Raw genomic sequence first — 55770 nt, forward strand, 5'->3', positions numbered from 1 at the left:
GACCATGTCCAGGGCGGGGGCATGAGCCCAGGTGTCCAGCCGCCACTTCTGCCCGCAGGGGAAGGGCAACTGCAGATTCGGCGCGGCCAGCGCGGCCTGCCGGGCGGAGGCGCCCGCCGAGGTCGCGCCGTGCGCCGGAAGGCTCGGCAGACCGCCGAGGAGGAGGGTGAGAGCGGCGGCGGCCGCCGCTCTCACCGGCAGGGGGCGCGCCGTTCCCTGGTGCCTGGAGCGCGAGGGAACGAACGGAGGCATGCTCATGCGTCTCCTGAGGTTCGGTGGTCCTTGGGACCGGTGGGGGTGGGCCCGGTTGAGGATCTTGGCCGGCCCGGCGGTCCTCACCATTACCGGCGAGTCACCTTGAGGCAAGAGATCTGGGACGGCATGGGAAGGATGGGACGATGGGACGCTTTGACCAGCGGAATCCCACACGCAATGGGACCGTAATGGGATTCGGGCGGGAGATTCGGCTGGTTCCGCGTTACCCTTCGGTGGTCAAGATCGGGCTGCAACTCAAGGAGTAAGAGTTGTCAGAGCCATCCGCCGTCGCAGATCTGGCCACGCATCTACGCCATATGAAGGAAAAGACCGGCCGCAGTTACGACGCTCTCGCCAGGCGGCTCGGTATCAGCAAATCCACTCTCCACCGTTACTGCTCGGGAGAGGGTGTCCCGTCGAACTTCACGCTTCTGGAGCAGTTCGCCAAGGAATGTCAGGCGAGCCAGGCGCAGATCCTCGAACTCCACCGGAGATGGGTGTGGGCGCAGACCGCTCAGATCCCCGAAACCGAACCCGTACGGCAGCAGCCCACCGAGCGGCCGGATGACCGTCTGACGTCACCGAAGCGACCTCTCCCCGCGCCGCCGGACTCGTCGGACCCATCGGGCCCGTTGGATCCGCCGGGTCCGTCCGGCGCATCGGACCCGCCTGGTCCGTCGTCCGGCGCATCGGATCCGCCGGTTCCGGCGGGGAACACGCGTGGGCGCCGGCCGGTCCCATGGCGGAACCGCGCACGGCCGTTGGCGGCGGTGCTGGTGCTCCTGGTCATGGGCGTGATCCTGGTCTGGCGTCTGGGCGACCCCTTCGGGGCCGACGCGGAGAGCGCGAGGTCCTGCACCGAGCGCGGTGGAGCCAAGCACACCGACCCCGGACACGAGCGCGACGTGTGGACCAGGGACTTCGTGTGTCCCAACCTGCCCAATACGCCGCTCTATCTCACCGTGGACGGCACGGAGAGGATAGGGACCCTGGAAACACAGAGGAGCTGGTTCGTCTGCTGGGAGCTCGGACGTGTCCAGGGCGGTGAGGCGACGATCTGGTACTACACGCAGGGGGACCGTTCGGAGCCGGGCAGCGAGCGATGGGAGGGGTGGGGGTTCGCCAGGGCCGAACGCGTCGACGTCTCCGCCCATCCGCCGCCGAACATGCCCCGCTGCCAGTTCGCCTCGGACCCTGTCCCGGTGTCCCGGCACCCGTGACGTCGGCACGATTCCGGGACCGGATCGCTGACGGCCCGGCGTGATGCCGGGCGATCGGCGCTTCGGGCCTGGTCCAGGATGATCTCCTTCCTGACACCCGTCGGTGTCAGGATTCCACCATGGGGTTTATTGTTAGTAAACTTTCTTTTATATTAGCGTCACTGCCCCCCAACAGAGGAAGCGTGACATGCGGAAACTGTTAGCACCCCTGGCGGCGCTGGTCGTCGCCGCCACGACGGTGGTGGTGATCGCCTCGCCCGCGTCGGCCCACGGCTACATCTCGGACCCGCCGAGCCGGCAGGCGTGGTGTGCCGCCGGCAAGGTCCCCAACTGCGGACCGATCATCTGGGAGCCGCAGAGCGTCGAGGGGCCCAAGGGCCAGCGCAACTGCAGCGCCGGAGACCCCCGGTGGGCGCCTCTCGACGATGACAGCAAGCCCTGGCCCGCCACCGCGGTCGGGGACACGGTCACCTTCAAGTGGCTGATCGAGGCCCGCCACGCCACCAGCACGTGGGAGTACTACATCGGCAACGAGCGGATCGCGGTCATCAACGACCGCGGCAAGCAGCCTCCGTCGGTCGTCACGCACACGGTGAACCTGGGCGGCCGGACCGGCCGGATCAAGCTGCTGGCGATCTGGAACATCGCAGACACCGAGAACGCCTTCTACAACTGCGTCGACCTCCAGGTGGGCCCCGGCGGCCCGAGCCCCAGCCCGACCCCCACGCCCACGCCGACTCCCTCGGTGACTCCGACACCCACGCCGACCGCCACCCCGACCTCCACGCCCACTCCCACGGCGACTCCGGGCGGCGCCTGGACGGCCGGAACATCCTATAAGGCCGGTGACCTGGTCACTTACGGCGGGCGCACCTACCGGTGCGTCCAGCCGCACACCGCGTTGACCGGCTGGGAGCCGCCGAACGTCCCGGCGCTCTGGCAGTCCGTGTGACCTCTTCTTCGAACGATCCGGTGGATCACCGGGTCGCGTCTGCGGGCGTCCCGCGCCGGCGCACGGCCGCGGGACGCCCGCAGGAATGCGAGGCCCCGCGAACCCCGGAGCCGCGGCGGCCCGGCGACCACCTGGGCCTTTCAGTCTGAGCTGAAAGGCATTGCGCAGGAAACCGAAAAATTGTATCTTCATCGCGTCGTCGATTTGTTCGGTCTGTACGACGGGCCATTGTTCCGGATCCCGCCGTGCGAGAAACGCCGTGGCCGCCGGGCGCGATCGTTCGTCGTTCCCTGATAAGAAAAGGGTACGGTGAACCGGTCCGAGAATCGTTCGGCATCAAGCCGGCCGGATTCTCCGATCCCGTACGGAAGAATCGAACCGTGGCGCGCCATCCGGCTATGGCTGCGATTCCTGTCACCGGGTTGATCCCGGTGGGATCGACCCGGGATTCCTGTTTCCGATGCCGGCGGAAGGACGCCGGCGAGCCTGGGCCGGAACGGATCGCGACGCCCCGGGAACGGAGAACTTCCGGATGCCCTCAGCCTCGGGCGCGGACGCCACAGGCCATTCCCGATACCGGATCGCTCCCCGGACGAACGGACCGGTCCTGAACCGCAGAGCGTCCGGCGCAGAGATCATCCACCGTCTCCGGATCCCCGCCCGGAGGCCTCCGCCCACCGGGTGAGGTGGCGCCGGGTGTCCAGCGTGTCCGGGTGCCCGATGCCCAGCACCCGCTCCTGGACGGGAAGCAGGGCGGCCAGCCGGTCGCGGGCGGTGACAGGATCGCCCGCCTCTCCCATCCAGACGGCGAGGTCGTGCCGGACGCTCAGTGTGCCGAAATGTTCGGCGCCCATGACCCGTTCGTACACCGGCAGCAGGGCGGCCAGCCGGTCGCGCGCCCCGGCCGCGTCACCCGCTTTCCCCGTCATGCAGGCGAAGTTGTCGAGCAGGGACAACGTGTGCGGATGCTCGGCCCCTTGGACCCGTTCCAGCACCGGTATCAGGGCGGCGAGCCGGTCGCGGGCGGTGGCCGGATCGCCCGCCTCTCCCGTCCAGACGGCGAGGTCGTGCCGGACGCTCAGTGCGTCGGGATGTTCGGCGCCCAGGGTTCGCTCATATGTCGGCAGGAGGGCAGTGAGTTGTTCGCGGGCGGTGGCCGCGTCCCCTGCTTTCCCTGTCCAATGGGCAAGACGACTCTGGAAGGCGAGTGTGTTCGGGTCTTCCGCTCCCAGGACCTGTTCCAGTGATGGCAGGAGGGCGGTGAGTTGTTCGCGGGCGGTGGCCGCGTCTCCCATCTGTCCCGTCAGGGCGGCGAGGTTGCCCCGGGCGGCCAGCGTGTCAGGGTGCTCGGCGCCCATGACCCGTTCGTACACCGGCAGCAGGGCGGCCAGCCGGTCGCGCGCCCCGGCGGTGTCCCCGGCCTCCATCATCTGGTAGGCGAGATCGGTCTGGGCGGACAACGCGTCCGGGTGCTCGGCCTGCAGTACCCGCTTGCGTATCCGCAGCAGGGCGGCGGCGCTGATCGCCAGACCGGCCAGACCGGCCAGACTGATCAACGCACCGGCCAGACTGACGCCGTTGCCCGATGCGTCCGAGGTCTCGGACGTGATCGGGGACAGACCGGTGACGGAGCCGATGAGTCCTGTGCCGGCCAGCAGGATCGAGATGAGCGCGGCGACGGCGGCCACGACCCGACTCGCGTCGGCGGAACCCGAGGAGAGACGGGCGGGGGGCCGCGATGAATCAGGGGAAGTCGGCACGTCTTTCAGCTTGCCGTCCGGAAAGGCCGGTATATGGGTAAGTAGCCCAGCCGTTACCGATCACCTCTCGCGTGGAGGCGCGAAGCCTCCATGCCCACCGGTGCGCCGTCGCACCCGCTGATCTTCCGGGACCGGTGGAAAGTACGAGCATCACTCCCGGGACGCGGCGACCCGAGGTCTCGGGGTGCGCCTTCACGAGGAACTTGCCATGGAGCGCGCTCCAGGACCTAGGGTCCACTTCGCGATCCCCCATTTCCGATCTCCAGGGAGCCCCGGCATGCGCTATCGAGTCCTCGGCGGCACCGGCATCGAGGTGAGCGCCCACTGCCTCGGCACCATGATGTTCGGCGCCGTCGGCAATCCCGATCACGACGAGTGCGTCCGCATCGTCCACGCGGCCCTCGATCGGGGGATCAACTTCGTCGACACCGCGGACATGTACTCGGCGGGGGAGTCGGAGGAGATCGTGGGGAAGGCGTTGCGCGGCCGTCGTGACGACGTCGTGCTCGCCACCAAGGTGCACTTCCCGATGGGCGAAGGGCCCAACAGAGGCGGCAACTCCCGGCGGTGGATCTTCCGGGCGGTCGAGGACAGCCTCCGGCGTCTGGGGACCGACTGGATCGACCTTTATCAGGTCCACCGCCCCGACCACACGACCGACGTCGAGGAGACGCTCTCCGCGCTGAGCGACCTCGTCCACCAGGGGAAGATCCGCGCCTTCGGCTGCTCCACCTTCCCGGCCGACGAGATCGTCGAGGCGTACCACGTGGCCGAGCGCCGGGGCCTGCTGCGCTTCAGGACCGAGCAGCCGCCGTACTCGTTGCTGGCCCGGGGCGTGGAGACCTCCGTGCTGCCGGTCTGCCGGCGACTGGGGATGGGCGTGCTGACATGGAGCCCGCTGGCCTGGGGGTTCCTGACCGGCAAGTACCGGGCGGGCCGGTCCATCGATCTCGCCACCGGCCGCGCCGCGCTGATGCCGGCGCGCTTCGACCCCTCTCTTCCGGTGAACGCCGCCAAGCTGGCCGTCGTGGAACGGCTCATCGAGGTCGCCGGTGACGTCGGCTGCTCGCTGCCCGAACTGGCCGTGGCCTTCGCCGCGGCACACCCCGGCGTCACCTCGGTGATCCTCGGGCCGCGGACGATGGAGCAGCTGGAGGCGTCGCTGAAGGGCGCCACGCTCACGCTCGACGACGCGACCCTCGACAGGATCGACGAGATCGTCCCGCCGGGAACCGACGTCTACCAGCCGGACGGCGCCTGGCGTCCGGTCGCGCTGACCGACGCCGCACGGCGCCGCCGCCCGCTCGCGGACCGCGCCGCCGCTCAGTGACCCCTGGTTCATGACGGCCGGCGGGTCGATGACGGAGGTTGTCCACAGAACGTGATTCGGCTCTGAAGCCACCTCCCGTGACCGGCCATCCTGTCCCTCGTGACAGGAGGAAAATCGCGATGAACGGGCACTTCACGGCCGCAGAGCTGCGGGAGCGCGGCTGGAGCCCGTCCATGATCCGGGCGCTTCTCGATCCGCCCGACCGGCTGGCTCCCAACCCCGTCTTCCGTTCCGCGGCGCCGGCGCGGCTGTACGAGGTGGAGAGAGTGGTCCTCGCCGAGGAGACGGAGGCGTTCACCGCGCTGCGCGACAGGGCTGAGCGGAGATCCCGCACGGCCCTGCTCGCAGCGGAACGCAGGCGCGGTGAAACCTTCGCCGCCCTCGCCGCCATACCGATCATGGTTCCGGTCCTCTCGTGGGACGCGCTGACGCGCAAGGCGGTCGACCACCGCAACCACCGAGACGCGGAGCGGGCCGGGCACCGGCTCGATCACATTCCGGACCCCGCACGGGTGGCGGACGTCGATGGGCCGACCCTGCGGAGGTGGGCGGTCAACTACCTCCGTCACGAACTCACCGTCTATGACGGCGCCCTGGAGGAACTGTCCGGCAGGGTCGGCCGCGCGGAGGCGACGCGCCTGCTCAGGCGGCGGACCTACGAGGCCATCGCCCGCGCGTACCCCCGGCTGGCCGACGAGTGCGGGCGGCAGCTCCGCCTGCGTGAGACGGATGCCGGTTGAGAGGATGCGACGATAACGCCTGCCGGTCAGGCCGCGGACCAGGCTTCGCGCACATGCATCCTGGATCACCGGCGGTTGCCGGCGAAGGCCCGATGGGTCCTCCCCGGACACGCACCGTGAAAAAGGACCTCTCCGCCTTGGGTGAACGGATCGCCGGGCACGGCCGGTGACGTTATCTTGTCCGCAAGGGGAGTTCCTCGTTTACCAAGTTGGTTAATACTCAGAGGAGACCAGCGGGTTGGAGGTGTTCTATGCGGACCGTCGTCTCCAGCTCCTGTGCCGGTCGGACCGGGAGATGCGTGCGGCCTACGGTGCCGAGGGGGCCCGTAAGCTCAGGCAGCGGCTGCAGGCCCTCCGCGTCGCGGACACCCTTGACGACCTCTTCGGCATGCCGGGACGCTGCCATCCCCTGCGTGGGAGCTACGCGGGGTGCCACGCGATGGACCTTCATCGGGGCTGGCGTCTCGTGTTCCGGCTCATGACGCCCAAGGAGAAGGCCGACCAGGGGTTGGCTGAAGAAGAAGCCGCGCTGGTCATAGAGATCGTCGACTACCACGGATGAACCACCAAGCGCGAAAGGAGCGTGGAAGATGACGTCGGCGACCGAGTTCCATCCTTCTGGCGCCCCCGACTACGCCGTGCCGCCGGGGGAGACGATCCGCGAATACCTCGACGAGCTCGGCATGACCCAGCGGGAGCTGGCGGCCAGGCTCGGACTCAGCGCCAAGCACCTCAACAGGCTGGTCCAGGGACTGGTGCCGCTGAGTCATGAGATCGCGCAGCGGCTGGAGCTCGTGACCGGCATGCCCGCCAGGCTCTGGAACCGCCTGGAAGCGGACTATCAGTCCGCCCTGCAGCGGCTCAGGCTGGAAGGCGAGTTGCTGGAAGCGGTCCCCTGGCTGGACGAGATACCGGTTCGCGAACTGGTGGTCCGGGGGATCCTCCCCGAGGAACCGACGGATGAGATCTCCCGGGTGCAGCAACTCCTCGCCTTCTTCGGAGTCGCGCATCTGACGACATGGCGCGAACTGTACGAGCGGCCGGCCGCTGCCTTCCGCAGGGCGGAGCCTTCCGTGACCCGTCCGGGTGCGGTCGCCGTCTGGCTTCGGCTGGGAGAGCTCGCGGCGCACGACATCGAATGCGGGTCGTTCGACGCTCCGGGTCTTCGGCGTGCGCTGCCTCGTCTACGGGGGCTGACCGCTCAGCCCCCCGAACTGGCCGCGTCGATGATGCGGGATGTCTGCGTGCGGTACGGGGTCGCGGTGGTCTTCGTCAGAGAGTTCGACGGCGCGTGCGTCAGTGGAGCGACACGATGGGTGTCCGGTGACAAGGTCATGCTCCTGCTGAGTCTTCGCCGCGGAACGGACGATCACCTTTGGTTCACCTTCTTTCACGAGATCGGCCACATCCTGCTGCACGGGAAGGGCGGCACGTGGATCGATGACGGCGGGTCCGGTGACGACCCGAGGGAAGAGGAGGCCAATCGGTTCGCGGTTGACCTGCTGATTCCCGAAGAGCATGTCCCGCGGCTGCGTGCGATCGCATCCCCGGAAGCGGCCCGCGCGTTCGCCCGTGAGATCGGAGTGTCACCCGGCATCGTCGCGGGTCGGCTGCAGCACGACGGCATCTGGCCCGCCGGCTACGGCGACGACCTGAAGAACAGGATCGATCTGGAAACCGGCCTTTGACGGTCCCCGAGCCTCAGCCGCTCCGGTGCCGCCGTGACGCGGCGGCGGTGACCATGGCCGTCGCCCCTCGCCCGGAAGGCGATCCGCCGACGCGGCCGGGCCGGTCAGCCGCCGCCCTGGCCGCCGGTCATCTCGTCCCGGGACGCCTCCCCGGTGCTGCGGTCCTCGATCTCGCCGGACTCGCCCGGTTCCGCGCCGATCGCCTCGCGGGCGGCCTCGCCCCCGGTGCTCTGGTCGCCCAGGGGAGCGTTGCCGGTCGCCGTCATGTCACCGGCGCCTTGGACCCGGCCCTCGCCGCCTTGTGCCGAGCCCGGGGTCTCCCGGGCGACGCGCTCTCCCCGAGCCGCCGGGTCGGTGCCGCCCAGTGCGGTCTCGCCCGACAGGTGCTCCACGTGCTCGTGCGCGATCTTCTCCAGGCGCTCTCTCCGGTCGTCCTGCTCGCTCATCGGGTGGCCCCCTTCCTCCGACCACCCCTCCCTACCCGCTCCGGATCGGACGATCGGCCATTTAATCCCATAAATCGGCAATACAGGTTTTTGGCGGCAGAAAACTAACCTGCCATGCCGAGGAGAACGGCGGCGGCGCCCACGCCCAGCACGAGCGGGTAGGCCCACCATCTGGGTGCGGGGCCATTCCGCAGGACACCGGCCCCCAGCGGCACCAGCGCCGCGCACAGCCCGAGGACGGCGACGACCGACATCGGCCCCGTCCCCTTCAGCACGCCGATCGGCAGGGCGCTCATCGAGGCCAGGGCGGCGGACCTGGCGACCCCCAGCACGCCCGCCACGCCCCGGCGGCCAGCACGATCCAGCCGAAGAAGATCGCCGGAGACAGCGGGTGGAACGGGTGGAAAGCGCCGTAGGAGCCGGCCACCGCCTTCTGCGCCGTCTCGACCCCCTGGACGTCGACGAGCTGGAAGGCCAGGTGGCTGACCCCGGCGTGGATGGAGCGGGCGAACAACCCGGAGAGCACCATCACGCCGCCCCACAGCGCCCACCGCGGCCGTACCGCCCAGACCCGACGGACCAGCGCGATGACGGCGGGCCACAGCAGGACGTTCCCCACCGCGAAGGCGCCGTAGGAGGCGGTCATCAGGACGGGGTCTCCGGCGAACGCCGCGAGCTGCTCGGGGAAGAAGCCGTCGAAGCCTGCCCGGAGCAGCACCCCGGCGAGCATCAGGGACGGCCCGAGGACGAGCCCGGCGCCCTCCACCCAGCGGCCGGGGAAGTCGACCGAGGTCGTTGTCATGCCGCCGATCCAACCGGCGCGGCGTCCGCCGCACACTGGCGCGGGATCGAGTCCCCGGGGTGGACATGGCACCACCCCGGCCGGTCCGGCGCGGTCACCCGCCTGCGCGCCCTCCCGCCTGCGCGTGACGCGTGGACGCCCACGCGGCCAGGCCCTCCTCGGTGAGGAACCGGTCCAGCGCGACGGCCGCGGCCCCGTGCAACGCGCCGTCCTCGCCGAGCGCGGAGGCGACCACGGGCGGCGGATCCGCCCGGCGGAACCTCATGAGCCCGTCCTCCAGAGCGGCGGCGAACCGCGGTGCGGCCGCCGCCCGGAGCGGCCCCGCGAGACCGCCGAGCGTGACGACGCCGGGGTCGAGGGCGTTGACCAGCCCGGCCAGGCCGCCGGCGAAGTCGCCCGCGACACGGCTCACCGCGGATCGGACGGCGGGGTCCTCCGCCGCCCTGGCCAGGGCCGCCTGGGCATAGGTGCGCGGATCGCGGGGCGGAGGCGCGCCCAGGTGACGGGCGATGGCCCGGCCGTCGACGGCGAGGTCCCAGCAGCCCCGGGCTCCGCACGGGCAGCGCAGCTCCCGGTCGCCGAACGGGAGGTGGCCGAACTCGCCGCCCGCGCCCGTCATCCCCTCGACGGGACGGCCGTCGACGATCAGGGTGCCGCCGACGCCCACCTCGATCGTGACGTGCAGGGCCACGGCCGCGCCGACGGCGGCGCCGTACCGGGACTCCGCCACGCCGGAAAGCGTCGCGTCGTTGCCGACCAGCAGTGGCACGTCCGGGCTCGGTGTGAGGGCGCCGAGGTCCACGGTGTCCCAGCCGAGGGCCGCGGACTGCGTGACCCTTCCGTGCCGCACGGTCGCGGCGACCGCCACCGAGACGAACCGGACGCGGTCGCCGTAGCGGTCACAGGCGCGGTGCACCGCCCGCGCGACCGCGCCGACGGCGTGGTCGGCGGAACGGTCGGCGTGGGCCGCGGACTCCAGCACCTCGGGCCTGCCGTCGAGCGTCGCGACGGCGCACCGGTAGTCCTCCTGCCGCAGGTCCACCGCGATGACGACGGGCCCGTCCGGGTGCGGGCCGAGCACGGTGGTCGGACGGCCGCGCCCCGACGCCGCCGCGGGCGTCTCGGCGAGCAGCGCGAGCTCGCGCAGCCGGGCGGTGATCTCGGTGGCCGAGCCGCTGCTCAGGCCGAGCCGCTCCGCCACGACGGCACGGGTGACACCGGGTTCGCGCCGCATCTCCCCGAGCACGGCCAGCGCGCCGCGCCAGCGGGAACTCCGGGTGTGGAACGAAAGAGACCGGCTCGCGGGGCTTGCGGTCGACACTGTGCCTCCCTTTATCCTCGTACGGCGAGTTTATAGGGGGAGCCCATGTCACGGTTGGACCTTCGGCAGGTCGGGGTCGCGCAGGCGACGCTGGGCTTCACCGTCAACAGCCTCGGCGCGTGCCTGGTTCTGCTCGCCGGTGACCTGGGCGCTCCGCCGGAGAGCCTCGCGTGGCTGGCGTCGTCGTTCGGGGCCGGCCTGCTCGCCGTCGGGGCCGCCGGAGGTGTGCTCCTGCGCTCCGGTCCCCGGCCCGCCCTCTTCGCCGCGGCCCTCGTCACCGCCGCCGGGGCCGTCCTCCTGGCGACCGGGACGGCCGCGGTCGTCGCGGCGGCCGGGGCGCTGCTGCTGGGGCTGGGCGCGGCCGGCATCGTCCTCGTCACCCCGGCCCTGTTCCGCGGCCCGGACGCGGCCGCCGGACTGGCCCGCGTCAACGCCGCCGCGAGCGTCAGCGCGATCCTCGGCCCGCCCGCCATCGGCGCTCTGGAGGCCGCCGGGGCCGACGGACGGCTCGCACTCCTGCTGGCCGTACCACCGCTGATCTTCCTGGCCGCCGGCACCCGGCCGCGCGCGGCGCCCCCGGCGGGCGCCGGCGGCTCCACCGCGATGTCCCCGGCGAGCGACGACGATCCCGCCCCGGCGATCCCGCCCTCGGCGCCCCTGTCCCCGGCGGGCGGTGACCCCACCTCGACACCCCCGTCCCCGGCGGTCCGGCCCGGTGACACGGCCCCGGCGGGGAGCGACCGGTCCGGCGCGCCGGCTCCGGCATCGGACGCGGGGACGCGCGGCCGGACGCGGCGGACCGCGGGCGCGTGGGCCGCCATCGTGGCCTCCGTGTCCATCGAGTTCTGCTTCACGATCTGGGCCGTGGCGCGGCTGCGGGACACCGGCCTGTCCGACGGCGGGGCCGCCGTGGCCGCCGCCGCGTTCCTCGTCGGAATGGCGGCGGGCCGGCTGGTGACGGCGAGACTGACCGGAAGGGGGTTTCCCGTCATCCCCGCCGGGTGCGGGCTCGCGGCGGCCGGCACGCTCCTCGTCGCGCTGACCGGCCTCCCCGCGCCGGTCACCGCGGGGCTCGTGCTGGCCGGGCTCGGGGTCGCGCCGCTCTATCCGGTCACGCTCGCCCGGCTCGTCGGCCTCCCCGGTCTCACGGCGACCCGCTCGGCGGCGTACGGCGCGCTCGCCTCCGGCACCGCGATCCTGGCGGCGCCCACGGGCATCGCCGTACTCGGGGCGGCCCTGGACCTGAGGGCCGCCCTCCTCATCGCGGTCCTTCCCCTGGCGGCCGTCCTGGCGGCCGCCACCGCGATTCCCCCTCTCCTGGCGCGTTCGCGCGCCTGACCCCGTCCACCGATGACCCGTCCACGGCAGGGAGGCGACATGACGACGAACCCGGCGAACGACGCGGCGGCCCACCGGGAAGCCCGAGCGGCGACCGGCGCGGTGAGCCGGGCGGGAACGGGAGCGGCCGGCGGGACGGAGACCGGCGCGGAGATCGGGGCGGTGACCCCGTTCCGCCTCGACATCCCGGAGTCCGACCTGCGTGACCTGCGTGAGCGGCTGGCGCGCACCAGATGGCCGGAGAAGGAGACCGTCGACGACTGGTCACAGGGCGTGCCCCTCGGCTACCTGCGGGACCTGTGCCGCTACTGGGCCGAGGAGTACGACTGGCGGGCCACCGAGAGGCGTCTGAACGCCCTGCCGCAGTTCCGCACCGTGATCGACGGGCTCGGCGTCCACTTCCTCCACGTCCGCTCGCCGTACGACGACGCGCTGCCGCTCGTCCTCACGCACGGCTGGCCCGGATCCGTCGTGGAGTTCCTGAAGGTGATCGGCCCGTTGACCGACCCGCCCGCCCACGGCGGCGACGCCCGCGACGCCTTCCACGTCGTGTGCCCGTCACCGCCCGGCTACGGCTTCAGCGACAAACCGGCCGGCCGGGGCTGGGGCGTCGAGCGGATCGCCGCGGCGTGGATCGAGCTGATGGCGCGTCTGGGCTACGAACGGTACGGAGCGCAGGGCCACGACTGGGGCACCAGCATCACCGCGAGCATCGGGCGGGGGGATCCGGGCCACGTGGCGGGGATCCATCTCACCCCGCCCCTCGCGCCTCCGGACCCGGCCACGTTCGGCGACCTCACCGACGCCGAGCGCGCCGCCCTCGCCGACCTGGAGCGGGCGGGACGGCAGGAGGACGGCTACTCGCTGGAGCAGTCGACCCGGCCCCAGACCATCGGGTACGGCCTCGTCGACTCCCCGGCGCTGCTGTGCGCCTGGATCGTCGAGAAGTTCCGGTCCTGGACCGACTGCGACGGCCATCCGGAGAACGTGCTCACCCGCGACGAGATCCTCGACAACCTCATGTTCTACTGGCTGCCCGGGACCGGGGCCTCCGCCGCGCGGCTGTACTGGGAGAGTTTCGGGCAGGTCCAGCGCGTCTTCACGGACGAGGCGACCGACACCGTGACGGTGCCGGCCGGATGCTCGGTCTTCCCCAAGGAGAACCCGCGGCCTTCCCGGCGCTGGGCCGCCAGGCGCTTCACCGACATCCGGCACTGGGGTGAGCCCGACCGGGGCGGTCACTTCGCCGCGATGGAGCAGCCGGGACTGTTCGTCGAAGAGGTCCGGGCGTTCTTCCGCCTGGTCCGCTGACGGCTTCCGCCTGGTCCGCCGACGGCGGCGGCGGGCCGATGCCGGGCCGGAGACGTGAAGATCGCGAGAAGGCGGGACGGCCGCCTATGCTCGCCCTCATGCCCGAAGCGACTCCCCGTGACCCGCTGCCCGGCGCCGTCGTGCGGCCCTCCGCCCGCGTCCTGCTCCTCGACGGCCAGGACCGGGTCCTGCTGTTCCGGGGCCGCGGTCTGGTCAAGGGCTCCGACCTCGCCTGGTTCACCCCCGGCGGCGGCGTCGACCCCGGTGAGGACCTGGCCGTGGCCGCCGCCCGAGAACTCCGTGAGGAGACCGGCCAGGTGACCTCGCCGGAGGACCTCGGCCCGGTCGTCGCCGTCTCCCGGGGCCACTGGACCGACCTCGACGACCGGCTGTTCTACGCCCGGGACCACTACTTCCTGCTGCGCGTCCCCGAACCGTCGGTGGACGTCTCCGGCATGGAGGACCTCGAACGCTCCCTGATGGACACCTTCCGCTGGTGGCCCCTTCCCGAGCTGGGGGCGACCGGCGACCGAGTCATCCCGCCCGGCCTCTCCGGACTTCTCGACAGGCTGCTGACCGGCGGCCTCCCGTCAGAGCCGCTGGTCCTGCCCTGGCACCACCCGGAACCTCCCCCGTGACGGGCTCAGGACGCGCCACCGGACGGGTCCTCGACACGGCGGTCAGGCGGCTCATCACCTTCGGGAACGGCCTGATCACCGAGATCCGCCCCTTCCGCCTGGACACGATCGCTGTCGCGGAGGCGCTGGGCGTCCGGGGAACGCCGGTGGCGACCGTCTGACATCCGCCGTGACCGCTGGGGCGGGGCCGTGCCGGCCGTGAGGGATCCGGGCGGGCCGTTCGCGGGACGGAGTGTTCAGCGGGGGTTCATCCGGCGAACATAGTGGGACGACAAGGATGTTTCCCGGACATAATTAGATCGCTCGGTGTCAGCGTTCCAAACTGGAGGCGATACCCGTGTCCTCACCCGTTTCCCGTCGCAACTTCCTCCGTAGCAGCGCCGCAGGCGGCCTCGGCATCGTGTTCGCCGGCAGCATCGAGGCGATCGCCGGCCCCGCGGCGTTCGCGGCGACGCGGCCCGCGCTGGGGTACGGCCCGCTCGTCGACGACCCGGCCGGTGTGCTGGCCCTGCCCGCCGGCTTCTCCTACAAGATCATCGCTCAGGCCGGCGTGACGAAGCTGGAGACGGGTGAGCCCACGCCCAGCGACCCCGACGGCACCGGAGCCTTCCCCCACGGCCGCGGCACCACCCTGGTGAACAACCACGAGGTCGGCGGCGGCGAGCCGTACCGGGTGCCGGCCCTGCCCGGCCTGACCTACGACCCGGGCGCCGGCGGCGGCACGACCAACATCGAGGTGAGCCTCCGGGGCGACCGCGTCCGTGAGTACGTCAGCCTGGCCGGCACGCACAACAACTGCGCCGGCGGCAAGACCCCGTGGAACACCTGGCTGACCTGCGAGGAGACCGAGCAGAGGGCCGGCGGGAAGTACCAGAAGGACCACGGCTACGTCTTCGAGGTCGACCCCTTCGACCATGAGGCGAACCGGGACCCGGTGCCGCTGAAGTTCCTCGGCCGCTACTCGCACGAGGCCGTCGCCGTCGACCCGCGGACCTTCACGATCTACGAGACCGAGGACGCCTCCGGCCCCAACGGCCTCTACTACCGCTGGACCCCGCCCGCGGGCTTCCGGGGCGGCAAGGGCGCGCTCAAGGCCCTGGCCCAGAGCGAGGGCGGCGACACCGCGGGCACCCTGGAGGCGATGAGCTGCTACCACGGCTCCGAGCACATCCAGGACCTGTCGCAGGCCACCCGGCCGGGCACCCGCTACCGGGTCCGGTGGGTCCCGGTGCCCGACCGCGACGCCCGCAGCGTCTCGACGCGCAAGCAGTTCGCCGACGACCAGGTCACCCGCAGCCGCAAGCTGGAGGGCGCCTGGTGGGCCGACGGCGGCGCGTACTTCGTGGCCAGCTTCGCCCGGCACAGCGACGGCAGCCTCAACGAGCACGACGGCCAGGTGTGGTTCTACGACCCCCGCAGCCAGACGGTCACGCTGAAGACCATCTTCGGCGTCAACGCCGACCCCGACGAGGACGGCGCCTTCGACGGGCCGGACAACATCACGGTCTCGCCGTACGGCGGGGTCATCCTGGCCGAGGACGGCGAGGGCGTCCAGCACCTGGTGGGCGTCACCGACCAGGGCAAGTCCTACCCGATGGCCCGCAACGACCTGAACGACAGCGAGTTCACCGGCCCGACCTTCAGCCAGGACGGCAGGATCCTGTTCGCCTGCATCCAGACGCCGGGCCACGTCATGGCGATCACCGGCCCGTGGGGCCGTCCCGGCAACGCCGGGCACTGACGGTACGGCGCCGGGCGGAACGGCCCGCCGTGCCCTCCCCGGAGGGCACGGCGGGCCGCTCGCCTTTCAGAGGCTTCCGGCCGTGCGGTCTCAGCGGCTTCGACGGCTTCATCGGCCTCCCCGGATGACCGGCGGCCCTTCTCCTTGGGAGACTCTCCTGGGAAGACCTCCGGAGCTCCGGAGAACCGAGGGGCCCGACCAGGAGGAGGCGCATGACCAGCCCAGCCGAGGGGACGAGGACGACAGGCCCGGCCGTGGCCGTCGTCGGCGAGTGCGTCGCCGACGCCTTCACCGACTCCGGAGCCTCCCGGCGGGGTGAGCTCGCGCTGCGCGTCATCCCCGGCGGCGGCCCGGCCAACGCCGCGGTCGCCCTCGCCCGGCTCGGCACCCCCGCCCGCTATCTGGGCCGGATCTCCGCCGACCCCTTCGGCCGTCTCTTCCACGAGCGCCTGACCGCCTCCGGCGTCGACCTGTCCGGCGTCGTGCGCGCCGCCGAGCCCAGCACGCTGGCGGTGGCGACGCTCGACGCGGAGGGCCGGGCCGAGTACTCCTTCCACGCCGAGGGCGCCGCCGACTGGCAGTGGACGGAGGAGGAGCTCGCCACCCGCGACCTCGGCGGGGTCGCGGCGGTGCACACCGGCTCCCTCGCCCTGGTCATGGCGCCCGGCGCCGCGCGGATCGAGGAGTTCCTCACCGGCGCCCGCGCGGGGGCGACGATCTCCATCGACCCGAACGTCCGCCCCGGGCTCGTCGATCCGGCGGTCTACCGGGCCCGCCTGCCCCGCTGGGCGGCGCTCGCCGACATCGTCAAGGTGAGCGAGGAGGACCTCGCCCACCTCGGCGACTTCGGTGACTTCGACGGGTTCCGCGAGGAATGCCACGCGGCCGGAGCCAGGCTCGTCCTGCTCACCCGGGGCGCGGACGGCGTGACCGCCTCCCTCGACGGCGTACGGCTCGCCGTGCCCGCCCCCGCGGTGGACGTGGCCGACACCGTCGGGGCGGGCGACGCCTTCACCGCCGGCCTGCTGCACAGCCTGGGCGTCCGGGGCCTCCTCGGCGGACGCCTGACCGGCCTCACCGCCGGCGACCTGTCCGAGGCGCTCACCTTCGCGGTCCGGGTCGCCGCCCTCACCTGCGAGGTCGCGGGTGCCGACCCGCCCTGGCGCCACCGGTTGACCGCACCGGATGAGGAGACCGCCGGTCGGCCGCCGCGCGGTCGATCCGCTTGAGCATGCGGTCGAGCTGCTTGGGCACGCCCGCGTGCCGCGCCGCCCCACGCGCGGCGCGCAGCGCGGTGACCGCCTCGGGGGTCGGGAAGTCCTCGACGGCCCGGGCGATCTCGTACAGCAGTGCCTGGGAGGGCAGGGTCCGCGCCGAGCCGGGGGCGACCGCGATTCCGGCCAGCAGCGGGGTGAGCAGGGCGGGCAGCCACTCCTCGTCGCGCATCAGCGCCAGCCGTACGGCGCGGCCGAGCGCCTCGGTCTCCGACGCCTCGAACGCGCGGTCGGCGCGGTAGGGGATCTCGCCCGCGTGGATCGCGGCGACCCGGGCGGCGGCGGCCTCCAGGGCCGCGCGGGCGAAGGCGGTGTGGCCGGGGAGGTCCGCCAGTCGCCCCCAGACGCCGGGAAGCGGCGGCGGGGAGCCGAACGACCTGTTCCGCAGGGCCTCCAGGAACAGCGCCCGGTGCCCGGCGTCCCAGCTCGCGAGCAGGCGGAGCTCGTCGGCGCCGATCGGGCCCCGGCCCGTTCCGATCGCCTCGGTCACCTTCGCGTCGAGCCCGTCGTCGCCTCGGCCGTCGCACCCGGCGAGCCCCGCGACGGCCAGCAGCGCGTACGGCTGGTCGAGCCGGCCGGCCTCCAGCAGGAACCGCACCAGTGTCCGGGCGGGGGCCGCGAGCGCGGCGAGGGGCGGCCCGTCCGGGCAGCGCACCAGTGAGGCCGCGCCGAGGTGCAGGTCGGCCCATTCACGGGTGGCCAGCCCGTCGGCCAGCGCCGCGAACAGCTCGGCGCAGGAGGCGGGGGTGAACGCCGGCTGGCGCTCCCGGGCCTCGTCCTCCACCAGGAACCTCGCCGACGTCCCCGCGGGGGTCGTGGGGACGCGGTAGGCGGAGGGCAGCAGGGCCCCCAGGTCGTAGGGGCCCAGCTCGGCGCGGCCGGGCCAGGCGGCGGGGTGCTCCGTGGCCGGGTCGGTCATGAGCGCGAGCAGCCGGCGGGCGGCGGGGGAGAGCTCCATCCGGGGCGGTCCTCGGTCTGGTGGGGGCCGGTGGGATCCGGCGCGGCGGCCGGGCACGCGCGGCCGTACCGGGGGCCGGGATGCGCTGTCCGGCACCCCGGCCCGCGGCGGGTTCGCGTGCACGGCGATCCTGCCAGGTCCCGCCGACAGAAGCCGGAGGAGGACCGGTTCCGGCGCCACCGGCCGACCGGCCGCCGGCGCTCACCCCGTGACCGGGCCGTCCACGGGGTGAGCGCCGGCGAAGGACCGCCGGGGCCGGTGGGTCAGTTGACGGTGATGGTGAACGTCGAGGTCGTGTTCCTGATGTTCACGGCGTTGTCGCTCATCCTCAGGTTGTTGAAGGTCACCGAGCCCACGGCCGGTCCCTGGTCGGGCTCGGGCAGCTCGTTGGCCCAGACGGCGAAGCCGGACTTGGCGTCGTAGGCGTCACCGCTCCGGTGGGCGCCGGTGATCGAGACGTCGGTGAACACGGTGTCCTTGATCGGGTTGAGCGGCCTGCCTCCCGAGTAGCCGGTCTGGAACATGATGCCGTGGTAGGTGGGGTCGACGATGTCGACGCCGGTGACCCGGATGCCCTGGAAGACCTTCGAGGCGGAGAAGACCCAGATGGCGGGGAAGGTCTGCGCCCCCCAGAAGTGGCCGCCGGCCCGGACGATCGAGATGTTGTCGAACCTGGTGGGCGGGTCGGCCCCGAAGCCGTTCATCGGGTAGCCGAAGTCGAGCGAGCTGATCGTGATGCCGGAGTAGACCAGCGTGTCGGCGATGTAGATGTTGCGGAAGACGTTGTCGTAACCCCCGTACACCGCGATGCCCGCGGCGCGCCAGGGGAGGATCGCGGTCAGGTTCTCGTAGACGTTGCCCTTCATGTCGGCCCCGCCCGCGTCGATGGCCGAGAAGAGGGCGAAGCTGTCGTCGCCGGTGGAGCGGGCCGCGTTGTTGCTGACGAGGTTGTCCGTGCTGCCGTTGGTCATGTTGATCCCGTCGGCGAACATGTCGCGGATGCGGGAGTTCCTGATCGTCATCCGGTCGGTGTTCGCGCCCCAGTAGAGGCAGACCAGGTGCTCGCTCCAGATGTCGTCGATGACGATGTCGGCGACGTTCTGGAAGTCGAACACCTTGCCGGGGCCGTCGATGCGGGAGGTGTAGTTGCCGAAGTAGGCGAAGCCGGTGAAGGCCGAGCCGTTGGCGGAGGACTCGGCGCGGAAACCGACGTCGGTGTTCTCCTGCGTGACGGGGGCGTGGAACCGGGTGTACCAGGGGCCCGCGCCGACGATCTTGACGGGCTTGCCGTACACCTGGAATTTCTGCGCGGTCTGGTAGTCGCCCGGGGGCAGGTAGACGCCCAGCCACCCGGTCTCCATCCGCGCCCTGTCCAGGGCGTTCTGCACGTCCTGGTGGCCGAACCCGGCCGGGACGACGTACCGCGCGGGGTCGGGGTTGGGGACGGGCGCGACCTGCTCGGTGTCGACGAAGTCGATCGCGTAGGTGGTGGTGTTGGCCGTGCCCTTCTGCAGCCTGATCCTGCTGCCCTTCGGGACGGTCGAGCCGAGCATCAGGCCGGCCTCGTCGTAGATGTGCCGGGGGCCGCCCATGGACGGGGAGTTGCCGGGGTTCGCCTCGGGGCCGTACAGCCAGGCGTACTTCGAGGTCAGGTTGAGCGCCTTGCGGAAGACGCCGTCGACGTAGACGTCGAGGGTGGCGTCGATGCCGCCGCCGCCGGGCGCGTCGGGGATGGAGAACCGGGTGACGAGGGTGTTGGTGGGAGCCCTGGTGGTGAACTCGACGTAGGCGCCGGTGGTCGCGAGCCTGACCGCCCTGCGGCCGGACGCCTCGCCGGCGAGGTCGCCGACGGTCCTGTTGGGCCCGACGACGGTCGCGCCGCCGCCGATCGAGGCGTCCTCCGCCTCGTAGGTGTCGTAGGGCATGTTCGCGCCGCGGCCGACGAACAGCGGGGTCGTCACGACGTTGTCGTCCCGCTTCACCGGAAGCTCGGCGGTGTCGGCCGCGACCTCCGCCCGCACGGTGTAGCGGCCGCCTGCGGCGGTCCACGTGCCGAGGCTCACCGGGGCGGTGGTGGCGCCCGCGGCGATCGCGCCGGTGTAGGAGCCGGTCAGGGTGCGCACCGCCGTCCCGGCGTCGTTGAGCAGGGTGAGCGTGACGGCGTGGCCGCCGCCCGCGGAGGCGATGTTGCCCTTGTTCCGGATCGCCACGGAGAAGGTCACCGTGGCGCCGCTCGCCGGGTTGCCCGGGGTCCAGCTCGCCACGGGCGTCAGGTCGGAGCTGTCGACCGGCTTGACGACCAGCGGCGAGGAGGCGGTGAGCGCGTTGTTCAGCTCGCTCTTCTCGGCGACCGCGTCGGCCTCGTCGACCTTCGCCGTGACCGGGTAGGAGCCGGCGTCCCACCGTCCGGCGGACGCCGAGACCTCCGCGGAGGCGCCGGCCGCCAGCGCGGCCAGCGGGGCGGTGCCGGCCTTGGCGCCGCCGAGGTAGAAGTTCACGCCGGTCGCGCCGGAGGCCCGGTCGCCGGAGTTGCGTACGGTGGCCCGCAGCGTGACGGTGTCGCCCTCCGTCGGGGATTGAGGCGTCCAGGAGACGGCGGTGACCGTCAGGTCGGGGTTGGGCGCCGGGACGCCGATCACCTGGAACTCGGCGACCTGCCCGCCGGGCGCGCCGGTGTTGGAGGTGAGCCTGAGCTGGACGTCGGCGACGTCGCCGGTGACCGGGATCGTCACGGTGTTCCCGGTGGCGGGGTCGAAGGTGTACGGCGCCGCCGCCTTCAGCGTGGCGGGGGAGGAGGCGCCCTGCTCGCGGCCCAGCACCTCGATCGTCTGGGTGCGCCGGCCCCAGACGGGGTCGGGGTTGAGCCTGACCACGACCGAGGTGACGCTCGCGTTCGCGCCCAGCTTCACCGTGAGCGTGGCGGGATAGGCGCCGGGCGCGGACTCCCAGTAGGTGGCGGGGTCGTTGTCGACCGCGTTGGCCGCGACGAAGGTGTGGACGTAGGAGGAGGCGCTGACCTGCTTGCCCACGGCCAGGTTGGAGCCGGCGCCGCTGCCGGCGCGGGTGACGGCGTTGCCGGGGGCCGACCGGTTGCCGGCCGCGTCCTTCGCCCGGACCCGGTAGGTGACGGTGGCGTTCGCGGGCTGGGTGTCGGTGTAGGTCAGGACATCGCCCGCGACGGTGGCGCGCAGGACGTCATTGGCGTAGATCTCGTAGCCGGTGACGCCGACGTCGTCGGTGGAGGCGGTCCAGGTCAGTTTGATCTGGCCGGCGGCGGGTTCGGTGTAGGCGAGGTTTCCGGGAGCGGTGGGCGCCTGGGTGTCTCCGGTGGCGCCGCCGTACACCTCCAGCTCGGAGACCTGCGCCGCGGGCCATCCGGTGTTGGCCGTCATGTTCAGCCGGACGTAGCGGGTGACGGTGGCGGGGAGGCCGACGGTGACCGTGTTGCCGGAGGCGGGGTCGAAGGCGCGCGTCGCGGAGCCGGCGATCGTGGTGTAGGAGGAGCCGTCGGTGCTGCCCTGCACCGAGAACGTCTGCGTACGCGGCTCCCAGCCGGGCGGGAGCTTCACCACGACCCGGTCGACGCCGGTGTTCGCGCCCAGGTCGACCCGGATCCACTGCGGGAAGGAGTGCGACGGGCTCTCCCAGTAGGTGGAGGGGTCGCCGTCGGCCGCGTTGCCGGCGACGTAGACGTCGGTGTGCCCGCTGGCGGTGACGGCCTTGCCCGCCGCCAGGTTCGGGCCCGCCGCGAGGTTCGGGCCGGTCGCGAGGTTCGGGCCGGTCGCGGCCGTGGCGGGGAGGGGCGGTCCGGTGATGATCAGTAGGCTGAAGGCGGCGATCGCCGCGATCAGCCGGAGCAGTGTGGCGCGCTTGTGTGTCATCCGTTCCTCTGTCTCGTGTCCGGAACCGTCTCGGGTCCGGAACGCCGGGGGGTGCCGGGGGTGCCGGGGGTCAGGGGGAGCGTGTCCTTCGTCGGGTCGAATGGCTGAACCGTAAAATGACAAATCGATGTCTGCAATATTTCGACGGAATTTCGCAATGAATTGACTTCGCAATGTCGCCTCTGGGGGCGGCATCATCGCTGCTCAGCAAGGGATTTCGCCGCGGGGAGCCGCCGTCGTGGACCGCAAACGGCTGACGTTCGGACCCGCAAACGGCTGCAAATACTTGCTTCGGATGTCGTATGGTTTGCGCATGACGCGACGACTTGCAGAGGTGGCCAGGAAGGTCGGCGTGAGCGAGGCGACGGTCAGTCGCGTGCTCAACGGGAAGCCCGGGGTCTCGGAGACCACCCGGGAGGCGGTGCTGACGGCTCTCGACGTGCTCGGCTACGAGCGGCCCACCCAGCTGCGCGGCGACCGGGCCCGGCTGGTCGGCCTGGTGCTGCCCGAGCTGCAGAACCCCATCTTCCCCGCCTTCGCCGAGGTCGTCGGCGGCGCCCTGGCCCAGCAGGGCTTCACCCCGGTGCTGTGCACGCGGACGGTGGGCGGCGTCTCCGAGGCGGAGTACGTCGACCTGTTGCTCCAGCAGCAGGTGTCGGGCGTGGTCTTCGCCGGCGGCCTGTACGCCCAGGCCGACGCCTCGCACGCGCACTACGAGCTGATCCTGGAGCGCCGGCTGCCCGCCGTTCTGGTCAACGCGTCCGTGGACCACCTGGGCTTCCCGCAGGTGTCCTGCGACGACAAGGTGGCCGCCGAGATGGCGCTCGGGCACCTGAGGTCCCTGGGCCACGAGCGCGTCGGAATGGTGCTGGGGCCGAAGGACCACATGCCCTCCCGCCGCAAGCTGGAGACCTTCCTCGCCGCCGGAGGGGATCCCGCCCTGGTCGAGCACACGATGTTCTCCCTGGAGGGCGGGCACGCGGCGGCGGCGAGACTGCTGCGGTCCGGGGTCACCGGCGTGGTCTGCGCCAGCGACCCGCTCGCGCTCGGCACGATCAGGGCCGCCCGCAGGTCGGGGCTGTCGGTGCCGGCCGACGTGTCGGTGGTCGGGTACGACGACTCCGCCCTGATGAACTGCACCGAGCCGCCGCTGACCACGGTGCGCCAGCCGATCGACGCCATGGGGCGGGCGGCGGTGGACCTGCTGGTCGCGCTGATCGGCAGGGCGGCCGTGCCCGCGGACGAGCTGCTGTTCGAGCCGGAGCTGGTGGTCCGGGCCTCCACGGCGAGGCCGGCCGCGGGCTGAGCGCGACGGTCGCGGGCCGCCGCGCGGCCCGGCCGGCTGAGCCTGACGGCGGCGGCCCGGCCGGGAGGGGCGCGGCGGGAGGCCCCGGCGGCGAGCCGGGCGTGGCCGCCGGAAGCGGCAGGAAGGGGTGACCCGATCGGCGGGTCACCCCTTCCGCTGTTTCCCGCGTAAGAGACGCGTGATGTAGTCGTTATGTTTCATCTTTCTGTCGAAATATTGCGTCACGGTGTCGGGGATCCTATGGTGAGGCCACCCCGGAGCGGACCTTCCGGCTCGCTCCCGGCCTCCCCCAGCAGAAGGGTCAGCTCCATGACGAGATCCGGGTGTCGCAGGCTCCTCGGGCCGCTGCTCGCGAGCGCCCTCGTCCTCGCGGCGTCGGCGTGCGGTTCCGGCGAGCCCGCCGGGGACGGCGCGCAGCCGTCCGCGGCGGGCTCCGCGGGCGGTCCCGTGTCGATCACGGTCAACTGCATGCCGCCGAAGACCAACAAGGCGCAGCGCGCGACCTACGAGGAGGACCTCGCGGCGTTCCGGAAGCTCAACCCGGACATCAGGATCGAGAAGGTCTCCGACGCCTTCCCCTGCTACGAGCCGCGGACGTTCGAGGCGAAGCTGGCCGGCGGCCAGCTGGAGACGGTCTTCTTCGTCAACTTCCCCAACGTCGGGCGACTGGTGGCCGCCGGTCAGGCCGCCGACCTCACGCCGTACGTCGGGGAGCTGAAGACGTTCAAGGACTACAACGCCTCCCTCGACATCTTCAAGAAGGACGGCAAGGTCTACGGCCTGCCCACCGACGGCTACGGCATGGGCCTGGTCTACAACCGCGACGTGTTCACCAAGGCAGGTCTCGACCCGGCCAATCCGCCGAAGACCTGGGCCGAGGTGCGGGAGGCGGCCAAGAAGATCTCCGCACTCGGCCCCGGCTACGTCGGCTTCGGCGAGTACAGCGGCAACAACGTCGGCGGCTGGCACTTCACCGCCTCGCTCTACGGCCGCGGGGGCGACGTCCTCACCCCCGACGGCGGGAAAGCCGCCTTCAACAGTCCCGAGGGCGTGGCGGTGCTGGAGAACCTCAAGCAGATGCGCTGGACCGACGACAGCATGGGCTCCCGCCTCTACATCGACTGGCCCGCCCTGATGAAGGCGATGGCCGGCGGCAGGATGGGCATGATGCTCGGCGCCCCCGACGTGCTGATCTCGCTGCGCAACGACTTCCAGGCGAAGTTCGAGAACTACGCCGTCACCGCCCAGCCCGAGGCCAGGGCGCTGTTCAACGGCGGCGCCGGATACATGATCAACCCCAAGGCCACACCCGAGCAGATCAGGGCCGGCCTGAAGTGGATCGAGTACGAGTTCCTCACCCCCGGCAAGGGCCAGCTCGACTACGTGCGCGCCAAGGGCGCGAACCTGACGGTCGGCCAGCCGTACCCGGACCTGTACGGTGCCGACACCCCCTCCGGCCAGGAGGTCCTGCGGCTGCGCTCCGAGAACGCGAACGTCGCGCCCGAGCAGTTCGCGCTCTGGGCGGAGGGCTCCAAGGGCGTCCCGCCCAAGGCCGAGCCGGGACCGTACGCCCAGGAGATCTACGCCGTCCTCGACACCCCGATGTCCGCGGTGCTGACGAGGCGGGACGCCGACCCCGCCAAGCTGCTCGCCGACGCCGAGGCCAAGGTCAACGCCCTGCTGGCGAAGAAGGGCTGACCCGGCTGTGACCACGCGAGGCCCGCACCGGCGGGACGACCCGGGGCGGAGGCGGCTCGCCGTACGGCGGAACGTCACCGCCTACGGGTTCCTCTGCGGAGCGCTGATCTGCTTCGCGTTCTTCTCCTGGTACCCCATGGTCTGGGAGGTCGTGCTCAGCTTCCAGCGGACCAACTTCGTCGACGCGCCCGTCTGGGTGGGACTGGAGAACTTCGCCGCGGTCGTCCGGGACGCGGCCTTCGGACCCGCCTGGAAGAACACGGTGGCGTTCACCGTCCTCGCGCTGGTCCTCGGCTACGGCGTCCCGTTCGTCGTCGCGCTGGTGCTCAACGAGCTGCGTCACGCCCGCGCCTACCTGCGGCTCGTCGTCTACCTCCCGGTGATGCTGCCCCCGGCGGTCGGCGTGCTGCTCTTCCAGTGGTTCTACGAGCCGGAGTCCGGCCTGTTCAACCAGGTGCTCGGCTTCCTGCACCTGCCGCCCCTGGACTGGCTGAACAGCACCGGCACCGCCCTCGTCTCGCTCGTCATCGTCTCCACCTGGATGAACCTCGGCAGCGGCACGCTCATCTACCTCGCCGCGCTGCAGACCATCCCCGGCGAGCTGTACGAGGCGGCCGAACTCGACGGCGCCGGGCTCTTCCGGCGGATCCGGCACATCACGATCCCGCAGACCAGGCTGATCCTGCTGGTCATGCTCCTGCTGCAGATCGTCGCCACCATGCAGGTCTTCATCGAGCCCTACCTGCTCACCGGGGGCGGCCCGGAGAACTCCACGGTCAGCGTCGTCTACCTGATGTACCAGTACGCCTTCAACTTCGGGAACATCAACGGCGGCAACGCGCTCGGCGTGATGCTGATGATCGTCCTGATGGTCTTCTCCGCCGTCTACCTGCGCGTCTCGCGGGAGGGCAAGAGCTGATGCCGGACCTCACCGACCTCGCCGACCTCACCGCGGCCCCCGGCACCCCCGCCGCCGTCTCGCCCGCCCCTCCCGCGCCCCGCCCGCCGCGACGGCGGCGCCGCCCGCGGCGGATCGAGCCGGAGTTCCGCACCGCCGTCTCCCCGCACCGGCTCAACTCGCCCACGGGCCGGATCGTCTACTGGACCGTCCTCGTCGTGGTCGTGGTGAGCTTCACCGCAGCCTTCGTCTTCCCGCTGTACTGGATGGTCACCGGGGCGATGAAGTCCACCGAGGAACTGGTGCGGATCCCGCCGACGTTCCTGCCGTCGGAGGTCACGTTCGACGCCTACGCCGAGGCGTGGGAGCTGATGGACCTGGGCCGGTTGATGGGCAACACCGCCCTGTACGCGGGTGGGGCCTGGCTGTTCACCCTGGCGGTCGACGTCACCGCCGCCTACGCCCTGTCCAAGCTGCGGCCGGTGCTCGGCAAGCTGATCCTGGCCATGATGCTGGCCACGCTGATGATCCCGCCGATGGTGATCATGCTTCCGGCCTACCTGACGGTCAAGGATCTGCCGCTGTTCGGCTGGGACCTGCTGAACACGCCGTGGGCGATCTGGCTGCCCGCGGCGGCCAACGGGTTCAACATCTTCCTGCTCAAACGGTTCTTCGACTCGATCCCCCGCGAACTGCTGGAGGCGGCCGAGATCGACGGCGCGACGCCGGGGCGGATCCTGTGGTCGGTCGTCATCCCCATCTCCCGCCCGATCCTGGGCGTGGTGTCCATCCTGACCGTGGTCAACGCGTGGCGCGACTTCGTCTGGCCGCTGCTGGTGCTGACCGACGCCGAGAAGATGTCGGTCAGCGTCGGCGTCGCCAACCTGTCGGCGCAGATGCCGCAGAACGTGCTCATCGCCTCGCTGGTGATGGCGAGCGTCCCGACCATCGTCGTCTTCCTCGTCTTCCAGCCCCACATCATGGCCGGCCTCACCGCCGGCGGCCTCAAGGGCTGACGCGGTGACCGGCGAATCCCTACCAGTGAGGAGTCACGAGCAGCATGCCGGAAACGTGGTGGCGGGGGGCCGCGATCTACCAGGTCTACCTGCGCAGTTTCGCCGACGGCAACGGTGACGGGACGGGAGACCTGGCGGGTCTGCGGGCACGCCTGCCGTACCTCGCCGACCTCGGGGTGGACGCCGTCTGGCTCAACCCGTGGTACCCGTCGCCGATGGCCGACGGCGGATACGACGTGGCCGACTACCGGGACATCGAACCGGTCTTCGGCACGCTGGCCGAGGCCGAGAGGTTCATCGTCGAAGCCCACGAACTGGGCATCAGGGTCATCATCGACGTGGTGCCCAACCACGGCTCCGACCGGAGCGCGTGGTTCCGGGAGGCGCTGGCCGCCGGGCCCGGCTCACCCGAGCGGGAACGCTTCTGGTTCGCCGACGAGCCCGGCGACTGGCGGTCCATCTTCGGCGGGCCCGCCTGGACACAGGTGCCGGACGGGCAGTGGTACCTCCACCTGTTCGCCCCCGAGCAGCCCGACTTCAACTGGACCAACCCCGAGGTGCGCGAGGAGTTCCGCGACGTGCTGCGCTTCTGGTTCGACCGGGGCGTGGACGGCATCCGCATCGACTCGGCCGCGGTGCTGGTGAAGGACTTCGACGGCGGCGACCCCGACGGCTACACCGACCTCGACGAGGTGCACGAGATCTACCGCGACTGGCGCCGCCTGGCCGACGGGTACGGCGACCGCATGCTGGTCGGCGAGGTGTGGTTCCCCGACCAGGAACGCTTCGCCCGCTACCTGCGGCCCGACGAGCTGCACACCGCCTTCAACTTCGACTTCCTGGCCTGCCCCTGGGAGCCCGCCGCGCTGCGCCTCTCGATCGAGCGGACCCTCGCCACGCACGCCCCGCTCGGCGCGCCGCCCACCTGGGTGCTGTCCAACCACGACGTGGCGCGCGTGGTGACCCGGTACGGCAGGGCCGACACGTCCTGGGACCACGGCGACCGCCGGGACGGCGTGCCGTCGGACCTCGGTCTCGGCGGACGCAGGGCCAGGGCCGCCGCGCTGCTGGCCATGGCGCTGCCGGGCGGCGTCTACGTCTATCAAGGCGAGGAGCTCGGCCTGCCCGAGGTCGACGACATCCCCGGCGAGCTGCGCCAGGACCCGATGTGGACCCGTTCCGGCCACACCGTGCCGGGCCGGGACGGCTGCCGGGTGCCGCTGCCCTGGTCGGGGGAGAAACCGCCGTACGGCTTCGGCGCGGGCGAGCCGTGGCTGCCCCAGCCCGAGGACTGGCGCGCGCTCACCGTGGAGGCCCAGTCGGCCGACCCCGGCTCGATGCTCGCCCTCTACCGGACCGCGCTGCGCATCCGCCGCGACCGGCTCGGCGACGGCACGCTCACCTGGCTCGACCTGGGGCCCGGCGTGCTGGCCTTCACCCGCGAGTCGGGGCTCACCTGCGTGACCAACCTCGGCCCCGGCCCCGTACGGCTCCCGCCGCACGGGCAGGTCCTGCTGGTCAGCGGCCCGCTCGACGGCGACGACCTCCCCGCGGACACCACCGCCTGGCTCGGCTGAGCCGCTCCTACGGACCGATCAGGGGGAGGCGCCGGGAGGCCGGACCGCACGGGCCGGCCTCCCGGGCGCCGCCGGAACCGGGATTGATACGCCCTCGGCTCGGCGGCGGAGCGGATCGTCAGCCCAGCAGGGAGAGCAGCACCCGCCGGCGATCGCGGCCGCCGTCGGCCACGCCGCGGAGCCGGAGGCCACCTGGGCGGCCGAGGCCCAGGCCGTGACGGCGACCAGCAGCAGGAACCGGGGGCGGTCCCGGGCCGACCACAGGCGGGTGATCCGGCCCTTGTCCTCGACGTCCGAGCTCCGCCCCCTCATCAGATGGAAACCGGCCGGGGCGGCGACCAGGAACACCGGATACTCGACATCGCGCGGGGTGCGAACGGTTCGAACCGCACGAGGGGCGACCTTACGCGGCCTTCGCGGAAGGCAGAAGGATCAGGGCTTCGTCTCCCGGCGCAGCCGCCGTGCCTTCCGCCGCGCCCCCCGTACGGCGAGCCCGGCGAGGACGAGTACGGCGAGGGCGGCGGCGATCCGGCCCGGGCCTGCGCCCTCCACCCACCCGGCGACGGCCCCCTGCACCGCCGTCACCGCGCCCACGACAGGGTCGTCCGTGGACGCGCCGGCGAAGACGCGCAGCTCGTACCAGCCGTAGTAGGCGACGTACAGCCCGGCGAGCACCAGCAGACCGCCGCTCACCCGCGACACGTACGGCAGGATCCGCCGCATCCCGGCGACCGCGGCGGCGCGGGCCAGCGCCACGGCCACCGACAGGGCCGCGACGACCAGGCCCATGCCCAGCGCGTAGGCGACGAAGACCACCAGCCCGCCCAGCAGGCCGCTTTCGGTCAGCGACGCGGAGGTGACGGCCAGGAACGGCCCGGCCGTGCAGGACAGCGAGGCGACCGCGTAGGAGAGGCCGTAGCCGTACAGTGAGGCCGCCGAGGCGGTGGGGCGGCCGGCGCCGGGCCCGGGGAGCCGGATCAGCAGTTCCCGGCCGGTCAGCAGCGCGCCGCCCAGCACGACGAGGGCCGCGCCGATCACCATCGTCACCCACGGCAGGTACTCCCCGACGGAGTGCGCCAGCGGGACCACGACCAGGCCGAAGAGGCCGAAGACGGTGACGAACCCGCCGGTCATCGCGGCGGCGAGCAGCAGCGCCCGGACCAGCGGGGCCCTGCCGCCGGAGACCAGCATGGTGAGGTAGGCAGGGAGCATCGCGAAGCCGCACGGGTTGAACGCGGCCACCGTGCCGGCGGTGACGGCCAGCGCCACCGGAAGACCGGTGCTCACGGTGCCTTTCCCGCCCGCTGTCCCGTGACGCTGCCCGGCGTCCGGCGTCCGTGCGGTGTCCGGTCCGTGCGTCCGTGCGGCGTCATCCCGCGCGCAGCTTTCCGACCTGCCGGTTCAGCCCGTCGGCGCCGAGCGGGCCGGGGACCTTCTCGGTGGAGCCGTCGGGCCGCATGAACACGAACGTCGACTGCTGGGTGACGCCCAGCCTCGTCCACACCGCGCCCCCGGCGTCGGACAGCTGCACGATCGTCCCGGTCCCGGTGCGCCGGACGAACTCCTTCATGGCGGGTTCGGCGTCGAGGCCCGCGACCCCGACGAACGCCACGTCAGGGTGCTTCTCCGCGGCGGCCCTGACCGCCGGGGCGTCCGAAAGGCACTTCGGGCACCACGGCGCCCAGAACCAGAAGACCACCGGCCGGCCCGCCAGGCTCGCCCCCTCGAACCGCTCACCGCCCAGGGTGACGGCACGGAACGCCAGCGCCGCGGGGACGGCGGCCGGCGAGCCGGTGGGGCTCGGGGAGCCGGTAGCGGGACTCGCAGACGCCGGGGACGTCACGGACGCCGCCGGAGAGGTCGCGGGAGCCGAGAGCGGCGCGTCGGAACGGACCGGGCCGCCCGCCTCGTCCCCTCCTCCGGCGCCGCACGCCCCCGTCAGAAGAGCGGCCGAGACCGCCGCGGCCACAGCGCGATATCTGATCATCCGCTCAGCGTAGGTTCGCCTCCCCGGCGCGGACCTTACGAGGCGCTTACGCCCCCGCGCCCCCGTTCCGGGCCGTCCGGGAGGTGAAGAGAGCGAGGCTTCCGGAGAGCTGGGAGTGTGGCCGGTCCGGGAGCCGGTCGGGTGCGAACCAGCCCAGCTCGTCGAACTTGTGGGGTTCCCCGATGGCGACCTCGGCCGGGTCCACCCGGACCGCGAAGACCACTGCCACCCAGTGCGAGGAGACCGGCTCCCCGCGCAGGACGTTCCGGACTCCGATCGTCTCGATCTCCAGCGCCGCCGCCGAGTACTCCTCGCGGACCTCGCGCGCGACGGCCGTCTCGAACGTCTCGCCGTACTCCAGGGCCCCGGCGCCGCAGTCCCACGTGCCGGGCTCGTCCCGCGCCCCGGCGCCGCGCCGGGCCAGCAGCACCCGGCCGGCGCCGTCATGGCAGACGAACACGCACGACACGGAGGGCTTCGGTGTCATGTCTCCCCGTTCCCCGGCTCCCCGGTTCCCCGTCTCCGGGGCTCCCGGTTCTCCGGTCTTCCGGTCCTCGTACGGAGGCGGCGGTCCGGCCGGCGCTCCGCGGTGCCGGCGGGCGTCGCCGGCGGACGTCAGAAATGGTCGAGCAGCTCCGGGAACCTCCGCAGCCGCAGCACCCGGTCGTCGTCCGGGGCGAGGTCGGCCCGCTCCAGCACCCAGGTGTTGTCGTTGGGGATGAAGACGGCGTTCATGCCCGCCTGCCGGGCCGGCAGGATGTCCGACTTGGGGGAGTTGCCGATCATCCAGGTCGTCGTGGGCGTCAGGTCGTGCTCCCGCACCAGCCGGAGGTAGACCTCCACGTCCTTCTCCGGGACGATGTGGACGTCGCGGAAGTGGTGCGCGAGCGCGGAGACCTCCAGCTTGCGCCGCTGCTCCTCCAGGTCGCCCTTGGTGAGCAGGAGCAGGTCGTGCCGGTCGCCGAGTGCGGCCAGGGTCTCCGAGACGCCCGGGATCAGCTCCACCCGGTGCTCGACGAGCGCCACCGCCAGCTCCTCGATCCGGCGGCGCTCCGCGGCGGTCGGCGGTCGCCGGTGCAGCCGTTCCAGGCACTTACCGAGGCTGCGCAGGAAGACCTTGCTGCCGTAGCCGTGGGCGACCGCGTTCGCCGCCTCGATGTCGTCGAGGATGGCCCGGATCTCGGTCCGGTCGAGGGTCGGGTGCGCGAGCCAGCCCAGGAAGTCGTCGATGACCCGCTCGAACAGGACGTTGTTCTCCCAGAGCGTGTCGTCGGCGTCGAAGATGAGCACCTGCCGGTCGAGCCTCATGACCTTCTCCTCCCGAGAACGCCGACCGCCGGAGGTTACCAGCCGGTGGGAGCGGCGTTCATGTCTTTTTCGTCCGCCTCGTATGCCACCGCCACCGGATCACCTCCGCCTGTCCGGTCGTCCCCGCCCGCCCGCCGTGCCGTGTGCCGCCGTCGCCGGATCACCGTACGCCGCCCCGGCCGGTCCTGGATCGTTCCCGGCGGGATCGCCGGGTTCAGCCGTCACCGCCGGTGGACCGTTCCCACCCGCCACGCCGTGCGTCTTCGTCGTCTGAAAGCGTCCTCACCGCGCCTCCGTGAGGGGGTCGCGCGGCGCTGGAGCGCAGGTCCGGGCATGAAAAGTGAGCATTAATCATGATCCGAAAAATCCGTGGAAATGTTGCGGAACTGTTTCGGGAGGGGCTGATGTGGTCTAGGCTCCATCGGATATGTGGGGGGAAACATCCGGTTTTGGTGCCTCATCGCCGGGCCCGGGTGCCCGCCCGCCCTCTCACAGGCTTGCGGTCCGGGGACTGAATTGGAGTGACGTGACGACCCAGCATGTGCCGTACGACGGTCTGGACGATGGCGAGGGCCTGCCCGGCTCCCGCGGGGAGCACATCCTCCAGAAACTCTTCGACACCAGGGAGCGGGCGGAGCGGTTCTACGGCCGTCAGGTGGTCGACCGCCTGACGCCCCAGATGCGTGAGTTCGTGGCCCGGCAGCAGATGGCGTTCGTGGGCACCGCGGACGCCGCCGGGAACTGCGACACGACGTTCCGCTCGGGGCCGCCCGGATTCGTGCGCGTACTGGACGACACCCGGATGGTCTACCCGGAGTTCCGTGGCAACGGCGTGCTCGCCAGCATGGGGAACATCCTGGAGAACCCGCACATCAGCCTGCTGTTCGTCGACTTCTTCGAAGACCTGGTGGGCCTGCACGTCAACGGCATGGCGAGCATCATGACCGCCTACGACGCCGCCCGCCGCTACGGGCTCAACGACGAGGACCAGACCGCGCCGGGCAAGAAGGCCGAGCGCTGGATCATGGTCGAGGTCGAGGAGGCCTACATCCACTGCTCCAAGCACATCCCGCTGCTGGTCAGGCAGGACCGCAGGGAGCGCGCCGCCGAGGGGCGCAGGCCCGCCGGAGACGACTACTTCGGCGTCGGGCGGGTGCGGAGCGCGGAGCTGAGCGGGCATGAGGCGGGGAAACCGGTCGGGTGACGCCATGACACTGGACATCCGGCTCATCCGGGAAAGCTGGTCGCTCGTCGAACCGATGGCCGACCAGGTGATCCTCAACTTCTACAGCAGGCTCTTCGCCGAGAACCCCCGCATCCGGGAGCTCTTCCCGCCCGCGATGGACCTCCAGCGCGACCGCCTCTTCAGCGCGCTGACGCAGGTGGTGCTCAACCTGGAGGACACCGAGGGGGTGCGGGAGTATCTCACCCAGCTCGCCTGCGACCACCGCAAGTACGGCGTCCGGGCCGAGCACTACCCGGCGCTCGGGAACTGCCTGATCGCGGCGATGCGGACGACCTCCCGCGGCGCCTGGCTGCCCGCCTACGACCAGGCGTGGGCGGCCGCCTACGACTTCATCGCCCAGGTGATGATCCAGGCGGCCGACCAGGACGCGGTCACCGCCCCGCCCGCCTGGATCGGCACCGTGGTCGGGCACGAGATGCGAACCTCCGACATCGCGGTCCTCACCATCGAGCCCAACCACCCGTACCCGTACCGGGCGGGCCAGTACACCACCGTGCAGACCGCGCTGTGGCCCCGGGTGTGGCGTCAGTACTCCATCGCGAACGCCCCGCGCCACGACAACAGGATCGTGCTGCACGTGCGGGCCATACCCGGCGGATGGGTCAGCACGGCGCTGGTGAAGCACACCCGCCCGGGGGACACCGTCCTGCTGGGCCCGCCCAGGGGCACCCTGTCGCTGGAGCAGGCCACCACCCCGCACCTGGTCTTCATCGCCGGTGGCACGGGCCTCGCGCCGCTCAAGGCGCTCATCGAGGAGTCGGTGTGGATGCCCGAGCGCCCCGCCATCGACCTCTTCTACGGCGTGCGGCGCGCCGCCGACGCCTACGACACCGAGGCGCTGAACAACCTGCGCATGCAGCACCGGCGGCTCCGGATCGTGCAGGCGATCTCCGACGAGCCGGGGCCGGGGTACGGCCAGACCGCCGTCGACGCCCTGGAGTACCACCGGATCATCCCGTCCGGAGACGTCTTCGTGTGCGGATCGCGGGAGATGGTGTACGCGACCTCGGACCGGCTGGTCCGTCTCGGCGTCCCGGCCGGGCGCATCCACACCGAGTACACCCCGGACACGCCGGTCCCCGTGGGCTGACGGCGGCGGCCGTCACCCGCGGGCCGCGGTCCTCCACAGGTCGCCGTCCTCCACGGGCCGCCGTCCTCCACGGGCCGCCGTTTCCGCGGACCGCCGCTTTCTTCGGGCCGCCGCGCCGCCCCCCGTGGGCGGACGGCGCCCGGCCGGCTATCCGCCCGGCGGGCCGTCCAGCCGATCCAGAGCGGTCAGCGTGGTGTCCTCGGGATAGGGCGATCGCCGTACGGCCTCCTCGCGGCCCATCCGGCCCGCGGCCACCTCCCGGCAGAGCCCGGCGACCGCCTCGATCTCGGCGTGCTGGGCGGTGACGAACGCGCGGTCCACCGGGTCTCCGTGCCCCGGCACCACGACCGCGTCCCCGGCGAGGCCGAGCAGCCCGCCGAGGGTGTCCGGCCACTCCAGCGGGAACGCGTCGCCGTAGGCCGGAGGCGCGCCGTTCTCCACCAGATCGCCGGCGAACACCACGCCGGCGTCCGGCACCGCGATCACCAGGTCGGACGGGGAGTGCCCGCGTCCCAGGTGCGCCAGGACGGCGCGGCGGCCGCCGGCCGTCACCTCGGCCCGGTCGGTCACCAGGCGGTCCGGCGGCACGATCTCCGTCTTCTCGATGTCGGCGGCGATATCGGGCCGGCCCTGCCCGCGGTAGCGCCGCGCCCACACGTCCTTCGTCCGGGCGCCGTCGGCGACCAGGTCGGCGTGACAGGCCTCGTGGGCCCAGACGGGGCACGCGAGGAACGGCCGGGTGCCGAAGGAGTGGTCGAAGTGGGCGTGGGTGAGCACCACGGTCCACGGGTCGCGGGTGATCCGGCGCACCTCCGAGGCCAGTTCGGCGCCCTGCCGCTCGTCGCCCCGGGTGTCGATCACCAGACAGCCGCCGTCGCCCAGGACCAGCCCCACCGACAGGTCCAGCTCGGCGTACCGCCGCACCAGCACCCGGTCCGCCACTTCGATCCAGCGTCCTTCCATGGAGTGATTGTCCCCCACGGAAAAGGGGCCGCGTGACCCGCCGGGAAGGCGGGCCGTGCGGGCTGTGCGGGCCGTGCGGGCTGTGCGGGCCGCGGGCTCGCCGCCGCGGCCGTCACAGCCGGCCGCACCGCCGGCACCGGCCGCGTCTGCGCAGGTGGTAGGCGAGGGTGGCGGCCGCAAGGGCCGCGCCCCACACCGGCCAGGACGTCTCCGGAAGCCACGTTCCGACGTCGGACGAGCCGAAGCGGCCCTGAAGCGCCAGCCGGATGTAGGTCAGGCCCGCCACGAAGACGATGACCGACACGGCGGCGGCGGGGACGACCGCGAGCATGGGCGGGACCCGCCTGCCGCGCAGGCCGGGCATCCAGCGCGGGAAGACCTCACCCCACCGCCGGGTCAGCCCCAGGGTGAGGAGCCCGCCGAACGCTCCGAAGGTGGCCAGGTAGGCGCCGGCCAGCCAGATGCCGGGCGTCTCGCGGGCCTGCTCGACGAGGAACTCCTCGTCGACCCCCAGCGGGACGCCCAGCGCCCAGGCCCAGCGGGTCGCGCAGTACACCAGCGGTACGGCGGCGGCCACATAGGCGGCCCGGCGCCCCCACCGGGCTGCCTCCCCCGGAGCGGTCCAGCCTCCGCCGCCGGCCGTACGGCCGCAGTCGCCGCAGGCGTCCCGGCCGCGTCGCAGGTAGGCCACGGTGGCCGTGGCCAGGAGGACCCCGCCGAGCACGCACAGCAACTGGTTGACCACCTCCCAGGGCCAGACGTCGAGCAGGCGGGTACCGCCGAGGCGCCAGCCGAACAGGGGGGCGACCAGCAGGAGCGGCGTGTAGGCGACGCCCATCATGAGACGGGAGTCGGGGATCACCAGTGCCAGGGCCGCGGCGGCGGGCCAGGCCAGGGCCGCCGGCAGCAGGCGCAGCGGGCCGCGCCCCCGCGACCGGCCCAGCACCAGCGCCAGCAGCGTGCCCGCCGCCCCGAGGCCGGCGATCCACCACCCGCCCGGTACGGGGGAGGCCCCCGAGAGGATCGACAGCTCCCGGTCGGAGTCGGGGTCGCTTCGCCCCCAGGGGAATCCCGGTGCGCCGAGCGCCCAGGCGAGTCCGAGCAGCCCGTAGGCCGCCGACCAGAGCGCCGCGGCGTGACCGGCCCGGGAGGGGCGGCGCGGTCCCGATGAGGTCGTCGATGCGAGAAGAGAGGTCGTCACGCTCCAACGGTCCCGCCGTCTCCCGGTGGCTTCCATGTGCCGTTCGGCACCCCGTCCCCCCATCGGAGGGGGCGGACCGTGCCGTCCGGCAGGGGTCGCGACGGCGCCGGGCCCGTAGGGTCGAGCCGTGAACCCTCGTGAACGCGCCGGTGCGGTCGCGGCCCTCGCGATGCTGGCCGGTGGGGCCGGCGGTTCCCCGTTCTTCGGGCCGCTCGTCGTGCTGCCGCCGGCGGCGGCCCTGGCCGCCGTGATGTGGGCCCTCGGGGTGGCCGGAGACCGGTCCCGCGGCCGGTTCCGCGTGCCGGCCGTGAGCTGCGCGGCGGCGGCGCTGTCCCTCGGAGCGACCGGTGCCGCGCTGGCCGGGTCACCGATCGCCGACGGCCGGGCGGCGGGAGTGGGGGCGCTCGTCGAAAGCGGGGCCCTCCTCGTCCTGATCGGCGTCGTCGTCCGGCGGGCGCCGACCCGGCCGGCCGCGGTCTCCGCCCTCCTCGCGGGTCTGGCCGTGGCGGTGTGGCTGTTCCGCTTCCTGGTCCCGTCGTCGCCGCTGGAGGTGGTGGGCGTCATGGGATTCTGGGCCGCCTGCTCGGCCGCCGCCGCCGGCGTCGGGCTCTACCTGCGCTCGATGGACCGGCGGCGGGTCCGCGCGATCCACCGGGCCCGCCGTGCCCAGCGGCTCGGGCTCGCCCGCGACCTGCACGACTTCGTCGCCCACGACATCAGCGAGATGATCGCTCAGGCGCAGGCGGGTCAGGTGGTCGGTCCGGCCGATCCCGGCCGGGCGCTGACCGCGCTCAGAGACATCGAACGGGCCGGTCTGCGGGCGATGGAGGCGATGGACCGGACCGTGCACATGCTCCGCGAGCACGAAACCGAGAACGAGCACGAAAGCGGGGACGGAAACGGAGGCGGGAACGAGGGGGGAGGCGGAGACGGAGGACGGGCGGGGCGCGGAGGAGACGACGGCCGCGACCGGGGGACGGCCCCCGTCCCCACCCTGGCGGACCTGCCCGATCTCGTCACCCGGTTCTCCGCCCCCGGTCCTCCCGCGGCGCACCTGGACGTGCGTGGCCTGGACCTGCGGCGCGACGGCGACGGACCGGGCGCGCGGCCGTCGCGCGAGATCGGCGCCACCGCCTACCGGGTCGTGGTGGAGGCGCTGACCAACGTGCGCCGGCACGCTCCCGCGGCCACCCGCGTGGAGGTCGCCGTCGCCCTGGAGGCCGGGGTCCTGACGGTCCGGGTGCGGGACGACGGCGCGACGGGACGCGGACGCCCGGCTCCCGCCGGCGCGGACGCCCCCGGACGGCCCGGCCCCGAACCCCGTGACGGCGGGCTTCGTGGCGAGGGCGGGTCTCGTGACGGCGGGTCTCGTGGTCACGGCGGGTTCCGCCACGGCGGACCGGAGGGCCTGCGGCCGGGAGGCGGTCGCCGCGGCGGGTTCGGCCTGCCCGGTCTGACGGGGCTCGTCGAGGCACTGGGCGGTACGCTTCGTGCGGGCGCCGTACCGGGCGGCTGGAGCCTGACGGCGGTGCTCCCCGGAGAGCGCGGAGCCCCACGGGTGCGGGCGGCTCCTGACGGGACGCCCGGAGCGGGAAGGGGATGACGGCGTGGCCGGTGGGCGGATCCGCGTTCTCGTCGCCGACGACCAGGAAGGCATCCGCGGCGCCTTCCGGCTGATCCTCGACGCGCAGCCGGACATGACCGTGGTCGCCGAGGCGGCCGACGGCGCCACCGCCATCGCCACCGCCCGCCATCTGCGTCCCGACGTCGTGCTCGCCGACATCCGCATGCCCGTCGCCGACGGCCTGGAGGTCACCCGGGCGCTCGCGGGTCCCGGCGTCGCCGACCCGATCCGCGTCGTGGTCGTCACCACCTTCGACCTCGACGAGTACGTCCACACCGCCCTGCGCGCCGGCGCCTGCGGCTTCCTGCTCAAACGGTCCGGGCCCGCCCTGCTGGTGGAGGCGGTGCGCGCGGCCGTGGCGGGCGACACCCTGATCAGCCCGCAGCTCACCGTGCGGCTCCTGGGTCACCTGGCGACCCCGGCGATCGGACCCGCCGGGCCCGCCGAACCGCTGACCGGGCGTGAACTCGACGTGGTCCGGCTGGTCGCCGACGGCAGGAGCAACGGCGAGATCGCCGCGGAGCTCCTCATCTCTCCGGGGACGGTCAAGAACCACGTCGCGGCCGTGCACCGCAAGCTCGGCACGCGCAACCGGGTGGGCATCGCCGCCTGGGCCTTCCGCACCGGCCACCACAGCCCGTAGACCGGTGCCCCGAGCCGGGCCGGTGTCCTGAGGCGGGCCGGTGTCCTGAGGCGGGCCGGTGTCCTGAGCCGGGCCGTCGCCGCCTGCCGCCCGCAGACCGGTGCTCGACGCCCGGAGCCGGGCCGGTGGGGACCGTCAGGCGAGGACGCGGCCGACCATCCGGGCGTACATCCGGCCCGGGCTGGGCACCGACGCCTCGTGGAGGAAGCCCGGGAGCATCGGCAGGTCGACGGCGAAGGGCTGCAGGCGCTCGTACAGGGCCTCGGCGCAGGCGGGACGCCGCTCGGGATCCTTGGCCAGCAGCTCGGCGAGCAGGCCGTTCAACGCGTCCGGCGCGTCCGGCACGTCCGGCGGCAGCTCGTTGACCTGGCGCTCGAACACGGCGTACTCGGTGACGCCGGTGAACAGCTGCCGGCCGGTCAGCATCTCGTGGATCACGCAGCCCAGCGCGTACAGGTCGCTGCGCGGCCCGGACAGACCGCGCTGGATCTGCTCGGGGGCCATGTAGGCCGGGGTGCCGAGGATCTGGCCGATCCGGGTGAACTGCGACGAGCCCGACTCGCGGACCATGGCGAGGCCGAAGTCGAGGACCTTGGCGCTGCCGTCCGGGCAGAGCATCAGGTTGGTGGGCTTCAGGTCACGGTGGTAGATCGACAGGGCGTGGGCGGCGGCCAGCACCGCGCAGGCCTGGGCGGCGATCGCGGCGGCCCACGGCACCGGGAGCGGGCCGTGCTCGCTGACCAGGTCGGCGACGGTCACCCCCTCGATGAACTGCATCACCTGGAACAGCCGCTGGTCGAAGGTGCCGAAGTCGTACAGGATCGGGGCGCCGGGGTGCTCCAGCTTCGCCAGGATGCGCGCCTCGCGCAGGAAACGCCCGGTCAGCTCCTCGTCCGGGCCGGTGAGGAAGCGCAGTATCTTGACGGCGACCCGGCGGTCGAGGTGCGTGTCGTGACCGCCGTAGACGGCGCCCATGCCGCCCTGCCCCAGGGGAAGGTCGTCGAGTACGTACCGGTCACCGATGACCATCCGACCCTCCCGAGGACTCCCAGGGACATCACACCCCTTGGTCGCACGGCCGGAGATGACCGTCAACCAGTCCGTCAAAGCCTAGCCGGATCAGCGTTTCCCCCAGCGCGGTCGTCTCCCGCACCCTGTCCTCCAGCGCGAACAGCTCCCGGAAGGCCGCGCCGTAGCGCCGCTGGTCGGCGAGGGGGAGAACCGGCACCCGGGCCCGCCGCACGTCCAGCCGGCTGAAGCCGGGATGTGACCTGTTCGTGTCGGCCGAGCGGATGAAACCCGCCACGAAGTCGGGGTCGAGCCGCTCGGGGTCCACCCGGTAGAGCGTGAGCTGAGGCCCCAGTGCCGCGCCGCCCCGCGTCATCACCCGGACGGTGCCGAGGACGCTCGTCACGATGTCCCCGGGCCTGATCATGACCAGGGCCGGGTCGAGGGTGGTCCCGCCCGTGGGGGCGGAGCCCACGGCCGTGTCACCGGCCGTCAGGACCGGCAGGGGACCCTCCTCGGCCGGCATCCTGGCCGGGGCCTGCAGGATCGTGACCAGCCCCGCCCTGGCGAGCTCCCCGACCGTGGTGGCCGGAAGGTCCTGCCGCTCGGCGAGCACCTCCAGTGCCGGGGGCGCGTCCGGCAGGGTGGCCGACGCGCCGCGGAAGCGGTCCAGCGCGTCGGTGAAGTCCTGCAGGAAGTCGGGCCCGCCCTGCTGCGGGCGACGCCGGGCCGGGCTGACGTCCACCTCCTCGTCGAGCAGGTCGATGATCCGCACGCTGCTGCCGTCGCCCGGCGGCTCCGCCTCCGGGTCCCGCAGGTGGGCCCGCCAGGCGGGCTCCACCGCCGACAGGTCCTCGGAGGCGTCCAGGAGCAGGAGCCTCGACGGGGGCCGCCCGCCGTCCGGGCGGCGCAGCAGCCACAGGTCCGGCCCGGCCGCGCCCAGCGTCACCACGGCCCGCAGCGCGCCGGTGCGCAGCAGGTTGGCCCGGATCCGCCGGCCGGGGCGGCGGGACGCCGCGGCCGGGGGCATCAGGATCGCCACCGGGCCGCCCGGCTTCACGCGGGCCAGGCAGTGCTGCACCCAGGCGAGCTCACCCTCCCCGCGGGGCGGCAGGCCGTACTCCCAGCGGGGGTCGCCGGTCAGCTCGCCGTACCCCCAGGCGCGTTCGTTGAACGGGGGGTCGCAGACCACCGCGTCGGCCTGCCTGCCGGCCAGACCGTCCTCCCGCAGGGAGTCGCCGGCCACGATCCGGGCGTCGGCGCCGCGCAGCAGCAGCCGGACGGCGGTGATCAGGGCGTTCGTGGCGTCGGCCTCCTGGCCGAGGGCGGAGCCGGCGTGCAGCAGGAGGGTCCCGACGCCGCAGGCCGGGTCGAGGACCGTGCCCCGCTCCCGGGCCGTCAGCCGCCACATCAGGCCGGCCACGTCCTCCCGGGTGACCGCGAGCCGGCGGGAGTGGGCCTCGGTGTAGCGCTCGCACAGGAACTCGAACGTGGCGAGCGGCCCGCGCTCGGCGGCCAGCTCGGCCACCAGCCCGAGGAGGCCGTGGTCACCGGGGGGAGCCACGGGTGCGCCGGGGAGGTCGGCCGTGGCGGCGGCCATGGCGTCCGCCGTCCGCGTGCCGCGCCCCGGCCAGGCGCCCGGCTCGCGTCGCAGGAACAGGAGGAAGGCGCCGACCCGGCCGACCAGGTCTCCCAGACGCAGATCGTCGGCCGACGTCCGCAGCCGCTGCCACACCAGGTCGCCGAGGGAGACCTCGAACGGCTTGCCGTTGCGGCGCAGCCAGGCGGCGACCTCCGGCAACGAGAAAAGTGGGCTGGAAGTGGTTCCGGCGACCGGATCGGGGAAGTCGTCGTGTCGGCGGCGCCAGTTGCTGACCGCGGCACGGCCGACGGAGGCGAGCCGGGCGATGTCGCCCGCGTTCACCGTGATGTCCTGGCTCTCCTCCATGCCGAACAACAGTAGTTCACGTCGCTGAAGCGGTCTACAACATGTTTGCTTGTGAAGTGCTTCAACCAATGCTTTACTGCCTTCATGGCACTCAACCAAGCGTTGGCGCTGCGCTACGCCGCTCGATCCGATGTCGGCGTCCGCCGCGAGGCGAACGAGGATTCCGGATACGCGAGCGCTCGCCTGCTCGCCATCGCCGACGGCATGGGCGGCCACGCGGGCGGCGAGGTGGCCAGCTCCCTGGCGGTCAGGGCCATGGCGGCGCTGGACGAGAGGCTCCCGGCCGGCGGCGTCGATCTCGTGGCGACGCTCAAGGGCACGGCCACCGAGGTCAACCACACGCTGCACGACATGAGCGAGCAGGATCCCACACTGCGCGGGATGGGCACCACCCTCACCGCGATGCTCTGGGACGGCCCGAACTTCGCCCTCGCCCACGTCGGCGACTCCCGCGCCTACATGCTGCGCGACAGCGCCCTCTACCAGATCACCCACGACCACACCCTGGTCCAGTCGCTGGTGGACGAGGGCCGCATCACCGAGGAGCAGGCCGCCGAGCACCCGCGCCGGTCCATGGTGCTGCGGGTCCTGGAGGGCACCGGTGACGGCGAGCTGGACCTGTCGCTGCGCGAGGCCAAACCCGGCGACCGCTACCTGCTGTGCTCCGACGGCCTGACCGGGGTGGTCGGCCCCGAGACCCTGTTCAACACGCTGACCGAGATCGACGACCCGGCCGAGGCGGTCCGGTGGCTCATCGACCTGGCCAACCGGGGCGGCGGCCCCGACAACATCACCTGCATCGTGGCCGACTACGGCCCGCACCCGGCGTCGGCGGACCGGTTCGTGGTGGGCGCCGCCGCCGAGGGACGCCTCACCCACTGACCTCCACGGGCCCTCACAGGCCCCGCGAACCCAGCGGTCCCCGCCGCACCGGCGGGGACCGCGCCCCGGTCAGGCCCCGGGCACGCCCGTCGCGCCCGTCATGCCCATCACCAGGTCTCGCCGGTGATGCGCTCGTACGCCTCGACGTAGCGGGCCCGGGTGGCCTCGACGACCTCGGCGGGCACCTCGGGGGCCGGTTCCCTCTTGTCCCAGCCGGTGCCGGTCGCCCAGTCGCGGACGTACTGCTTGTCGAAGGAGGGCTGCGACCCGCCCGGCTCCCACCGCTCGGCGGGCCAGAAACGCGAGGAGTCCGGTGTCAGCAGCTCGTCGCCCAGGGTGAGCGTGCCGTCGGCCGCCCGGCCCAGCTCGATCTTGGTGTCGGCGATGACGACGCCCCGCCCGGCGGCCAGCTCGGCCCCCCGGCGGTAGATCTCCAGCGTGATCCGCCGGAGCTCCCCGGCGGTCTCCGCTCCCACCCGCTCGACCACGCCCTCGAAGGGGATCGGCTCGTCGTGCTGCCCGAGCGGCGCCTTGGTGCTCGGGGTGAAGATCGGCTCGGGCAGCCTGGAGCCGTCCACCAGGCCCGGCGGCAGCGGCACGCCGGAGACCGAACCCCGCTCGCGGTACTCCGCCAGCCCGCCGCCGGTGAGGTAGCCCCGGGCGACGCATTCGACCGGCAGCATGTCCAGCCTCCGGCACCGGATGGCCCGGCCGGCGAACTCGGCGGGGACGTCGGAGGCGGAGACGACGTGGTTCGGCACGACGTCGGCGAGCTGCTCGAACCACCACAGCGAGAGCCGGGTGAGGATCTTCCCCTTGTCGGGGATGGGCGTCGGGAGGATCACGTCGTAGACCGAAACCCGGTCCGACGCCACGAGGATGATGTCCCCGCGGTCCTCGTAGACGTCCCGGACCTTCCCTGAGTGGAGAAGCTTCACCGTTTTCCCTGCTCTCGCGCGCTGTCGTCCTGCTCCGCCGGTACACCGGGCGGGAACAGATTAGTCGGCGCCGCCCGCCCGGCCGGAACACGGGGCCGATGATCCCACAGGGGCGGGGGACAGGCGGGCCGCGGCCTCCTCGATGGCCGCCCGCACCCCGCCCACCCGGTCGGCCAGCAGACCGACCGCGCCGACCGTCCTGGCAACCGGGTCGTCCCCGGCGCCGCCCAGCGCCTTCTCGCGCAGGTAGGCCGCCTTCACCTCGGCCCAGCGGGCGGCCTGCCCGGCCGTCAGGACGCCCCGCAGCTCGGCCAGCTTGAGCAGGTTCGCCTCGGCGCCGGAGGCGAGGGTCCTGGCCTCACCGAGATAGTGGTCGTCGATCACCGCGTCCACCTCGGCCTCGTTCATCACCGGGACGATCCGGGCGGCGAGCCTGTTCATGTCCCGGTAGGACCCCTGGAGCCGGAACGGCGGCTCGGTCCTGGACGCGTCGGACCGGGCGGCCGAGTCGATGTAGGCCCGGTTGCAGGCCAGCACCACCCGCCGGACGCGAAGCAGGTGACGCAGGACCGGCAGCACCTCGTCGAGCTCGGCGGCGGAGTACGGGTGGGAGAGCCGGTCGGCCCGCGCGGCGGGATCGCCCTCCGCCAGCCGTACCAGGAGGCGGACGTCGCCGCGGTCCCGTGCGGACAGCGGGGCGAGGAACGGGCTGGAGGTGAGCGCGTTGTCGATGTAGCTCAGCGCGAACAGCTCCTCCCGGCCCGACAGCACCTCGCCGAGGTTCCACACGTCGGCGCGGTTGGCGAGCATGTCGGGGACGCGGAACCGCGCGCCCGACTCGGTGTACGGGTTGCCCGCCATGCAGACCGCGAAGCGCTTGCCCCGCAGGTCGTAGGTTCGTGACTCCCCGTCCCACACGCCCTCCATCCGCCGCTGGCCGTCGCACAGCGAGACGAACCGCTGCAGCAGTTCGGGTGAGGTGTGCTGGATGTCGTCGAGGTGGAGCAGCACGTCGGTGCCCAGCTCCAGGGCGAAGGAGATCTTCTCCACCTCACGGCGGGCCGCCGCGTCGGGCGCCCGCGCCGGGTCGAGCGAGGTGGTCAGGTGCCCCAGCGCCGGGCCGCTGACCTTCACGAACATCAGGCCGAGCCGGTCGGCGACGTACTCCATCAGGGTGGTCTTGCCGTAGCCGGGCGGGGAGACGAGCAGCAGCAGGCCCGACCGGTCGGCCCGGTCGGCGTCACCGGCGGTGCCGAGCTGCCGGGCCAGGCTGTCGCCGACGAGCGGCAGATAGACCTCGTCGAGGAGCTCGTTGCGGACGAAGGCGCTCATCACCTTCGGCCGGTACTCCTCCAGGCGCAGCCGCGCGCGCTCGGCGGCGACCAGCTCGTCACGCCGCCGCCGGTAGGCGCGGTAGGCGGGGACGCGCCGCTCCCGGAAGCGCCGGGTCCGGCCGAGGAACTCGTCCAGGCGCAGCTCCAGCGCGCCCCCGGTGATCCGCGGATGGGCGCCGAGCAGCCCGCCGACCCTGACGGTCAGGGCGGCGGGGGAGTCGTACCGGGCCGTGTCGCACAGCAGCACGGCCACCGCCTCCGGCAGGTCGGCCGACGGCTCGAAGGCCTCCAGCCACGCCCGGACCAGCCGGTGGCGGGCGGCGAGGTCGTCCCCGAGCGCGAGCAGGTCGTCGTCGAACCTCCGGCGCTCCGCCCCCAGCGCCCGGTCGAACCGCGTCAGCAGCGACCGCGCCGGCGCGCCCGTCACGAACCCCGGCGGCTCGCAGGCCAGCTCCTCGAAGAGGTACTCCCCGGCGAGCGCGCAGACGTCCGCGTCGTACGGTCCCTCCGCGCTGTGCGGTCCCTCTGCGCCGTGCGGTCCTTCCGTGCCGTGCGGTCCCTCCGCGCCGTCGCCGTCGGGCGGCCCGCCGGTTCCGCCGAGGTCCGCGGTGAAGGCCGCGACGGCCGCGCCGAGCGCGCGGCACGTCTCCGCCACCGCGTCGACCCTGCCGAACAGGGCGCGGGCGCGGGCCAGCGAGGCCACCCGGGTGCTCCACCTCTCACGTACGGGTCCGTCCACCCCGAAGGTCCAGAAGAGCTGCGCGGCGGCCCGCGCCGCGGGGGGATGGCGCAGCAGGCCGGCGTCCGCACGCAGCCGCAGCAGCGCCGCGAGGATCGCGGCCGCGTCGTGGTCGTGCACGCCGCGCTCGTAGCCCTCGTCGTAGCGGTCCCGCGCCGCCGCGCGGACGATCTCCAGCAGGCCGCCTCCCGCCGCCGCCGCGCGCAGCGCGTCGGGCGTGACGGCGGACCCGCCCGCGTCCGGCGCTCCGGCCTCGGCGGCGGCCAGTACGGCGGCGGCCAGGTGCTCGGCCCGGTAGACCTCGGCGTTCTCGGAGACCAGCGGCTGGTCCCAGAACGGCAGGGTGGCGGCGAACGACGCGTCGCGCACCGGCGCGCGGTAGCCGGTCCCGGTCACCGTGAACACCGGCCGGCCCTCGTGCGGCACGAGCGTCAGCTCGGCGTCCCGGGTGGCGACGGCGAACCGGTGCCGCCCCAGGCGGATCGCCGTTCCGCCGTCGGTGTACAGGTCGAGCCGGTCGCGCAGCGCACGGCCCGCCTCCTGGCGGGCGGACGCGATCCGCCCCTCCAGCTCCTCGGCCCGGGTCGTCTCGCCCAGCGCCCGGAGCTCCCCGGTCACCCCGCGCAGCCTGGCGACCATGGGGTCGGAGCCGAAGTAGGTGTTGACCTCGTCGGGCGACCCGAGCCCGGCCGCCCGGCGGCGTATGCCGTCCAGGATCCGGCCGGCGGACACGGCCAGCCGGTCGGCCCGGCGGGCCCGCTCGTCCAGCAGCGCCTGCCGCCGCGCGGAGAACGCCTCATGGACGTTCTCCCGCTCGGCGGCCAGCCGGGTCAGGAAGTCGTCGAACTCGGCGAACCGCGCCTCCAGGCCCTCCAGGTGGAGCGTCAGCCGGCCGAGCTGCTCGTCGCACCGCTCGGGGGTGTCGGCCAGCGCCAGCGCCCCGGTGACCGACTGACCCAGCAGCGCGAACTCGGCCGCGAACGCCGCCCCGCCCTCACGCGACAGCAGCTCCCCGCGGCGGGCGTCCAGCGCGGCGCGGGCCCGGTTGACGCCGCCGAGGACCTCGCCGACCCGTTCCAGGATGGCGGTCCGCACGGTCGCGCCGGCGACGTCGAGCGTGCCGACCGCCTCGGCCACGATCTCCAGCCCCCGCGCCTGAGCGGCCAGCCGCTCGCCGACCGGCCCGGCCTCGGCCGTGGTCGCGATGCCCCCGGCCTCCTCGACCAGCCGCCCGACCTCCGCGTGGTAGTCGGCGAAGGCGTCCTCGCCGCTCAGGAACTCCGCCGCGCGCCGCGTGGCGGCGTCGAGCTCGGTGCCGAGGCCGGCGTCCAGCGCGTCGATCCGGCCGGTGTCCACGTGGCGCAGCCCGCGCAGGGTCACCAGGTGTCCCCGGGCCCGGCGCAGCTCGGACAGGTGGGTGATCCACTCCCGCGCGGAACGCGGCTCGGGGGAGTGCGCCCGCCGTACCAGGGAGGCGATCTCCTCGGCGGCGCTCTCCAGCGCGGCCGCGGCCTCCCCGGTGAGCGCCCGTACCTTCTCGAACTCCTCCAGCACCTGCCCGGCGCAGGACCGCACGTCGGTGAGCGGCCCGTGCAGCCCGTGCTCGTCCAGCCAATGGTGGCGGTCGAAGACCCGGGCGCAGGCCGCGATCAGCGCCTCGAAGACCGGGGCCGACGGCGCCGTGTCCTCGACCATCCGGGCGACCGAGACGCAGTCGGAGATCCCGCGGACCAGTTCCGCGTTGCCGATCCGCTCCAGCGGGCCGGTGCCGGCCGGCTGGGCGGCGGCGTGCAGGTCCGACACGTACGGCGTCCGCCAGACCTGCACCGGGTGGATCCGGGTGGGTTCGTCCGAGGCCGCCCGGAACAGGAGCAGCGTTCCGTCGTCGAGCAGCGTGTGGCCGTGGCAGGGCAGGGGGGTGGAGACCTCCTTGCGGATCACGTTGTACGGCAGCAGCAGGGAGCGGCCCTCGGCGGGCGCGTGGAAGACGTAGAGCACGTCCTCGCCGTCGGGCGAGCGGATGGCCCGCTCGAACTCCAGGCCGGAGACGTCGGTGTCGAAGGTCCTGCCCGTCCCGGTGGACAGGAGGTAACCACCCGGGAAGACGATCCCCTGGTCCTCCGGGAGCCGGCGGCAGGCCCGGCCGATGCCGTCGAGGCGGACCACCTCCCCGGTCCGGGTGTTGAAGACCAGGTGCCGCCACTCGGTCTCGTTGTAGGGCCGGATGCGCAGCAGGATCAGCGGGCCGACCTCGGCGTGGTGGACGTCGGCGTCGGCGAGGCTCTGCAGCGGCTCGGCGACCGGCTCGCGGTAGGTCCTCTCGCCGGTCCCGGCGTCGTTCTCGGCCTTGACGGTGAGGCCGCCGGCGGTGTCGACGTGCACCCGGCCCCGGATCGAGATGTACGGGCGGCGGCCGGGCACGTGGTCGTCGCGGGTGGCCGGAACCCACTCGAAGTCGTACGGGGGCGGCGGGACGTGGTCACGCTCGCCCCGGTCGTCGAGATAGGCGAGCGCGCCGTCCGCGCCGACCCGCCAGCGCAGCACGCGGACGTCCTGCGGTCCCGCCCGGAAGACGGCCAGCAGCCTCTCCCCGGTCCGGTGGAGCCGCAGCAGCCGCGTCCCCCGGTAGTAACGGTGGAGCTCGGCGAAGTCGCGCTCGAACCGCGGGTCGCGGAACAGCGGCACGGGGTCGAGCCGGAAGTCCTCACCGCCCGCGTCCCCGACCTCCGTGTTCCCGCCGGCCGTGCTCCCACCGGCGATGCCTCCGCCGGTCGTTCTCCCGTCGGCCGTGCCGTCACCGGTCGCCTCCCGCACGAAGGAGTGCAGGGAGAAGACGTCCCCGACGGTCGTCTCCGGCTTCGGCCCGGAGGGGGCGTTGTGTCCGAACAGGATGAGCCCCCGCCGGACCTCCCGCCCGCCTCCGGGTCCGCCGTCCCGCCCGTCCCACCCGTCCCCCGTGCTCCCACCGTCCGCGCCCGGCGGGCCGGCCGCCTCGCCGAGCGCGACGATGTCGCGGGGGAGGCAGGGGTGCCCGGTGCGGATCCGTACGGTGCCGACCAGGCGGAGCTCGGTCCCGCCGAAGACCGCGCGGCGCCGGGCGTCGAGCGCCTCGGCCCGCCGGGCCAGCTCGGCCGCCCGCTCGGCGAGCCGGACGCGGAGCACCTCGTAGGTGCCCGCGTCCGGCCCGGCCTCGTCGTCCGGCGCCTCGGTGACGGCCTCGGTCATGAACGCCGTCACCGCTCACCCGCGTCGAGGACGGTGACCTGCGCCTCGGCGGTCTCCGCGGCGGCCACGAGCGGCGCCTCGGCGACGCCGCCGGTTCCGATGCGGCCGTTCGCCGGGACGGCCGCCCCTGCGAGGTCACGCAGCCGGTCGGCGTCGGGCCCGCCCGCGGCCAGCTTCATCAGCAGCGCCGACAGGGACAGGTTCCGCACGTCCCCGCTGTCCAGCGAGCCGAGAACCCCGGCCAGGTCGGCGGGCAGGCTCCGTGAGCCGTCGAGGTACGGCCCGGCGAGCGTCCGGGTGATCTCGGAGTGCCGGACGAAACCGTCGACGCTCTTGCCCGCGCTGATCGAGTTCGTCAGCCGGTCGAAGAACGCGCCGTCACCGCCGACGATGTCGATGTTGGCGTTCTCCAGGCCGGCGGCCATCACCATGGCCTGCGCCTCGGCGACCTTCGTCTGCGCCTCCACCCCGGCGAGGCGGATCTCCTTGTCCGCCTCCAGCCGCAGCCGGTACTCCTCGTGGCCGCGGGACGCGTCGTTCAGCGCGGCCATCGCCGCCGCCTTCTCGGCCAGGCCCTCGGCCTCCGCCTTGAGCTTCTCGCCGACCGCCGCCGCGGCGGCCAGCGCCTTGGCCTGCTCGCCCTCGGCCTCGGCCTTCAGCTTCTCGCGCACCGCGGTGGCCACCGCGTGCGCCCGGGCCTGCTCACCCTCGGCGGCCGCGAGGGCCTTCTCCCGCTCGACCGCCGCCTCGGCGCGGCCGATCTTCTCGATCGCCGCGGCGTCCCGCTCCCGCACCTGCACCTGGGCCAGACCGGCCGCCGCCGCCTCCGCCTGGACGCCCTCGGCCAGGCGGACCTTGGCGCGCGCGTCGAGTTCGGCGGCCTGCTGCCGCGACTCGGCCAGCACCAGCGCCTCGCGTGCCCGGTGCCGGGACGCCGCCTCGGCCGCCTCGGCGGCCTTGATGTCCTTGACGAGGTTCTCCTGCGCCTCCGCCTCGGCCTGGATGACCACGGCCTGACGCGTCCGCTCGGCCTCCTCGACCACCCGCAGGCGCTTGATGCTCTCCTCCTGCTCGGCGACCGTCTTCTCCACCGCGATCCGCTCGCGGACCACCTCGGCCACGGAACGCCTCTCGCCCTCGACCTCACGGTCCTTGGAGATACGCGACAGCTCGGTCTCCCGCTCGCGGGTGATGACCTCCAGCATCCGGTCCTTCTCGATCCGCTCGGACTCGATCGCGATGACCCGCTCGCGGTTCTTGGCGGCCACCGCGATCTCGCGGGCCTGGTTCTCCCGCTGGATGCCGAGCTGTTCCTCGGTGCGCAGGTCGGCGGCCTGCGCCTTGAGCCGCTCCGCGGCCTGGACCGTGAATATCTCCGCCTCCTCGCGGGCGCGCAGGGTCTCGATCTCGCGCCGCTGCCTGATCTCCGCGTCGGCCTGGCGGCGCTCCAGCTCCAGGATGGCCTCCCGCGCGTCCACGTTCTGGCGGGTGATCTCCTTCTCCTCCTGCCGCTGGAACTCGTTGGTCCGCATGTGCTCGATGGCGGTCAGCTCGGTGATCTTCCGGATGCCCTGGGCGTCGAGGATGTTGCCCTTGTCCAGGGAGAGCAGCGACGTCTGCTCCAGGTAGTCGATGGCGGCGTCCTCCAGGCTGTAGCCGTTCAGGTCGGTGCCGATCACCTGGATGATCTGGTCGCGGAAGGCGTCGCGCTGGGTGTAGAGGTCGACGAAGTCGAGCTGCTTGCCGACGGTCTTCAGCGCCTCGGAGAACTTGGCGTTGAACAGCTCCTGCAGCGTCTCCTGGTGGCTGGCCCGGGTCGTGCCGATGGCCTGGGCGACCTTCACCACGTCCTCGACGGTCTTGTTGACCCGGACGAAGAAGGTGATCCGGATGTCGGCCCGGATGTTGTCGCGGCAGATCAGTCCCTCACGGCCGGTCCGGGCGATCTCGATGGTCTTCACCGAGATGTCCATGACCTCCGCCCGGTGGAACACGGGCAGCACGATCGCCCCGGTGAACGTGACGTCCACCTTGTTGACCTTGGAGATGATCAGGGCCTTGCCCTGTTCCACCTTGCGGAACAGACGGCTGACCACGACGGCCAGGCTTATGAGGATGAGAAAGACGACGGCGATGAGAATTCCCAGTCCGGTGGAGATGACGTCCATGCGGTTCCTCGGCTAAAGGGGACGATGGGGGTCGAGTTCCGCGTCGTACGGCATCACCCAGAAGAATTCCCCCACCGCGTCGTAGGCGAATATCAGGGCGATGCTGCCGGCGCCGAAAACGTCGTCACCGGTCTGGCGGACTTGCACGAGAGCGGAGGAGCCGTCGGCGGCGGTGACCTCGGCCTGGCCGAAGCTCCCGCTCACCCGCCCGGTGCGGATGACGCAGGTGCGCCCCACGAAGTCGGCGCGGGAGGGGACGGGCCGGAGGCGGGTGGCGCGGCGCAGCGGCAGCACCACCAGGCGCGTGCCCGCCCAGGCGCAGACGAGTGCCGCCGCCAGGACGCCCGGTGGCCCGAGGACGTCGGCGAACAGCACGCCGCCCGCCAGGCAGGCGAACCACGCGATGGCGACCAGCAGCGACACGACCACGGCGACCGGCGCCCCGCCGAGCCCGATGCGGCCCAGCGCTCCGGAGAGGCCCACGGCATCGGCCCCGCCGTCCGCTTCACCGTCGAAACCGAAACCGCTCAGCAGGACGAACAGCCAGTAACCGGCGACCACGACGAGGGCGAACGTGAAAAGAACCGCCGGAAAGGCCAGTGCGGCGTCGACGAAACGACTCATGAGCGCGAAGAATCCCCCCGCCGGTGTCTCCCGGTGGCGCTCCCCGAAGCGCCCGTGCCCTGCACCCGTATAAAGAACGAGTAAAGAGAATGGTTCCCGGAGGGCGGAATGTTCTCCTCGGATGCCTCAGAGGGCCCGGAGGTCCGGGAGGCGTGGAGGTCCCGGAGGCGTCAGGTGCCCCGACGGCGTGGAGGTCCCTGAGGCGTCAAAGGACCCGGAGGCGTCAAAGGACCCGGAGGCGTCGGAGGCCGACGGAGTCAGAGGCCCCGGCGGCGTCAAAGGACCCGGAGGCCCCGGAGGAGCCGGGGAGCGGCCGGTGGGCCCCGGCTCCGCGGCGGGAGCGCCCCCCTGCTCCTCGCGGGAGACGGGGCGCGGTCGAGAGGGTCAGGCGGGGCGCGTGATCATGTAGGCAAGGCCGACCAGGATCACGACGGGGATCAGCCAGACGACGGCCTCGATGGCGAATTCCTTGTACACGGGCGCGCGTCCTTCCGGGGGTGGCGAGCGACGAGAAGCACGGGAGACCGACGATAGCGTCTGCGCCGCGCGACGGCCAGGACGCGCGGGCCCGCCGTACGGCGCGTCATCCTCCTCGGAGGCGGGGCCGCACCGGGCGCACGGGGCCGTACGGCGGGCTCCCGCCGAAGAGGTGGTTCTCGCGGGAGAAGGGCCGGGACGGCGCCCGGGTCAGGAGGGGACGACCGCGCCGACCGTCACGGGCGTGCCGGAGCCGGGTCCCTCGACCACGTCGGCGACCACGCAGGTGATGTTGTCCGGCCCCCCGGCCTCGCAGGCCAGCTCGATCAGCCGACGGGTCACCTCGTCCAGGTCGTCGACCTCGGCGAGCACCTGACGCAGCCGCTCGGCCTCCACCACCCCGGAGAGGCCGTCGGAGCACAGCAGGTAGCGGTCGCCGACCTCGGCGTCGCGCAGGGACAGGTCGGGGTCGGGGTTGTCGCCGCCGTCGAGGACCTGCAGCAGGATCGACCGGTGCGGGTGCCTGGCGGCCTCCTCCGCGGTGATCCGGCCGTCGTCCATCAGCGTCTGCACCAGGGTGTGGTCGTAGGTGATCTGGTACAGGTCGCCGTCACGGAGCAGATAGGCGCGGGAGTCGCCGATGTGGGCGAGCGCCACCCGCGGGCCGTCCCAGAGCATCAGCGTCAGCGTGGTGCCCATGCCGGTGAGGCTCGGGTCCTCCTCCACCAGCTCCCGCAGCCGCTGGTTCGCCTGGTGGACCCCGGCCTCGGCCGCGGCCACGAGGTCGTCCGGCTGCTCCTGGTCGAGAGCCGCGACCGCGGTGATGGCCGCCGCGCTGGCGACCTCCCCGCCCACGTGGCCGCCCATTCCGTCGGCGACGGCGAGCAGCCGGGCGCCGGCGTACGCCGCATCCTCGTTACCCTGGCGGACCCGGCCGACGTCGGAGCCCGCCGCATAGCGAAGCGTGATCATCTGCACATCACTGAAAGATCGAGTTGCACGAGCGGGTCGCTTTCCGGGCAGTCGGGATGGGCATGGGGCGAACCATGGTGTTCCACAATCCACCGAACACCATGGTGACGCAAGCGGCCGGAGGAAGTGTTGCCACATCTGTTGACGGCCGCATTGCACGTAAGCTGTCCCAGTGCCCTTCCGAAGCGTTTCCGAACGGGACGGCCCCCATCTCACCCCCGGCACGGCGAGGAGAACAGCAATTGACCGCGATCATTGAGGAGGCGGCACGGCGTCGCACGTTCGCGGTGATCAGCCATCCCGACGCCGGAAAGTCCACCATGACCGAGGCGCTGGCGCTGCACGCGTCGGCGATCACCGAGGCCGGCGCGGTGCACGGCAAGGCCGGCCGCCGCGGCGTCACCTCCGACTGGATGGACATGGAGAAGGCCCGGGGCATCTCCATCACCTCGGCCGCCCTCCGGTTCGAGTACCGGGGCCACATGTTCAACCTCGTGGACACCCCCGGCCACGCCGACTTCTCCGAGGACACCTACCGGGTGCTGGCCGCCGTCGACTGCGCGGTCATGCTGCTCGACGCCGCCAAGGGCATGGAGCCGCAGACGCTGAAGCTGTTCGAGGTCTGCCGCCACCGCCGCATCCCGGTCATCACGTTCGTCAACAAGTGGGACCGCCCCGGCCGCGAGGCGCTGGAGCTGCTGGACGAGATCGAGGAGAGGACCGGCCTGCGGCCCACCCCGATCACCTGGCCGATCGGCACCGGCGGGTTCTTCCACGGGGTGATCGACCGCGTCACCGACCGGGCGGTCCGCTACACCCGCACCCCCGGCGGCGCCACCAAGGCCATCGAGACCGACCTGCTTCCCGAGCAGGCCGAGGCCGAGCTGGGCGAGGACTGGATCCGGGCCAGGGACGAGGCCGAGCTGCTGGGCGCGATCGGCGCCGACCACGACCAGAAGGCGTTCGAGGGGCACGAGTCCACCCCGGTGCTGTTCGGCGCCGCCCTGAACAACTTCGGCGTCGGCCGCCTGCTCGACGCGATGGTGGACATCGCCCCCGCCCCGGCGCCGCGCCCCGACGTCAAGGACGTCCCGCGTCCGCTGGAGGAGCCGTTCTCCGGGCTGGTCTTCAAGGTGCAGGCCAACATGGACCCCTCGCACCGCGACCGGATCGCGTTCGTCCGCGTCTGCTCGGGCCGTTTCGAGCGCGGCATGGTGCTGACCCACGCCGCGACCGGACGGCCGTTCGCCACCAAGTACGCACACGCGGTCTTCGGCCAGGAACGCGCCACCATCGACGAGGCGTATCCCGGCGACGTCGTCGGCCTGGTGAACGCCACCGCCCTCCGTCCCGGCGACACCCTCTACGACGGCCCGTCGGTCGAGTTCCCGAAGATCCCGAGCTTCGCGCCCGAGCACTTCTGGACCGCCCGCTGCCGTGACGCGGGCCGGGCCAAGCAGTTCCGCAAGGGCATCGAGCAGATGGAGGCCGAGGGCGTCGTCCAGGTGCTGCGCTCCGAGATCCGCGGCGACCAGTCGCCGGTGCTGGCGGCGGTCGGCCCGATGCAGTTCGACGTGGTGAAGCATCGGCTGGCCGGGGAGTTCAACACCGAGATCGCCCTGGACCGGCTCGACTTCAGCCTCGCCCGGATCACCGACGCCGAGTCGGCGCCGATCCTCGCCCGGCAGCGGGGCGTGGAGGTCTTCACGCGCTCCATCGACGGGGAGCTGCTGGCGCTGTTCACCGACGAGTGGCGGATGCGCGGCGTGCTGCGCGACCACCCGGGCCTGGTGCTCAGGGCGCTGCTCGCCGACACCCGGGGCTGAGTTTTCGCGGCGGGCCCGCCGTACGGGGGAGTCCTCTCCGTACGGCGGGCTTTTCCGTGCGCGTGTCCCTGTGTTCCCGTACGGCGTGTCCTCGTGGGGGAACGGGTTTTCCCGTGGGACGGGTCGTCTCGTACGGTGGGCGGGGCGTGGTGCGGAGTGTCCGTACATGGTGGGATATGTCCTCATGAGCACCGTCAGATGGGGCATTCTCGCGACCGGCGGGATCGCGGCCACGTTCACCGAAGACCTGAAGCTGCTGCCGGACGCCGAGGTGGCGGCGGTCGGATCGCGGACCGTGGAGTCCGCCCGCGCGTTCGCCGACCGGCACGGCATCCCCCGCGCCCACGGAAGCTGGGCCGAACTCGCCGCCGACCCCGACGTGGACATCGTCTACGTCGCCAACACCCAGAACGCCCACTACGACGCCGTGCTGACCTGCCTGAACGCGGGCAAGGCCGTACTGTGCGAGAAGGCGTTCACGCTCAACCGCGCCCAGGCCGCCAAGCTGGTGGACCTCGCCCGCGAACGCGGGCTGTTCCTCATGGAGGCCATGTGGACGCGCTGCATCCCGGGCGTCCGGAAGATCATGGAACTGGTCGAGGGCGGTGCGATCGGCCCGGTCTCCTCCGTCCACGCCGACTTCGGGATCTTCGCGCCCGTCGGCCCCGAGCACCGGCTCCGCGACCCGGCGCAGGGCGGGGGAGCCCTCCTCGACCTCGGCGTCTACCCGATCTCCTTCGCCCACCTCCTGCTCGGCGACCCCGCCGAGGTTCGGGCCTGGGCCCGGCTGACCCCCGAGGGCGTTGACGAGAACACCGGCATGATCCTCGGCTACGACGGCGGCGCGGTGGCGGTGCTCTCCTGCGGCCTCACCGCCAACACCCCGGTCACCGCGACGATCTCCGGCCCGCTCGGCCGGATCGAGGTGCCCGGACCGTTCTTCCGGCCCGCCACCTTCGTCCTGCACCGCTCGGAAGCCGAGCCGGAGACCTTCCACGTCCCCTACGAGGGGTCGGGCATGCTGCACGAGGCCGCCGAGGCCATGCGCTGCCTGCGCGAGGGACTGCTGGAGAGCCCGCTGGTGCCCTGGCAGGCGACGCTGGACGTGATGGGCGTCATGGACGAGGTCCGTTCCCAGGTGGGGGTGCGCTTCCCGGGCGAATGACCGGCCTGTGTCGTTCGCTTGGGCGGGTCCTTCGCTCGGGCTGAGGCTTTTCCCGTCGTGGGGTGTTTTCCCGGGCTTGGGCTCGTCAGTGGTTGTCGGGCTGGGCGGGTGCGCGCGCTGCGGTGGGTGGGTGTTCCGGCCGGCGTTGTGGCTGGTGTCTGGTGCCGACCGGCCTTCGGCCTTGGTGTCGGGCGCGGTGGTTTCTGGCGTTTTGAAGCCGGCCGGAACACCCACCCACCTCCGCGCCATGCC

The 55770-nt window shown here is 72.7% G+C and carries 44 protein-coding genes and 2 pseudogenes; 25 read left to right on the forward strand and 21 right to left on the reverse strand.

Translation table 11 applies throughout. The features are described from left to right. Positions 1-258, reverse strand: a pseudogene (locus ACFYSC_RS35850) (hypothetical protein); the annotation flags it as partial. A gap of 266 nt (positions 259-524) precedes the next feature. On the opposite strand from ACFYSC_RS35850, the pseudogene ACFYSC_RS35855 reads away from it, so the two are divergent. From ACFYSC_RS35855 to ACFYSC_RS35865, 3 genes and pseudogenes are all read left to right on the forward strand, one after another. After that, a pseudogene (locus tag ACFYSC_RS35855) lies at positions 525-725 on the forward strand (helix-turn-helix domain-containing protein); the annotation flags it as partial. A 300-nt stretch (positions 726-1025) separates the two neighbouring features. Beyond that, positions 1026-1475 (forward strand): hypothetical protein, encoded by a 450-nt coding sequence (locus ACFYSC_RS35860; RefSeq protein WP_389970627.1) that lies wholly within the window; start codon positions 1026-1028, stop codon positions 1473-1475. Between the two features lie 187 nt (positions 1476-1662). Then, a complete protein-coding gene (locus ACFYSC_RS35865; protein WP_389970502.1) occupies positions 1663-2427 on the forward strand; it encodes a lytic polysaccharide monooxygenase in 765 nt (254 codons plus the stop codon). 635 nt (positions 2428-3062) lie between these two features. On the opposite strand, the gene ACFYSC_RS35870 is transcribed toward ACFYSC_RS35865, so the two are convergent. After that, entirely contained in the window at positions 3063-4115 is a 1053-nt protein-coding gene (locus tag ACFYSC_RS35870; protein ID WP_389970505.1) for a tetratricopeptide repeat protein, read from the reverse strand. Between the two features lie 349 nt (positions 4116-4464). Here ACFYSC_RS35870 and ACFYSC_RS35875 point away from each other — a divergent pair, with 349 nt between their 5' ends. The 4 genes from ACFYSC_RS35875 to ACFYSC_RS35890 all read left to right on the forward strand — a co-directional run bounded on the left by ACFYSC_RS35875 (position 4465) and on the right by ACFYSC_RS35890 (position 7945). Continuing rightward, positions 4465-5517 (forward strand): aldo/keto reductase, encoded by a 1053-nt coding sequence (locus ACFYSC_RS35875; RefSeq protein ID WP_389970508.1) that lies wholly within the window; start codon positions 4465-4467, stop codon positions 5515-5517. A 119-nt stretch (positions 5518-5636) separates the two neighbouring features. Next, a complete protein-coding gene (locus ACFYSC_RS35880; protein WP_389970511.1) occupies positions 5637-6257 on the forward strand; it encodes a hypothetical protein in 621 nt (206 codons plus the stop codon). A 238-nt stretch (positions 6258-6495) separates the two neighbouring features. Then, positions 6496-6819, forward strand: coding sequence for a type II toxin-antitoxin system RelE/ParE family toxin (locus ACFYSC_RS35885; RefSeq protein ID WP_389970514.1), 324 nt, complete (start codon positions 6496-6498; stop codon positions 6817-6819). 28 nt (positions 6820-6847) lie between these two features. Then, complete coding sequence (locus ACFYSC_RS35890) at positions 6848-7945, forward strand: ImmA/IrrE family metallo-endopeptidase (RefSeq protein ID WP_389970517.1); 1098 nt, start codon at positions 6848-6850, stop codon at positions 7943-7945. Between the two features lie 104 nt (positions 7946-8049). Here ACFYSC_RS35890 and ACFYSC_RS35895 read toward each other — a convergent pair whose 3' ends face one another. From ACFYSC_RS35895 to ACFYSC_RS35910, 4 genes are all read right to left on the reverse strand, one after another. Beyond that, positions 8050-8391: a hypothetical protein gene (locus ACFYSC_RS35895; protein ID WP_389970520.1), complete on the reverse strand. Its 342-nt coding sequence runs from the start codon at positions 8389-8391 to the stop codon at positions 8050-8052. A gap of 104 nt (positions 8392-8495) precedes the next feature. Next, positions 8496-8687: a hypothetical protein gene (locus tag ACFYSC_RS35900; RefSeq protein ID WP_389970523.1), complete on the reverse strand. Its 192-nt coding sequence runs from the start codon at positions 8685-8687 to the stop codon at positions 8496-8498. Then, positions 8684-9193 carry a hypothetical protein gene (locus tag ACFYSC_RS35905; RefSeq protein WP_389970526.1) on the reverse strand — a complete coding sequence of 170 codons (510 nt, stop codon included), beginning with the start codon at positions 9191-9193 and terminating at the stop codon, positions 8684-8686. The genes ACFYSC_RS35900 and ACFYSC_RS35905 overlap by 4 nt, the downstream gene beginning before the upstream one ends. A gap of 94 nt (positions 9194-9287) precedes the next feature. Next, positions 9288-10514: an ROK family transcriptional regulator gene (locus ACFYSC_RS35910; protein ID WP_389970529.1), complete on the reverse strand. Its 1227-nt coding sequence runs from the start codon at positions 10512-10514 to the stop codon at positions 9288-9290. A 45-nt stretch (positions 10515-10559) separates the two neighbouring features. Between ACFYSC_RS35910 and ACFYSC_RS35915 the strand changes: the two genes are divergently transcribed. The 6 genes from ACFYSC_RS35915 (at position 10560) to ACFYSC_RS35940 (ending at position 16771) form a co-directional block, all read left to right on the forward strand. Beyond that, the gene (locus tag ACFYSC_RS35915) at positions 10560-11852 is read left to right on the forward strand and encodes a hypothetical protein (protein ID WP_389970532.1); all 1293 of its coding nucleotides are present in this window, start codon (positions 10560-10562) and stop codon (positions 11850-11852) included. Between the two features lie 39 nt (positions 11853-11891). Beyond that, positions 11892-13163: an epoxide hydrolase family protein gene (locus ACFYSC_RS35920; RefSeq protein WP_389970535.1), complete on the forward strand. Its 1272-nt coding sequence runs from the start codon at positions 11892-11894 to the stop codon at positions 13161-13163. 98 nt (positions 13164-13261) lie between these two features. Then, the gene (locus ACFYSC_RS35925; protein WP_389970537.1) at positions 13262-13801 is read left to right on the forward strand and encodes an NUDIX hydrolase; all 540 of its coding nucleotides are present in this window, start codon (positions 13262-13264) and stop codon (positions 13799-13801) included. Further along, positions 13798-13962: a hypothetical protein gene (locus tag ACFYSC_RS35930; protein ID WP_389970540.1), complete on the forward strand. Its 165-nt coding sequence runs from the start codon at positions 13798-13800 to the stop codon at positions 13960-13962. The genes ACFYSC_RS35925 and ACFYSC_RS35930 overlap by 4 nt, the downstream gene beginning before the upstream one ends. A 176-nt stretch (positions 13963-14138) precedes the next feature. Next, positions 14139-15542 carry an alkaline phosphatase PhoX gene (locus ACFYSC_RS35935; RefSeq protein WP_389970543.1) on the forward strand — a complete coding sequence of 468 codons (1404 nt, stop codon included), beginning with the start codon at positions 14139-14141 and terminating at the stop codon, positions 15540-15542. A 212-nt stretch (positions 15543-15754) separates the two neighbouring features. Further along, a complete protein-coding gene (locus ACFYSC_RS35940) occupies positions 15755-16771 on the forward strand; it encodes a carbohydrate kinase (RefSeq protein ID WP_389970546.1) in 1017 nt (338 codons plus the stop codon). On the opposite strand, the gene ACFYSC_RS35945 is transcribed toward ACFYSC_RS35940, so the two are convergent. Together ACFYSC_RS35945 and ACFYSC_RS35950 are read right to left on the reverse strand one after the other, a co-directional pair. Then, positions 16671-17774 (reverse strand): hypothetical protein, encoded by a 1104-nt coding sequence (locus ACFYSC_RS35945; protein ID WP_389970549.1) that lies wholly within the window; start codon positions 17772-17774, stop codon positions 16671-16673. The two genes, ACFYSC_RS35940 and ACFYSC_RS35945, sit on opposite strands and share 101 nt — an antisense overlap. A 263-nt stretch (positions 17775-18037) precedes the next feature. Then, a complete protein-coding gene (locus ACFYSC_RS35950) occupies positions 18038-21655 on the reverse strand; it encodes a discoidin domain-containing protein (RefSeq protein ID WP_389970552.1) in 3618 nt (1205 codons plus the stop codon). A gap of 313 nt (positions 21656-21968) precedes the next feature. Here ACFYSC_RS35950 and ACFYSC_RS35955 point away from each other — a divergent pair, with 313 nt between their 5' ends. The 5 genes from ACFYSC_RS35955 to ACFYSC_RS35975 all read left to right on the forward strand — a co-directional run bounded on the left by ACFYSC_RS35955 (position 21969) and on the right by ACFYSC_RS35975 (position 28150). Beyond that, positions 21969-22961, forward strand: coding sequence for a LacI family DNA-binding transcriptional regulator (locus tag ACFYSC_RS35955; protein ID WP_389970555.1), 993 nt, complete (start codon positions 21969-21971; stop codon positions 22959-22961). 309 nt (positions 22962-23270) lie between these two features. Beyond that, positions 23271-24659, forward strand: coding sequence for an ABC transporter substrate-binding protein (locus tag ACFYSC_RS35960; protein ID WP_389970558.1), 1389 nt, complete (start codon positions 23271-23273; stop codon positions 24657-24659). A gap of 7 nt (positions 24660-24666) precedes the next feature. Then, positions 24667-25578 carry a sugar ABC transporter permease gene (locus tag ACFYSC_RS35965; RefSeq protein ID WP_362946244.1) on the forward strand — a complete coding sequence of 304 codons (912 nt, stop codon included), beginning with the start codon at positions 24667-24669 and terminating at the stop codon, positions 25576-25578. After that, positions 25578-26573: a carbohydrate ABC transporter permease gene (locus tag ACFYSC_RS35970; RefSeq protein WP_389970562.1), complete on the forward strand. Its 996-nt coding sequence runs from the start codon at positions 25578-25580 to the stop codon at positions 26571-26573. Before ACFYSC_RS35965 ends, ACFYSC_RS35970 begins: the two co-directional genes overlap by 1 nt. A 44-nt stretch (positions 26574-26617) precedes the next feature. Further along, the gene (locus tag ACFYSC_RS35975; RefSeq protein ID WP_389970565.1) at positions 26618-28150 is read left to right on the forward strand and encodes an alpha-amylase family glycosyl hydrolase; all 1533 of its coding nucleotides are present in this window, start codon (positions 26618-26620) and stop codon (positions 28148-28150) included. Positions 28151-28582: 432 nt separating this feature from the next. Here ACFYSC_RS35975 and ACFYSC_RS35980 read toward each other — a convergent pair whose 3' ends face one another. The 4 genes from ACFYSC_RS35980 to ACFYSC_RS35995 all read right to left on the reverse strand — a co-directional run bounded on the left by ACFYSC_RS35980 (position 28583) and on the right by ACFYSC_RS35995 (position 31445). Further along, the gene (locus tag ACFYSC_RS35980; protein ID WP_389970568.1) at positions 28583-29437 is read right to left on the reverse strand and encodes a cytochrome c biogenesis CcdA family protein; all 855 of its coding nucleotides are present in this window, start codon (positions 29435-29437) and stop codon (positions 28583-28585) included. Positions 29438-29519: 82 nt separating this feature from the next. Next, positions 29520-30137 (reverse strand): TlpA family protein disulfide reductase, encoded by a 618-nt coding sequence (locus ACFYSC_RS35985; RefSeq protein ID WP_389970571.1) that lies wholly within the window; start codon positions 30135-30137, stop codon positions 29520-29522. Between the two features lie 46 nt (positions 30138-30183). Beyond that, positions 30184-30624 carry an NUDIX hydrolase gene (locus tag ACFYSC_RS35990; protein WP_389970574.1) on the reverse strand — a complete coding sequence of 147 codons (441 nt, stop codon included), beginning with the start codon at positions 30622-30624 and terminating at the stop codon, positions 30184-30186. 128 nt (positions 30625-30752) lie between these two features. After that, the gene (locus ACFYSC_RS35995) at positions 30753-31445 is read right to left on the reverse strand and encodes an HAD family hydrolase (protein WP_389970577.1); all 693 of its coding nucleotides are present in this window, start codon (positions 31443-31445) and stop codon (positions 30753-30755) included. A 526-nt stretch (positions 31446-31971) separates the two neighbouring features. Between ACFYSC_RS35995 and ACFYSC_RS36000 the strand changes: the two genes are divergently transcribed. Continuing rightward, positions 31972-32649 carry a pyridoxamine 5'-phosphate oxidase family protein gene (locus tag ACFYSC_RS36000; RefSeq protein WP_389970580.1) on the forward strand — a complete coding sequence of 226 codons (678 nt, stop codon included), beginning with the start codon at positions 31972-31974 and terminating at the stop codon, positions 32647-32649. 4 nt (positions 32650-32653) lie between these two features. Continuing rightward, a complete protein-coding gene (locus ACFYSC_RS36005; protein ID WP_389970582.1) occupies positions 32654-33781 on the forward strand; it encodes a globin domain-containing protein in 1128 nt (375 codons plus the stop codon). Between the two features lie 147 nt (positions 33782-33928). Here the strand turns inward: ACFYSC_RS36005 and ACFYSC_RS36010 are convergent, their stop codons facing one another. Continuing rightward, positions 33929-34744, reverse strand: coding sequence for an MBL fold metallo-hydrolase (locus ACFYSC_RS36010; RefSeq protein ID WP_389970585.1), 816 nt, complete (start codon positions 34742-34744; stop codon positions 33929-33931). Positions 34745-34856: 112 nt separating this feature from the next. Further along, complete coding sequence (locus tag ACFYSC_RS36015; RefSeq protein WP_389970588.1) at positions 34857-35945, reverse strand: hypothetical protein; 1089 nt, start codon at positions 35943-35945, stop codon at positions 34857-34859. 127 nt (positions 35946-36072) lie between these two features. On the opposite strand from ACFYSC_RS36015, the gene ACFYSC_RS36020 reads away from it, so the two are divergent. Both ACFYSC_RS36020 and ACFYSC_RS36025 read left to right on the forward strand, forming a co-directional pair. Further along, complete coding sequence (locus ACFYSC_RS36020; protein ID WP_389970591.1) at positions 36073-37548, forward strand: sensor histidine kinase; 1476 nt, start codon at positions 36073-36075, stop codon at positions 37546-37548. 4 nt (positions 37549-37552) lie between these two features. Continuing rightward, entirely contained in the window at positions 37553-38212 is a 660-nt protein-coding gene (locus ACFYSC_RS36025; RefSeq protein WP_389970598.1) for a response regulator, read from the forward strand. 135 nt (positions 38213-38347) lie between these two features. On the opposite strand, the gene ACFYSC_RS36030 is transcribed toward ACFYSC_RS36025, so the two are convergent. Both ACFYSC_RS36030 and ACFYSC_RS36035 read right to left on the reverse strand, forming a co-directional pair. Continuing rightward, on the reverse strand, positions 38348-39241 hold the full coding sequence (locus tag ACFYSC_RS36030) for a serine/threonine-protein kinase (RefSeq protein WP_362946466.1): 894 nt from the start codon (positions 39239-39241) through the stop codon (positions 38348-38350). A 28-nt stretch (positions 39242-39269) separates the two neighbouring features. Continuing rightward, positions 39270-41168 (reverse strand): N-6 DNA methylase, encoded by a 1899-nt coding sequence (locus ACFYSC_RS36035; RefSeq protein ID WP_389970602.1) that lies wholly within the window; start codon positions 41166-41168, stop codon positions 39270-39272. 84 nt (positions 41169-41252) lie between these two features. Here ACFYSC_RS36035 and ACFYSC_RS36040 point away from each other — a divergent pair, with 84 nt between their 5' ends. Beyond that, on the forward strand, positions 41253-42050 hold the full coding sequence (locus ACFYSC_RS36040) for a PP2C family protein-serine/threonine phosphatase (protein WP_389970605.1): 798 nt from the start codon (positions 41253-41255) through the stop codon (positions 42048-42050). Between the two features lie 107 nt (positions 42051-42157). Here ACFYSC_RS36040 and ACFYSC_RS36045 read toward each other — a convergent pair whose 3' ends face one another. The 5 genes from ACFYSC_RS36045 to ACFYSC_RS36065 form a co-directional block, all read right to left on the reverse strand. Further along, positions 42158-42988, reverse strand: a complete 831-nt coding sequence (locus tag ACFYSC_RS36045) for a phosphoribosylaminoimidazolesuccinocarboxamide synthase (protein ID WP_362946475.1) — start codon at positions 42986-42988, stop codon at positions 42158-42160. 60 nt (positions 42989-43048) lie between these two features. Continuing rightward, on the reverse strand, positions 43049-48286 hold the full coding sequence (locus ACFYSC_RS36050) for a DNA repair ATPase (protein ID WP_389970621.1): 5238 nt from the start codon (positions 48284-48286) through the stop codon (positions 43049-43051). Between the two features lie 8 nt (positions 48287-48294). After that, positions 48295-50454, reverse strand: coding sequence for a flotillin family protein (locus ACFYSC_RS36055; RefSeq protein WP_389970609.1), 2160 nt, complete (start codon positions 50452-50454; stop codon positions 48295-48297). 12 nt (positions 50455-50466) lie between these two features. After that, complete coding sequence (locus tag ACFYSC_RS36060; RefSeq protein ID WP_389970612.1) at positions 50467-51078, reverse strand: hypothetical protein; 612 nt, start codon at positions 51076-51078, stop codon at positions 50467-50469. A gap of 687 nt (positions 51079-51765) precedes the next feature. Next, entirely contained in the window at positions 51766-52527 is a 762-nt protein-coding gene (locus ACFYSC_RS36065) for a PP2C family protein-serine/threonine phosphatase (RefSeq protein WP_389970615.1), read from the reverse strand. A gap of 209 nt (positions 52528-52736) precedes the next feature. On the opposite strand from ACFYSC_RS36065, the gene ACFYSC_RS36070 reads away from it, so the two are divergent. Together ACFYSC_RS36070 and ACFYSC_RS36075 are read left to right on the forward strand one after the other, a co-directional pair. Then, entirely contained in the window at positions 52737-54353 is a 1617-nt protein-coding gene (locus ACFYSC_RS36070) for a peptide chain release factor 3 (RefSeq protein ID WP_389970624.1), read from the forward strand. 184 nt (positions 54354-54537) lie between these two features. After that, positions 54538-55518: a Gfo/Idh/MocA family protein gene (locus ACFYSC_RS36075; protein WP_389970618.1), complete on the forward strand. Its 981-nt coding sequence runs from the start codon at positions 54538-54540 to the stop codon at positions 55516-55518. Positions 55519-55770 lie beyond the last annotated feature (252 nt).

This window comes from Streptosporangium sp. NPDC004379 (assembly GCF_042873875.1).
Classification (GTDB): domain Bacteria; phylum Actinomycetota; class Actinomycetes; order Streptosporangiales; family Streptosporangiaceae; genus Streptosporangium.

Bases quoted from the DNA above. Each gene is read 5' to 3' on its own strand.
- ACFYSC_RS36035 (WP_389970602.1), bottom strand. From the start codon at position 41,168: ATGGAGGAGAGCCAGGACATCACGGTGAACGCGGGCGACATCGCCCGG.
- ACFYSC_RS36030 (WP_362946466.1), bottom strand. From the start codon at position 39,241: ATGGTCATCGGTGACCGGTACGTACTCGACGACCTTCCCCTGGGGCAG.
- ACFYSC_RS35970 (WP_389970562.1), top strand. From the start codon at position 25,578: ATGCCGGACCTCACCGACCTCGCCGACCTCACCGCGGCCCCCGGCACC.
- ACFYSC_RS35900 (WP_389970523.1), bottom strand. From the start codon at position 8,687: ATGAGCGCCCTGCCGATCGGCGTGCTGAAGGGGACGGGGCCGATGTCG.
- ACFYSC_RS36060 (WP_389970612.1), bottom strand. From the start codon at position 51,078: ATGAGTCGTTTCGTCGACGCCGCACTGGCCTTTCCGGCGGTTCTTTTC.
- ACFYSC_RS35920 (WP_389970535.1), top strand. From the start codon at position 11,892: ATGACGACGAACCCGGCGAACGACGCGGCGGCCCACCGGGAAGCCCGA.
- ACFYSC_RS36005 (WP_389970582.1), top strand. From the start codon at position 32,654: ATGACACTGGACATCCGGCTCATCCGGGAAAGCTGGTCGCTCGTCGAA.
- ACFYSC_RS35865 (WP_389970502.1), top strand. From the start codon at position 1,663: ATGCGGAAACTGTTAGCACCCCTGGCGGCGCTGGTCGTCGCCGCCACG.
- ACFYSC_RS35895 (WP_389970520.1), bottom strand. From the start codon at position 8,391: ATGAGCGAGCAGGACGACCGGAGAGAGCGCCTGGAGAAGATCGCGCAC.
- ACFYSC_RS35925 (WP_389970537.1), top strand. From the start codon at position 13,262: ATGCCCGAAGCGACTCCCCGTGACCCGCTGCCCGGCGCCGTCGTGCGG.
- ACFYSC_RS35890 (WP_389970517.1), top strand. From the start codon at position 6,848: ATGACGTCGGCGACCGAGTTCCATCCTTCTGGCGCCCCCGACTACGCC.
- ACFYSC_RS35940 (WP_389970546.1), top strand. From the start codon at position 15,755: ATGACCAGCCCAGCCGAGGGGACGAGGACGACAGGCCCGGCCGTGGCC.
- ACFYSC_RS36055 (WP_389970609.1), bottom strand. From the start codon at position 50,454: ATGGACGTCATCTCCACCGGACTGGGAATTCTCATCGCCGTCGTCTTT.
- ACFYSC_RS35915 (WP_389970532.1), top strand. From the start codon at position 10,560: ATGTCACGGTTGGACCTTCGGCAGGTCGGGGTCGCGCAGGCGACGCTG.
- ACFYSC_RS35905 (WP_389970526.1), bottom strand. From the start codon at position 9,193: ATGACAACGACCTCGGTCGACTTCCCCGGCCGCTGGGTGGAGGGCGCC.
- ACFYSC_RS35880 (WP_389970511.1), top strand. From the start codon at position 5,637: ATGAACGGGCACTTCACGGCCGCAGAGCTGCGGGAGCGCGGCTGGAGC.
- ACFYSC_RS36075 (WP_389970618.1), top strand. From the start codon at position 54,538: ATGAGCACCGTCAGATGGGGCATTCTCGCGACCGGCGGGATCGCGGCC.
- ACFYSC_RS35975 (WP_389970565.1), top strand. From the start codon at position 26,618: ATGCCGGAAACGTGGTGGCGGGGGGCCGCGATCTACCAGGTCTACCTG.
- ACFYSC_RS36050 (WP_389970621.1), bottom strand. From the start codon at position 48,286: ATGACCGAGGCCGTCACCGAGGCGCCGGACGACGAGGCCGGGCCGGAC.
- ACFYSC_RS36010 (WP_389970585.1), bottom strand. From the start codon at position 34,744: ATGGAAGGACGCTGGATCGAAGTGGCGGACCGGGTGCTGGTGCGGCGG.
- ACFYSC_RS35995 (WP_389970577.1), bottom strand. From the start codon at position 31,445: ATGAGGCTCGACCGGCAGGTGCTCATCTTCGACGCCGACGACACGCTC.
- ACFYSC_RS36065 (WP_389970615.1), bottom strand. From the start codon at position 52,527: ATGATCACGCTTCGCTATGCGGCGGGCTCCGACGTCGGCCGGGTCCGC.
- ACFYSC_RS35950 (WP_389970552.1), bottom strand. From the start codon at position 21,655: ATGACACACAAGCGCGCCACACTGCTCCGGCTGATCGCGGCGATCGCC.
- ACFYSC_RS35985 (WP_389970571.1), bottom strand. From the start codon at position 30,137: ATGATCAGATATCGCGCTGTGGCCGCGGCGGTCTCGGCCGCTCTTCTG.
- ACFYSC_RS35990 (WP_389970574.1), bottom strand. From the start codon at position 30,624: ATGACACCGAAGCCCTCCGTGTCGTGCGTGTTCGTCTGCCATGACGGC.
- ACFYSC_RS35960 (WP_389970558.1), top strand. From the start codon at position 23,271: ATGACGAGATCCGGGTGTCGCAGGCTCCTCGGGCCGCTGCTCGCGAGC.
- ACFYSC_RS35875 (WP_389970508.1), top strand. From the start codon at position 4,465: ATGCGCTATCGAGTCCTCGGCGGCACCGGCATCGAGGTGAGCGCCCAC.
- ACFYSC_RS35945 (WP_389970549.1), bottom strand. From the start codon at position 17,774: ATGGAGCTCTCCCCCGCCGCCCGCCGGCTGCTCGCGCTCATGACCGAC.
- ACFYSC_RS36040 (WP_389970605.1), top strand. From the start codon at position 41,253: ATGGCACTCAACCAAGCGTTGGCGCTGCGCTACGCCGCTCGATCCGAT.
- ACFYSC_RS35955 (WP_389970555.1), top strand. From the start codon at position 21,969: ATGACGCGACGACTTGCAGAGGTGGCCAGGAAGGTCGGCGTGAGCGAG.